Source organism: Halomonas sp. TH-94, assembly GCF_057473365.1.
The window spans coordinates 112135-167401 of the sequence record NZ_JBYCKL010000034.1 but is presented as its reverse complement, the minus strand read 5'-3'; the positions used below and the strand labels follow the sequence as shown (position 1 = coordinate 167401).

Sequence of the window (55267 nt, the reverse complement as noted above, 5' to 3'; positions counted from 1 at the left end):
CGCGCATCGCCGCCACGGTGCGGGTGGTGACACCGCGCCTGGGCTACGCCGAGGGCCGCGACATGCTGGTGATCGGCCGACAGATCGACGCCCGCAGCGGGCGTCACACACTTGAGCTGTGGGGGTGACATGCTCGATCCAAACAAGGTAACGCTGTGCTGGCCCAACGTGATCGGCCGCGCCACGCTCAGCGGCGGGGCCTATCTCGAAACCCTGCCCCTGGCGCTGGCGCAGGACCCGGTACTGGCCGTGCGCTGCAAGAGCGTCGACGCGGACCCGGAATCGACATGGTTCGACATCACGCTCGACAAGCCGCGCCCGGTGCAGTGCCTTGCCATTGCCGCGCATTCGTTCAGCGCTGCGGCGCGGTACCGGGTGCGGATCTACGGCGACCCGGGGCAGGCGTTCCTGCTGTGGGACGGCGAGTGGCAAACCGTGTGGCCGCAGCTGTTCGCCACCGCCGAACTGGAGTGGGAGTACGACAATTTCTGGCTCGGCACCATCGAGGACGAGGACCGGGCGCTTTACACCCCGCTGCTGACCGTGTTCGCCCCCGAGGTGGAGCTGGCGCAGAGCGTGCGGGTGGAGATCGAGGATGTGGGCAACCCCGAGGGCGCGGTGCGATTCGGTCGCGTGTTCCTGAGTGACGCCTGGCAGCCGGAGTACAACGTCAGCTATGGCATCCGCCATGGGTTCGACATCACCACCGAGCACGCCGAGGCTGGCGACCGCACCGAGTACGCGGCCCGCAAACGCCAGCGCCGCACCGTGCAGATGAGTCTCGATCATCTCAGCGAAGAAGAGGCCTATCAGCGGATTTTCGCGATGCAGCGCACCCAGGGCACCCATGGCGAAGTGCTCTATGCATTCACGCTACGCGCAGCCCCGGAGACGTTCTCGCGCACATTCCTCGGGCGGCTGCAGAACCCCGACCCGCTCGATCACCCCTACGCCCGCAACCACACCGCAACCCTGAACCTGTTGGAGCTACTCTGATGGCTGAGGTCACATTCCCCGAGGATCTCGGAGGCGACGGTAGCACCGTCTCCGACGACGCCAACCCCACTACCGGCTTGGCTGCCGGTGGCCACCGCCTGCGTTTCGTTCCTGCCCTGGGGCAGACCGTGGCTATGGCTGCTCATGCCAAGCAGCGTGCGCAGCAGTCTACTGATGATGCTGCCGCAACCGCTGCCGATCGGCAGCACGTCAACCAGCAGCGCCAGGCCGTGGACAGCGCCGCCGACCAAGTGGAGCAAAACCGTCAGGCTGTGGCAGATGATCGACAGCATGTCGACCAGCAACGCCAGGCCGTGGACGGCGCCGCCGACCAGGTGGAGCAGGATCGTCAGGCCGCCCAGCAGGCCAAGAGCGAGGCCGAGGACGCCCAGCAGGCCAGCGAGCAGTCGCGCGACGAATCTCGCGAGTGGGCCACCGGTGAGGGTGTAATCGACACCATTGGCGGAGAGGATCGCTACAGCGCCAGGACCGAGGCCGACCGCGCCGCGCAGCAGCGCCAGGACGCAGAGAGTTCCGCCGGCGCCGCCGAGCAGCACAAGCAGGGGGCACAGCAGGCCGAGAGCGGCGCGAATGACGCCCTGGCGCAGCTCAACGACCAGGCTCAGATTGCCCAGCAGGCCGCCGCCGATGCCGAGCTGCACAAGCAGCGGGCGCAGCAAGCCGAGGGTGGGGCGAATGACGCCCGACAGGCAGCCGAGGACGCAGCGGCCACCAGCCAGCAGGCTGCCGCCGGTGCCGTGACGGTGCACGAGGAGAAGAATAACCCACACCCGCAATACGCCCGCCTTGCCGAGCCGAACGACTTTTCGCATATGCCAACTGTGGGTGGTGATCCCATCGTAGAGAGCGATAGTAACGATAACGGGAATTGGACGAGGTGGGCGGATGGGACTCAGCAGGTCATTGCCAAAAACTTCACATTGACCCCAAGCGGCAGTGTATGGATGGCAAATGTCCCATCACCAATTTCTTTTATAGAACAACCAACAGTTCACCCTGCAACACTGAGTAATAACGGGGCGCTCTGGTCGGGAAGTGGGCTACAGGCACGTAATGTTTCTTTTTGTGGCTGGAACGAATCGTTACAAAACACAAACGAGAATCAGTTGAGCGTCCGTATTCTTACTATAGACGGTAATCCTATAGGCGAAATCTATGGGGCACGAGTGATGGCCACTGGCCGCTGGAAATAACACAGGAGAGATTGAATGAGCAAAATTAATGTCAACCAACTCTCCAATGAGGCGGGCAATGGTTCCCCGGACTTCTCCCACATGCCCACAGTGCAGGGCGTGCCGGTGGTGGAGAGTGGCAGCAATTCGGATGGGGAGTGGACCAGATGGGCGGATGGGACACAGCACGTTCGCGGAGAAGGAGCCGCCGTACCCACTGACATCGGCGCTAATCCATTATTCCGCAGTCTAGATGTTGTGGTCACATTCCCCGCGCCGTTCATCGATACAGATGTGGACATGGCGGCGGCCGCAAAAGCCAGTATCGGTAGGTGGGCGAATGCTCACTCCATAACGGCTACAGGAGCCAGCATTCGTCAATTTAATACTTCAGCTAACTCGCAGGACCAAATAAGCGGGTACTTGGCTGCCGGGCGCTGGAAATAACAGGAGACACACCATGGAAGTCAAATTTATGGCATGGGGGCAGGCGCCGGATTACTACGCATTTTCCGGCGAGACATTGACCGCCTATCGGGACGGTGTGGCAGAGACGTATGACCTCAGCGGCTTCCCCGAAGGAGGAGTGTTCCAAGGCGCAGATCCGGTCAATGGTATGCCGGCGATTCTCAATGTCGAGCGCACCAACGGAGAGCTGCGGGTGACACTGTGTCAGCAGGTGATCGCTGGCCAATACCCTGACAAAAAGGCGCATTGGCGAGGACAGCAGGTTATCGACGCAGCAGACTACGACCCTGACACCTGCTATGTCACTCCGACCGGAATGGCAGGCGTCGAGGATTATGAAATCGTGCGCGGCACCGACGTGGCCGGAGCGGAAGGTTGGACAGTACGCAAGAAAGCCGAGGAGACCGCCTGATGGGAAACGTTAGCTGGAAACTGCCGCCTACCCCGGCCGAACTGCTCGAGGCCGCCCAGGCCCGCCAGATCCGGGCGATCAACGACGCGTATAGCCTGGCCGTGGCCCCGCTGATCAAAGACTATCCCGAGGTCGAAACCAAATCGTGGCCGCAACAGGACGCGGAGTCGGTCGCTTACATCGCGTGGCACGAGGACGGCGCCCAAGGCGTCCCGCCCGCCACGCCGGTGCTCGACCGCATCCTGGCCGGCCGCAACGGCGACGACGGCACCGAGACGATGCTCGCGCTGTGTCACGCCGTGCGGGCCAACGCCGATATGTTCGCGCAGGCACAGGAGCTGACCGGGCGCCGGCAGCGGCTGGTGAAAGCCGTGCGGGATGCAAAGACGGTGGAGGCGGTTGAGGGGATTACATGGTAGTGGGGTGATGTCCTACAGCACGCATCGACGTTCGCTGGCAGCGAGCTAGGCCCAGGCGCGGTAGCCTGGCCTTGCTCTGCTCAGCAGGCAGAGCACTCTCGAAATGCGTAGCGAATCAGGAAGCAGGATGGCCAAGGATGGCTGCTCACACCGGCGCTTGTCTCGATGTCTGTCCGATTTTGCCATTCTGATCGTGCGCGACACGCCACACCCCCTCGATGACATCCTGCCCCCGTTCGAGCAGATACACCGGCGTGCCCGGCTGCCAGTAGCCATCACCGTGGTTGAGGTCCAGCAGCAACACCCGACCGCTGATCAAATACCCCTGCCATATCACGTGATACTCAATCACCCGGTCGCGCAATGGCGCACCCCGGCGCAGGCTGATCCAGCCCCGGCGCTCGAGGCGTTTACGCCACTGAGTGATGCGGTGTCGTGTCTCGGGGTTCATGGGGAGAGCATGGCGCAGCGGTAGGGATTGCTCAACGGTTGGCGCTGCGAGTCGTTAGACAATCGCCGGTTTGTTAGACAGGGTGGGCTGTAGTGCTTTGATAGGTCAGGAAAAGCGGCGATGGTGCAGCTCTGCCATTGAGCTACACCCGCGGGGCGGGTTCGATAGTAGAACCAAGGTTGGGGGGTTGCAAGCTTTCCCGCGATTTACCCGGCTGGGTGAGGTAAGTGTCTGTTTTTCATGGGTCTCGGCTGGGCGGAGCATCCGGAGGCGGCAAGTGCTTGGTCGGCGGAGAAAAAAATTATCGAACAGTGGCGAACTTTTTTGCTTGCTGCTGTCATATCTGATACAGGCAACAGCGCGATGGCAGTCGCTAACACTGTTGCACTGGCTCGCAGTTTCGATCTTGCCGCCCATGACATCGTCATGGGCGTTTTTTTTGTGCTCGTGCTGGCAGAAGGCACGAACGAGCCCCGCCGAAGCGGGGCCGAGTCTACCATGGGATGAGACGGCCTGCTGCCTGGTCAGCAGCGCCTGAGCTCAGGTGTACCGCATGCGCAGAATGGCGGTTAGCACGTCGCGACGAGTCACGATTCCGCACAGGCGGCCCTGTTCGGTCACGGGGAAGACCTTGGGCTTCTGCCCCAGCATCTCCTGGGCCAGGTCGGTGATGCTCTTGGTCGGTGAAACGGAGAGTACCTCGTTACGCATCAATTCCTTGACCAGGGGAGCCTCTTCATTGAGATAAGCGCTTTGCAGCAGCTTTCCCAGCACGTCCTGTTCCGAAATGAAGCCAATCAGGTGGTCGTTAGCATCTACCACCGGTACGCCGGGAAGGCGGTGCAGGGCGAGGCCTTTTGCGAGGGTGGTGATCGAGGTGGTGGCTGTAACCCGATAACAGTCCCGGGACATGATCTCGCGAACGATAGTAGGGGCCCTGTTCTGCATGGCGCATCTCCTTGTTCGAGCGCTTTACGGACACTGTCAGCATAGCCGAGTCGTCTAGCATGAACGGAATGCCTTCAACTCCTGGCCAACGCTTCGGCATCGGCACCCAGTGTCGGTCGTCGGAACCCGGCGAGTGAAGTTGGTTCCAACCGAAAAAGCCCTGCATCTAGTAAGCTGTCGTTCATGGCCTGGCGGTACTCTTGCCGCTTCCAAGGAGGAGAGTGATGGACGCGCGTGAATATCTGGCGAGAAAAGGTCTCGATGGAAGTCGCGACGAGGAGCGCCCCAATACCCTGGAAGAGAAGGCGTGGGAGCGGGCGCGTCAAGCAGGTGGGCATCAGCCACGTGCCGGTACGCCTCATGATTGGGAGGATTGGGAACGCTACCACGACGAACTGGCCGATGGTGCCGAAACCATCGAGCAGAAGATCGGTCACGAGTCGCATCACCGTGACGATGAGCAAGCCCAAGGTGAGGCCGAGACGGCCCCCTCGGTTCAGCTGTTCGATCCCGCGTCTGTCACTGACCCTGAAGTGACCGAGTCGCAGAGCTCCACCATGCTGCCATCCTCGGCAACGCCCAGTCCGCCTCCCCAGCCGGGGCGAAGCGATTCGCACGCGCTGCGCTTTGCTTATGCGGCCCTTGCCATTCTGCTACCACCCTTGGCCGTCGGTCTTGCTCGGGGTGGCGTTCGGCGAGTGGTGACCTGTCTGGCACTGACTCTGCTCGGCTGGGTGCCGGGAAGTCTCTACGCCTGGTCATGGGTACAGCGGCGTCATGAAGCACGCTGAGCCGAAGAGTAATATTCGGAAACGAACAAAAAAGGGAAAAGCGAAAATATAGCGGTCGGCAGCCGGCCTTTTGACCTCTCAAGCCTGATGTCACGCGTCTCGTATACGTGCTTAGACTAATGTATAGGTGCGATTTCGAACCCCGTCGTTGCTCTCTACTTTTCTCTACGCTAGTCTCGTTATCGAAAACGAACATTTGCGCGATCTTTTTGATTGTAATCGAACATTGGTGTGAAATGCCTCGTTCGTTCGAGCATGGCGCATCTCATCGCCAGACCGACAATAACAACCGGGGCGAGGCTATGTCCTACCTACTCTCCATCGATCAAGGCACCACCAGTTCACGCGCCATTCTCTTCGATCGATCATTGCAGCCGCAGGCGAGTGCTCAACTCGAATTGGCCCAGTCCTTTCCTCTCGATGGCTGGGTGGAGCACGATGCCGAGGCAATATGGCGATCCGTGGTCGAGGTGTGCCAACGGGCATTGGCCCATGGCGATGTCGCCGCGCAGGACATCGCTGCGATCGGCCTTACCAACCAGCGTGAGTCCACCGTGGTGTGGGATCGGGCCACCGGAGAGCCGATTCACCCCGTCATCGTATGGCAGGATCGGCGTACGGTGTTGCAGTGCGATGCTCTCACTGCCGCCGGTCATGCCGAAGCGGTGCGCGAACGTACCGGGCTACTCATCGATCCCTATTTCTCTGCCACCAAGCTGGCATGGCTGCTCGATAACGTAGCCGGGGCACGCGATCGCGCCGAGCGCGGTGAGTTGGCTTTCGGCACCATCGACAGCTTTCTGATCTGGCGCCTTACCGGGGGGCGGCAGCACCTGACCGATGCCACCAACGCTTCACGCACCCTGCTGTTCAATATCCATACCCAGCAGTGGGACCCGGAGCTTCTGGCGCTATTCGATATCCCCGCGGCCTTGCTTCCCGAGGTGCTCGACTCCAGTGACGATTACGGGGTTACCGATCCGCGCCTGTTCGGCTACTCCATTCCCATCGTCGGCGTGGCCGGCGACCAGCACGCTGCGCTGGTGGGCCAGGCCTGTTTCGAGCCCGGCATGATGAAGAGTACCTACGGCACCGGCTGCTTCATGATGCTCAATACCGGTGGCCAGGCCGTGACCTCGAACAACCGCTTACTGACCACACTGGCGTATCGACTCAATGGCGTTCCCACCTATGCGCTGGAGGGTAGCATCTTCGTCGCCGGGGCCACGGTGCAGTGGCTGCGTGACGGTCTCAAGCTGTTCGAAGATGCCGCGGAGTCCGAACGTCTGGCCGAGCAGACCCGAGAGGGCAGCAGTGTCTATCTGGTGCCGGCCTTCACCGGTCTGGGCGCCCCTCATTGGGATCCGCGAGCACGCGGGGCGATCTTCGGTCTCACCCGCGATACCGGCATTGCCGAGCTGGTGGCTGCCGGGTTGCGTTCGGTGTGCTTTCAATCGCGAGACCTCTATCGCTGTATGGAACAGGACGTCGGGCTGGGCCGGGGCAGGCTCAGGGTCGACGGCGGCATGGTGGCAAACGCCTGGCTGCTGCAATGCTTGGCCGATGTTCTGGGCCAGGAGGTCGACCGTCCGGTGGTGCGTGAGACTACCGCTCTGGGGGCGGCCTATCTGGCGGCGCTGGGCTGCGGCTGGTATCGCTCGCTGGACGAGCTGGCCACCCGCTGGCAGTGCGAACGCACCTTCCTTCCGGTCATGCCGGAGAAAACCCGAGAGTCGCTCTATGCCGGCTGGCAGATAGCCGTGGAGCGGGTCAAGAGCGAGCGAGGCTCGAGTGACGAACAGGCGGTCAGGCAAACGCTACCGCTTGCCGGCTAGCACGTCATGCCGTGGCGAGCCCTCACCAACGACTCAATAACGATGACAAAGAGTTCAGCATGTCCTTGATACTTGAAAACATCGATCATGTAGTCAACGGAGCCACCCATATCGAGGGTGTCAACCTCGAGTTGGCACCCGGCTCCTTCAACGTCCTGCTGGGGCGCACCCTGGCCGGCAAGACGACGCTGATGCGGATCATGGCCGGCCTCGAGCCGCCCACTCGGGGTAGAGTGCTGATGCATGGCGAAGACGTGACGCGCAAGTCGGTTCGCAAACGCAACGTCTCGATGGTCTACCAGCAGTTCATCAACTACCCGGCCCTCACGGTCTACGACAACATCGCCTCGCCGCTCAAGCTGGCCCGCGTACCGCGGGCGGAAATACGCCGGCGGGTCCACGAGACGGCCAGCATGTTGCATATCGAGCATCTGCTGGATCGCTATCCGGCGGAACTCTCCGGCGGTCAGCAGCAGCGCACTGCCATGGGGCGGGCGCTGGTCAAGGACGCCGACCTGATCCTATTCGACGAGCCGTTGGTCAACCTCGATTACAAGCTGCGTGAGGAGTTCCGCGAGGAGCTGCGTGACCTGTTCAAGACACGCAACTGTATCGCCGTCTACGCCACCACCGAGCCCAACGAGGCGTTGGCACTGGGTGGACATACGGCGGTGCTGCATCAGGGCCGGCTGTTGCAGTACGGGCCCACCGAGGATGTCTATCACCGCCCCCGCGACGTACTGACCGCCGAGATGTTCTCCGAGCCGCCGATCAACGTGGTCCCGGCAATCGTTTCGGGCTCGGAGGTGACCTTCGATCGCAACGTCCATTTCCCTCTCAATCAGGAGCTCGCCAAGCTCTCGCCGGGCCAGTACCAGTTCGGCGTACGGGCTTCCCACATCGGGCTGGAAAGGCAGGCAAAGGACGATCTGGAGCTCGAGGTCAGGGTGGACATTGCCGAGATCAGCGGCTCGGAAACCTTTCTGCATGTGCGCAACGATCTGTTTCACCTGGTGCTGCATTTGACGGGGGTTCATGAGTTCGCCGTGGATCAGCCGCTCAAGGTGTATTTCCCGACCCACAAGATCTATGCCTTCGACCGGCATGGCGACGTCGTGCACATTCCAGCACGGCCAGGAGCGCACTGATGGCTCAGATAACCCTCAAGGCGCTGGCCCACAGCTATTCGCCCAATCCCTCGGGTCCCGAGGACTATGCCATCCGCGAAATGGAGCATGTCTGGCAGCAGGGCGGTGCCTATGCGCTGCTTGGGCCCTCCGGCTGCGGCAAGTCGACGCTGCTCAATATCATTTCCGGTCTGCTCACGCCATCCGATGGCCAGGTACTGTTCGATGACCAGGTGATGAACGAGCTGGCCCCTGAAGAGCGCAACATCGCTCAGGTGTTCCAGTTCCCGGTGGTCTACGACACCATGACCGTGTACGACAATCTGGCCTTTCCGCTGCGTAACGTGGGTACTTCCGAGGCCAAGGTACGCGAGCGGGTCGCCGAGGTGGCCGACGTGCTCGAGCTCACCTCGCTGCTCAAGCGAAAGGCGCGCAATCTCACCGCCGACGAGAAGCAGAAAGTCTCCATGGGCCGTGGCCTGGTTCGCGACGACGTGGCGGCGATTCTGTTCGACGAACCGCTCACGGTGATCGACCCCCAGCTGAAATGGAAGCTCAGGCGCAAGCTCAAGGAGATCCACGAGCGTTTCAACATCACCATGATCTATGTGACCCACGACCAGCTCGAGGCGTCGACCTTCGCCGACAAGATCGCGGTGATGTACGAGGGTCAGGTGGTGCAGTTCGGCACGCCGCGCGAACTGTTCGAGGCACCGGCCCATACCTTCGTCGGCTATTTCATCGGCAGCCCCGGCATGAACCTTGTCGAGGTAGTGCGCACCGCAGAGGGCGTGCGTGCCGGCACCGTCGATCTTGTGCTTGCTCCACCCCTCTTGAATGCCATTCATCAGTCCCGCTCGCGCAACATCAAGCTGGGAATTCGCCCTGAGTTCGTGAAGGTACTGGCGGAGCCCGGCGAGGGCACCTATCCCATCGAGATCGACAACGTCCAGGACCTTGGCACCTACCGCATCGTGTCGTTCGAGTTCGCCGGTGTGCCGTTCCGTGCCCGCTTGGAAGAGGATCAACGGCTACCCGAGCGCAAGGCATACATCCGTCTCCCCGACGCGTGGCTGAGCCTTTACATCGACGAGTTCCGCGTGGAGGTGGGGCAATGAACAAGGTCTACAACAACCGGGCTTGGTTCTTGATCCTGCCCATGCTGCTGCTGGTGGCGTTCTCCGCCATCATTCCGCTGATGACGGTGGTCAACTACTCGGTACAGGACGTCTTCGACGCCAACACGCGCTTCTTCACCGGCACCGAGTGGTTCGAGGTGATGCTCAACGACTCGGCGCTGCAAGCCGCGCTGCTGCGTCAATTCGCCTTCTCCTTCACCATTCTGGCCATCGAGGTGCCGCTGGGCATCGGTATCGCGCTGCTCATGCCCAAGCGCGGCTGGCAGGCCTCTGCAGTACTGATTCTGATCACGCTGCCGCTGCTGATCCCTTGGAACGTGGTGGGCAGCATCTGGCAGCTTTTCACCCGTGGCGATATCGGCCTGATGGGGGTCGGCATCCGCGAGCTGGGTTACGCCTACAACATCACCCGCAACCCCGCCGATGCCTGGGCCACCATCATCCTGATGGATGTGTGGCACTGGACGCCGCTGATCGCCCTGCTGTGCTACAGCGGTCTGCGCTCGATCCCCGATGCCTACTACCAGGCGGCTCGTATCGACCGGGCCTCGAAGTGGGCGGTGTTCCGCTACATCCAGCTGCCCAAGCTCACCAATGTGCTGGTGATCGGCGTGCTGCTGCGTTTCATGCACTCCTTCATGATCTACGCCGAACCGTTCGTGCTCACCGGCGGCGGGCCGGGCAGCTCCACCACCTTCCTCAGTCAGTCTCTCACCACCATGGCCATCGGACAGCAGGACCTCGGCCCTTCGGCGGCATTCTCGCTGATCTACTTCCTCATCATCCTGCTGGTTTGCTGGGTCTTCTACACCGCGATCATGAACAGCCAAAAAGACAAAACCACTCAGGGAGGAGCCTGACATGACCAGCTCCGTACCGACCACCCCCGAGAGCGTCCGCCAGCAGGCCGCCGAAGTCGCCGCCAGGCGCAGAAAGCGCACGCGTTCGACGACCACTCGCTGGCGTCGCCGCACGCTGCTCGGCCTGTACCTCGTCTTCGTGATACTGCCGATCTACTGGCTGCTCAACCTGTCGTTCCAGACCAACAGCGAGATTCTGGGCAGCTTTTCGTTCTGGCCGCAGAACTTCACCATTGCCAACTACGCGCGCATCTTCACCGATTCCAACTGGTATATGGGCTACGTCAACTCGTTGGCCTACGTGTTGATGAACATGCTGATCAGCATCTCGGTGGCACTGCCCGCCGCCTATGCCTTCAGCCGCTTCAGATTCATCGGCGACAAGCACTTGTTCTTCTGGCTGCTGACCAATCTGATGGCGCCACCGGCGGTCTTCCTGCTGCCTTACTTCCAGCTCTATTACTCGGTGGGTCTGTTCGATACCCATATCGCCGTGGCGCTGGCGCACTGCCTGTTCAACATTCCGCTGGCCATCTGGATTCTCGAAGGCTTCATGAGCAGCGTGCCCAAGGAGGTCGACGAGACGGCCTATATCGACGGCTACAGTTTCCCACGCTTCTTCGTCACGATCTTCCTGCCCATGATTCGCTCGGGTATCGGAGTGACGCTGTTCTTCCTGTTCATGTTCTCGTGGGTCGAACTGCTGCTCTCACGCACTCTGACGGCCACCAATGCCCAGCCCATCGCTTCGATCATGACACGTACTTCGACGGCGTCGGGGATCGACTGGGGCACCCTGGCCGCTGCCGGCGTGCTGACCATCATCCCGGGTATCGTGGTGGTCTACTTCGTGCGCAATCACATTGCCAAGGGCTTCGCCCTGGGCCGGACCTGAGGAGGAAATCACGATGGAATGGATGGTCTGGACGTTGCCCACGGCAATCTTCTTCTCCGGTATCGCCGCGATCCTGCTCGGCATGACGGCCTGGGAGCTGGCGTCGCCCAGCGTGGAGCGGCGCGGCTTCCTGCCGATCGCCACCACCCGGGGCGACAGGCTCTTCATCGGACTGCTTTCCGCTGCCTATATCCACCTGGCCGTGGTCGGTTTCACCGATATCTCGATTTGGTTTGCCCTGGGGACTTCCGTCCTCTGGTTGCTGGTACTGATGCGCTGGGGCTGAACCAAGGCAGTACGGACGACAATGGTGTCACGGATGACTAACTACACGCATAACGAGGTCAACATGAAAAATAAAAGGATCCAGCTCACGGCCATTGCCGGCAGCCTGCTGCTTGCATCGGCCGCTCTGTACGCCGACTCCCACGATGCGCGCGCGATCGCCGAACGGCTGGTCGATACCCACTTCCAGAACTCGACGCTGTCCCGCGAGGAGCAGATCGAGGAGCTGCTGTGGTTTGCCCAGGCTGCCGAGCCGTTCCGTGGCATGCAGATCAACACCGTGGCTGAGGGCCTGACCACCCACGTCTGGGAGCGCGATGTCTTGGCGCCGGCCTTCGAGGAGCTCACCGGCATCACTGTGACCCACAACATCATCGGCGAAGGTGATGTGGTCGATAACATGCAGACCCAGATGCAGACCGGCCGTAACATTTACGACGGCTACGTCAATGACTCGGACGCCATCGGTACCCATATTCGCTACGGCACCACCATCAACCTGTCCCAGGCGATGGAGAACGAGTGGGCGGATTACACGCTGCCGACGCTCGATCTGGATGACTTCATCGGCCTGCAGTACACCACCGGCCCCGATGGCAGCATCTACCAGCTCCCGACCCAGCAGTTCGCCAACCTCTACTGGTTCCGTTACGACTGGTTCCAGCGAGAGGACCTGCAGGAGCAGTTCCGCGATATCTACGGCTACGACCTGGGCGTGCCGACCAACTGGACCGCCTACGAGAACATTGCGGAATTCTTTACCGAGCACGTCGGCGAGATTGATGGCGTACGGGTATATGGCCACATGGACTACGGCCGTCGTGATCCCTCGCTTGGCTGGCGTTTCCACGACTCCTGGCTCTCCATGGCCGGCATGGGCAGCCCCGGTATTCCGTTCGGCAACCCGGTGGACGACTGGGGCATTCGCGTCGATGAAGAGAGCCGCCCGGTAGGTGCCAGCGTGACACGCGGTGGCGGCACCAACGCTCCGGCTTCCGTGTTCGCCATGCAGAAGGCCGTGGACTGGCTGCGCGATTATGCGCCGCCCGAAGCCCAGGGCATGACCTTCGGTGAGGCCGGTCCGGTGCCTGCCCAAGGCAACATCGCCCAGCAGATCTTCTGGTATACGGCTTTCACCGCCGACATGGTCGATCCCAGCGTGGCGGTCACCGATGACGAGGGCAACCCGCTGTGGCGCATGGCGCCGTCGCCCACCGGCCCGTACTGGGAAGAGGGCATGAAGGTGGGGTATCAGGACGTGGGTTCCTGGACCTTCTTCGATTCCACCCCGGAGGATCGCCGTACCGCGGCATGGCTGTTCGGTCAGTTCACCACCGCCAAGACCGTGTCCCTGGAGAAGCTGATGGCCGGTCTCACCCCGATTCGCGAGTCCGATATCTTCTCCGATCAGATGAGCGAAATGGCGCCTCGCCTGGGTGGGCTGGTCGAGTTCTATCGTAGCCCCAACGAGTCCATGTGGACGCCCACCGGCACCAACGTACCGGACTATCCGCGCATGGCGCCGCTGTGGTGGCAGAATCTGGCGCCCGTCATCAGCGGCGAGATCACCCCTCAGGAGGGCCTCGACAATCTGGCGGGAGCACTCGACAACATCATGGCACGTCTGGCACGGGCCAATGTGTTCGAGGCCTATCCGCCGATGCTCAACGAAGAGCGCGCCCCGGAGTACTGGCTGTCGCAGGAAGGGGCGCCGAAGGCCAAGCTCGATGACGAGATGCCGCAGGGTACCACCGTGCCTTACGACCAGATGATGGAGGAGTGGATGGCTGCCGGTACACGTTGACGTTCGGTGCCAGGCATCGCCTGGCTCGACACTCTAGACCGGCGCCCCTGAAGGGGCGTCGGATCAGCAACCGATTCGTGTTTCCGGTAGCCCGTCCGGGTCATCACAGGCCCCGTTCGGCGCTCGCCGAACGGGGCTTTTGTCTTGAAAAGGTCCGCACATGGAACTGCGTAGCAGCAATATCGACAAGCTGGGCAATGAGGTTTTCGACGTCTTGATCGTGGGCGCTGGCATCAATGGGGCTTCAGCGGCTGCGGCCCTGGCCGGAAAGGGGGTGAGAGTCGCGCTGATCGAGCGCGGTGACTTTGCCGGCAGCACCAGCATGCATTCCTCCAATCTGGTGTGGGGTGGCATCAAGTACATGGAAAGCCGCGACTTTGCGCTGGTGCGAAAGCTGTGCAAGAGCCGCAATCATCTGATCAAGAGCTATCCCGCTACGGTGCAGGAGATCCGATTTCTCACCACCATCACCCAAGGGTTTCGCTATCACCCGCGCTACCTCTGGGCCGGTGCCTGGCTCTATTGGCTGATCGGCAACGGCTTTACGCGCATTCCGCGTTTCCTGGCCCCGACGGCCATTCGGGATAGCGAAGCGATCATCGATACCGCCAGCGCCATCGGTGGGTTCGAATATTCGGATGCCTACCTGCACGACAACGATGCCCGTTTCGTCTTCAATTTCGTGCGCGGTGCGCTCAATTACGGTGCCGTGGCGGCCAATTACGTCGAGTCGCTGGGAGCGAGGCGCGACGAGGGCGGTTGGACGACCTGCGTTCGCGATGTCATCACGGGACGAGAGACGGAAGTTCGTTCCAGGGTGCTGATCAATGCTGCCGGCCCCTGGGTCGACGAGCACAATACCCTCACCGGCCAGGCCACCGATCACCGTCATGTCTATTCCAAGGGCATCCATCTGATCGTACCGCGGCTGACCGACAGTCAGCGGGTGCTGGCGTTCTTCGCCGACGATGGCAGGCTGTTCTTCGTCATACCCATGGGGCCGAGAACCTGTATCGGCACCACCGATACCCGCGTCGAGCGGCCCGAGGTGACGGCCACCGAAGAGGACATCCGCTTCGTGCTCGACAATATCAACAAACGGCTCACGCTCGACCAGCCGCTGGGCAAGGAGGACATCATCTCCATCCGCTGCGGGGTTCGCCCCTTGGCCGTCAAGGCCGAAGGGGGCAGCGGGCGCGACTTTCTGCAGCTTTCGCGCAAACACGCCATCGATATCAACCAGCACGACGCTCACCTGAGTATCTTCGGCGGCAAGCTCACCGACTGCCTCAATGTGGGCGAGGAGATCGTCGATGCCGTCGCCCGGATGGGCGTTGAGGTGCCCTATCCCAGGTACCGCTGGTACGGTGAGCCGCCCGATCAGGTGCGGCGTGAGTTTCTGCATCAGGCCAGGCTGATGCGCCTCGACGACATGACCGCCAGTGACGCCTCCGAGCCGCTTTCGACGCGACTGTGGCGCCGCTACGGTACCCATGCGCTGGAGATGCTCGAGGAGATTCGTGAGGATCCGCGCCAGGCCGAGGTGTTGATCGAGGGGACCGAGTACCTGCGCTGCGAGCTGCACTACGCCAAGCGGCGCGAGATGATCACACGCCTGGAAGACTTTTTGCGGCGGCGTTCAAAGATCGCGTTGGTAGTGCACGAGGAGGCGATGCGCCGCTCACCCGGACTGCGCGAGGCCTGTGTAATCCTTTTCGGCGAGGAGGCGGACGCCCGCCTGGAAGAGTACTTCGCCACGACACGGCGCGAGCGTAGCGAGGCAGCCGCAGTCGCAGTCGCACAGGCCGGCCCGTTCGAACCGCCAGGGCCAGAGGTGGCTGAGCCAGGGCAACAACAGTCGCATTGAAGAGTGGCAGGTTGGCGGTATAATCCGCGTCAACTTTAAACGGAATGCGAGGTTGACCGTGGGCTACTTGATTGGCGTCACAGCGCTTTGGGCCTTCTCGTTCTCGCTGATCGGCGTCTATCTGGCCGGCCAGGTGGACAGCTATTTTGCGGTACTGGTGCGAGTGGCCTTCGCCGCCCTGATCTTCCTGCCGTTCCTGCGTCCGAAACTGTTGCTGGGTCGCCAGCGCCTGGCGCTGATGGGCCTGGGCGCCGTACAGCTCGGGGTGATGTACATCTTCTTCTATCAGTCCTTCATGCTGCTGTCGGTACCGGAAGTGCTGCTCTTCACCATTTTCACGCCGCTCTACGTGACGCTGCTCGACGATGCACTGTTCGGACGCTTCACCCCTTTCTATCTGCTTACCGCCGCCTTGGCCGTGCTGGGGGCTGCGGTGATCCGCTACGATGGCATCGACAGCGGCTTCTGGCTCGGTTTTCTGGTCGTGCAGGGGGCGAACTTCTGCTTTGCGCTGGGCCAGGTGGGTTATCGGCGCCTCTCCGTAACGCTGCCCGCCGAACTGCCGCGACACAGCGTCTTTGCCTGGTTCTATCTAGGGGCCCTGGTGGTTGCGCTGCCGGCCTTCGCTTTGCTTGGCACCACGGCGGCTATGCCGACCACCAGCGTGCAGTGGGGCGTGCTGGCCTGGCTGGGCCTGGTGGCCTCGGGGCTCGGCTACTTCTTCTGGAATCTAGGCGCTACCCGCGTTGATGCCGGGGCCCTGGCGATCATGAACAACGCACTCATTCCCGCTGGGCTGGCGGTCAATCTTGTGATCTGGAATCGCGATGCCGACCTCGTGCGGCTGGGGTTGGGCGGCGCGATCATCGTCGGCTCTCTGGTGCTCAACGAATGGTGGCTGCGGCGCCGGGCTCCGGCCGTCGCTTGAGTCGCGTTTGCCCGGGCTGTCCCCAGTCCTCATAATGAATGGTCATGATTCGAGAGGCGAGGGCATGCACGAGCAGCGCGACGGGTTCAAAAGCATCGGTTTGATCGGCCGCCTGGGCAGCTCCAAGGTGGTGGACACCCTGACGCGACTGATGCACTACCTCGAGAGGGGCGGCTATCACGTCGTCATCGAGGATCGCACGGCGACGGTCATGACCGACCACGGTTGTCCCGAGGCCAGCCGGCGGACCCTGGGCGAACTCTGCGACCTCGTCATCGTGGTTGGCGGCGATGGCAGCCTGTTGGGTGCTGCGCGTACGCTGTGCCACAGCGGCACCCTGATGCTGGGAGTCAATCGCGGCCGGCTGGGCTTTCTTACCGATATATCGCCGGACGAGGTCGAAGAGCGGGTAGGCCAGGTATTGGCCGGACAGTACGAGGTCGAGGAACGTTTTTTGCTCGATGCGGAGCTGTACCGTGACGGCACGCTGGTAGGTAGCGGCGATGCCTTGAACGAAGTGGTGCTGCACCCGGGCAAGGCGGTGCGCATGATCGAATTCGAGCTGTTCATCGACAACCAGTTCGTCTACAGCCAGCGCAGCGACGGCCTGATCATGGCCACTCCCACCGGTTCCACCGCCTATGCCCTATCCGGGGGCGGTTCGATCATGCATCCCAAGCTCGACGTCATCGAATTGGTGCCGATGTTTCCCCACACGCTCTCCAGCCGGCCCATCGTCATCGATGCCGCCAGTGAAATTCGTGTGCATATCGGCGAAACCAACCAGACATACCCCCATATCAGCTGTGACGGGCAGACCCGGGCGGTTGCCAAGCCCGATGACGTGCTGGTAGTGAAGCGCAAGCCGCAGCGGGTGCAACTGGTGCATCCCATCGGTCATAACTTCTATGAGGTCCTGCGCAGCAAGCTGGGCTGGAGCAATCGGTTGGGAGACTGAGGTGAGGCAGGCGGCACTTGAAGGCTACGACCTGATTGGCGACGTGCATGGCTGCGGCGCCACCCTGGGAGCCCTGCTCGAGAAGCTTGGCTACCACCAGCGTGGCGGTGTCTATCGTCACCCCCGGCGCAAGGTGATCTTTCTAGGCGACCTGATCGATCGCGGTCCGCGCATACGCCTGGCGGTGACCATTGCACGTCGCATGGTGGAAGAGGGCGAAGCGCATATCGTCATGGGCAACCATGAGTACAATGCGCTTGCCTACAGCCATCGAGCACCGGGCCACCTGGGTGGCGAGTGGCTGCGCGCCCACTCTCCCCGGCACAACCGCATCATCAAGGAAACTCTCGAGCAGTATCGCGACCACCCGGCGGAATGGGACGAGACCCTGGCCTGGTTCATGGAAATTCCACTCTATCTGGATTTCGGTGAGTTTCGGGTCGTACATGCCTGCTGGGACCAGCCGCTGATCGACGCGATGGAGCGGGAGTGCCCCGGCGGCATCATCGACGAAACGTTCCTGCAGCAGTCTGTGTCACCCGACACGCTCGCCTACACGGTGCTGGACCGCTTGACACGTGGTGTGCACCTAACGCTTCCCAAAGGGGTCGAGATCCATTCCGGCGACGGCTTTACCCGACGCAGCTTTCGCGCTCACTTCTGGGCCCGGCAGCCTGAAACCTGGGGCGATGTGATCTTCCAGCCGGATAACCTGCCCGACGATCTCGAGGAGCGTGAGCTCAGTGCCGATGAGCGGGCAAGCCTGCCTCACTATGGCCTCGATCAGCCGCCCCTGTTCATTGGCCACTACTGGTGTGAAGGCGTTCCCGCTCTGCCGACCGCCAATATCGCTTGTCTCGACTATAGCGCGGTTAAATTCGGGCGCCTCGTCGCCTACCGCTGGAGCGGCGAACGACGCCTGGATGCCAATCACTTCGTCTGGGTCAGGGTGCCACAAGAGGAGGAGGCCAGGCCGCGTCCCTGGGAAATCGATTTCGATTGAGGTCGATACAAAGTTTTACATTTTTTTTTATCACGGCCATGAACTTCCTTTCCCAAAGCTCATCTGAATAGGTGTTCCCTTGAATGATCCCTTGCTCTTGTCCGGCGGCCCCCCTTCCGCCGGACTTTTTCTATGTGCCCTTTGGCAAATTTGAGAAATGATTCGGCGCAGCGCAAGATGCTCATAACACATTGGTTCAGGAAGCGTTCATGTATCGCGTCATGCTGTTCCCCCACGAAACGGACACCCGCGAGCTGCGCCGAGCCCTTTGGGCGCACCGGATCGGCCATCGCTTCACCGAGGAAACGGAGGGGCAGGCGCTCTGGCTAGCCGATCCCGGCCAACACGATGCCATGATGCAGCTGCTGACCCGCTGGCAGCGCGGCGAGCGAATCATGCCCGAGCGACGCAAACGTCCTGCGGTAGGCGGTGGTTCTCTGGCCGTGCCTTTTCGCCAGGCACCGGTCACGGCCACGGCAGTGGGTATTTCGCTGCTGGTATTCGCACTGATGTATGTGCTCGGCGATATCGTGGTGGCCATGCTGACCATCGTGCCGATTGGCGTCGTAGGCGGCGGGCTGGCCTTCGGTAGCCTGACCGATGCGCTGACCTCGGGCCAGGTATGGCGGCTGCTGTCGCCGGCCTTCCTGCATTTCGGCTGGATGCACCTCATCTTCAACATGATGTGGCTGTGGTACTTCGGCCGCCAGGTCGAGTCGCTCCAGGGCAGCGGGCGCATGCTCGCTATCCTGCTGGTTGCCGGTATCGGCGCCAACCTGGCCCAGTACGCCACCGGCACCGTACTGTTCGGCGGCATGTCGGGGGTGGATTTCGCCCTGCTCGGCTACGTCTGGCTGATGTCGCGCCGCGCCCCGCAGAGTGGCTTCTTCGTGCCTCAGATGCTGGTGGTGTTCATGCTTGGCTGGATGGTCTTCACCATGACCGACATGGCTGCTGCGGTGGGCTTCGGTAACGTGGCCAACGAGGCCCACCTGGGAGGGCTGGTCGTGGGGCTCCTGCTGGGGTGGTATTATTCCAGCCGTGCCCGCCGCCTTTGATCAAGAGAGTTTTACATGAGCGATATGACCTTCGAGCGCATGATTCGCCAGATGACGCCGGCCATCTATGAGAGCCTCAAGCAGGCGGTGGCGCTGCGCAAGTGGCCCGATGGACGCCTGCTGAGCGCAGAGCAGACCGAGCTTTGCCTCGAGGCGGTGATCCGCTACGAACACGAAAACAACGTGCCGGAGGAGCTGAGGGTCGGCTACCTGCAGCAACGCACCTGCGGCAGTGCCAGCAGCGGCACCGACGTACCGCCGGAGCTGGCGGGGCTAGCTCGGGACGCCTCGCGTGATTGACCAGCCTATGCCGCATCCCCTATGAATATTATTGAAACGAAAGAAGTCGATTCCGCGGTAATTCAGGGCTGCCTGAGCAAGATGGCCGTCGCGCCGGGGGAGCAGGGCGGCGCGGTGCGCTACACGCTGCGTGCCGGCGAGCATCGCCTCGACCTGAACGCGCGGCTCGGCCAGCCGCTGCGGCTGCAGTGGACCGGGGCGATTGCCTGTACCCACTGCGGCCGGGCGACGAAGAAGAGCTTCGCCCAGGGCTACTGCTACCCCTGCTTCAAGAAGCTGGCCCAGTGCGACACCTGCATCGTCAAGCCCGAGACCTGCCACTTCGATGCCGGTACCTGCCGTGAGCCGACGTGGGCCGAGCGCTTCTGCTTCCAGCCCCATGTGGTCTACCTGGCCAATTCGTCGGGTCTCAAGGTCGGTATCACCCGCGGGACTCAGGTGCCGACGCGCTGGCTCGATCAGGGGGCGATTCAGGCGCTGCCGGTCCTGTCTGTCCAGACACGTCTGCAGTCCGGTCTGGTCGAAATGCTGTTCAAGGAAGAGGTGGCGGACCGTACCAACTGGCGCGCCATGCTCAAGGGTGAAGTCGAGCCGCTGGACCTCCGCGCCGAGCGCGATCGCCTTCTGGCGCGTTTGGAAAGCGGCCTCGGCTCCCTGCGTGAGCGCTTCGGAGTCGACAGCGTCCAGGTGCTCGACGAGCCGCCGGTCACTTTCGACTATCCGGTGCTGGAGTTTCCCCACAAGATCGTATCGCACAACTTCGACAAGCAGCCCGAGGTGGCCGGAACGTTGATGGGCCTCAAGGGCCAGTACCTGATTCTCGACACTGGCGTGATCAACCTGCGCAAGTTCACCGGCTACGAGGTGACGGTCGGCTGACCCCGTACCGCTTGTCCTACTCGCGGTATGAACTCAGCCGCTGAAAAGATCCCCCTGCGCTCGTGGCGGGCGGAACGCGGTGATGTCGAGCTGCCGCGACTCGCTGGTGGCCGGGTCGTTGAGGCCCAGCCGCCGGCAGATCTTGTCGAAGCGCTGGGCGATCAGCTCGGCGAACACTCCCTCGCCGCGCATGCGCTTGCCGAAGCGGCTGTCGTAGTCGGCACCGCCACGACTCTGTCGCACCAGACTCATCACCTTGCGCGCCCGCTCGGGGTAGTGGGCCGCCAGCCAATCCTCGAACAGCGGCGCTACTTCCCGCGGCAGCCTCAGCAGCGTCCAGCCGGCCCACTGCGCGCCGGCGTCCCGCGCCGCTGCCAGCAGCCGGTCCAGCTCATGGTCGGTCAGACCCGGTATCACCGGTGCCACCATCACCCCCACCGGGATGCCGGCCTCGTGCAGTCGCTGCACGGTGCGCAGGCGCGCGGCGGGTGAGGCGGCCCGGGGCTCCAGGCTGCGCTTGAGCTCGGTGTCGAGGCTGGTCAGGCTAATCGACACCCGCACCAGCCGCTGGCGGGCCAGCTGCTCCAGCAGGTCCAGGTCACGCAGGACCAGCGCGCTCTTGGTGATGATCGACACCGGGTGGCGACACTCGAGCAGGAAGCCCAGTATCTCGCGGCTGGTGCCTCGCTCCGCTTCCAGCGGCTGATAGCAGTCCGTATTGCCTGAAAGAGCGATCGGCCGGCAAACATAACTCCTCTTGCAGAACTCATCCCGCAGTCGATCCACCAGGCCGCTGCGGGCAATCAGCCGAGTCTCGAAGTCGATACCCGGCGACATGTCCCAGTAGGCGTGACTCGGTCGCGCGTAGCAGTAGATGCAGCCGTGCTCGCAGCCGCGGTAGGGATTGAGGGAGCGGTCGAAGGCCAGGTCCGGGGAGTCGTTCCACGCCAGCGCACTGCGTGCCCGCTCCTCGCTGACCACCGTGGCCAGGCGCGTCGGCATCTCCTCCTGCCACCAGCCGTCGTCCACCGTTTCGCTGTGGGTGGGGGCGAAGCGGTTGTCGGGGTTGTAGGTGGCGCCGCGACCCTTGCGCGTTTGCTTGATGTCGAAGTGGGGCATGGCGAGCCTTCATTTAACTGTATTCATGTACAGTATAGGGTGGCATTGGTCAGGTGCCAATCGTGAACGGCTCCACCTGGCGGGCATTTGTTTCGGGTTTCCTTTACGCTTTGCCGTATGGATGCCATCTCCGACAGTCAATCCGAGCGCCAGGGCGAGGCGCTCTACTCGGTCCACGGGCTGTGGTGCACTAGCTGCGCGCTTGCCGTCGAAGCCCAGTTGATGCGCTTATCCGGCGTTGAGTCCGCCAGCGTGCACTACCCCAGCGCCACCTTGCTGGTGCAAGGCCAGCCGGAAGCCCTCGACGAGAGTCGCATGGCCGCCGCCGTGGACCGACTCGGCTATCGCTTGGGCCCTCCGGAAGCGATAGGCGATGCCGAAGCGCGGCTGGATGCCGAGAGCCGCTATCTCACCCTGCGTCTGCTGTTGGCCGTGGCCTTCGGCATGTGGACCATGCTCGCTTCGCTGCTGATCTATGCCGGGGCCATGCCCAGCTCCGAGTTGGACCTGATCATGGCCTGGGTATCGGGCGCCTTCGCCATTCCCGTCGTCACCTATGTAGCGCTGCCGTTCTACCGCGCCGGCTGGCGCACCGCACGCGCATGGCGACCCGGCATGGATGCCCTGGTGTCGCTTGGTGCGCTGACGGCGGTGGGCGTATCGCTGTGGCTGCTGATGCTGGGTTCGCCGGAGGTCTATTTCGATACCGCCGTGATGTTGGTCACCCTGCTGCTGGTCGGTCGGCTGGTGGAAACCCTGTGCCGCCACCGCGGGCTGCGTGCGCTCCAGGCGTTGCATCGGCCGCCGGCGCAGGTTCAGCGCTGGGTGGCGGATGCCTGGCAGTCCTGTGCGCTAAAAGCGGTGGCGGTGGGGGATCGGCTGCGCGTCGAGCCCGGCGAGACCCTGCCGCTGGACGGTGTCCTCCGCGATGGCGAAGCGCTGCTCGACCTCTCACCACTGACCGGGGAAAGCGCGCCGCGGCGCTGCCTGCCGGGCGATGCCGTGGCGGCCGGTTGCCGTAACCTCGGCGCGGAGATGGTATTCGAGGTTACCGCGCCCGCCGGCGAGTGTCGTTTGGACCGGCTGCGCGAGCAGATGTGGTGGCAGCAGGCGCGCAAGGGCGAGCTGCAGCGGCTGGCGGATCGCTTCGCCGGCTGGCTCAGCCCCTTGGCGGTGGTGCTGGCGTTGCTTACCCTGGTGGCGACCTGGCTGGCCGGCGTGCCGACCGAGGAGGCCTGGGTGAGGGCGCTGTCGGTGCTGGTGGTGGCCTGCCCCTGCGCCGTGGGCCTGGCGATTCCCCTGGCCGGTCTGGCGGGCAGCGGCCAGGCCCTGGAGCGCGGCGTGGTGATTCGCGACCCGGGGGCCTTCGAGACGCTGGCGCGAATCCGCAGCGCCGCCTTCGACAAGACCGGCACCCTCACCGCCGGGGAACCGCAGGTGCAGGCCATGCACTCGGCGGCCAACCTTTCTGAGCCGGAGCTGCTGGCGCTGGCCTCGGTGGCGGCGCGTGGCAGCGAGCACCCGTTGGCGCGGGCCGTGCGTCGCTATGCCCAGGATGCTGGGGCGGGCATTGAACTCGAGATCGTGCAGGCCGAGGAGGTCGGCGGACGGGGGCGCCGTGTCTTACTTGGCGACGGGCGAGAGCTGCTGCTGGGCAGCCGTGCCTGGCTCGCCGAGCAGGGCGTTGCCACCGAGCAGGCCGTCGACTCGGGAGAGAGCGAAGTGCTGCTGGCCTGCGACGGTACCCTGTCGGCTCGCTTCACCCTGGGCGAGACGGCCCTGCCCGGCACCGCAGAAACGCTGGCCGAGCTGCGCCGTCACGGCCTTGCGCTGGCGCTGATCAGCGGCGATAGGGCGCCGGCGGTGAGGCGGCTGGCGGATGCGGTGGGTATGAAAGCGGAGGAGTGCTATGCCGGTCGCAGCCCCGAGGCCAAGGCGAAGCTGTTGGCAGCCATGCCGCAGCCATCGCTCTATGTGGGAGATGGGCTGAACGATGTTCTGGGCCTAGCCACGGCAAGCGTGGGCGTAGCGCCACTGGGTGCCAGTGCCACCGCGCAGGAGGGGGCCAGCGTGGCGTTGCTCAAGCCGGGAGTGGTCGGCATCGAGGTTGCCTGGCATCTGGCGCGCCTCACCCGAAGGGTGATGCGTCAGAACTTGATCCTTTCCGGGGTCTACAACCTGCTGGCGCTGGGGCTGGCGGTGGCCATGCCGATTCCGCCGTTGGTGGCGGTGCTGGCAATGGTGGCCAGTTCACTCAGCGTGGTGGCGAACTCGGCGCGCCTGGCCTTGAGCGATGACGAAGCACCGAGAGAGCGCCCCGTAAGCCCGCGGTCCGACCCTCTCGGCGCGGCACCGTGACAGACCGAACCAGCCTGTTAAGATGGCGGCAGCTCTCGTCATATCAGGACAATCGCATGCTTGCCGTTACCCTGGCCGCCATCGTGCCGGTCGAAGACTCTCTCGCAGCTGCCGTGCAGGCACGTCTGGACAGCCTAACCAAGCCGCCCGGCAGCCTTGGGCGTCTCGAGAGTCTGGCCAGGGAGCTGGCCTGCATCAGTGGCCAGGTCGTTCCGACGGTGAGTCCGCCTGGCGTGATCGTGTTTGCCGCCGACCATGGCGTGGCGGAAGAGGGTGTTTCGGCCTTTCCTCAAGAAGTCACGGCGCAGATGGTCGCCAACTTCGCTGCCGGTGGGGCCGCCATCAACGTGTTTTCCCGGCAGATAGGCGCGCGCCTCGAAGTCGTCGATGTGGGAGTGAAGGGAACGGTTGCAGGCGACGACGTGGTACACGACAAGGTGCGCCCCGGCACGGCAAATTTCATCCACGCCGATGCCATGAGCCGCAGCGAGGCCGAACATGCCATTGACGTGGGCATTCGCGCCGCCGAACGCAGTCATGCCGCCGGCTGCCGCTGCCTGATCGTCGGCGAGATGGGTATCGCCAACACCACGGCGAGCAGCGCCCTGCTGGCTGCGCTGAGCGACGTGCCGGTGAGTCGGCTGGTGGGACAGGGGACAGGCATTGATCTCTCGCGAGTGCCGCACAAGGCGAAAGTGATTGAAACAGCTCTGGCGGCTCGCTGTGCTGATCCCACCCAGCCGCTCGAGGTGCTGGCCAAGCTCGGCGGGCTCGAAATCGCCGCCATGGCCGGCGCCTACCTAGGCGCAGCGGCCCGGCGCATGCCGATCCTGGTCGACGGCTTCATTGCCACCGTGGCGGCGCTGGTGGCATGCAGGTTGAATCCTGCCACACGTGGCTATCTTATCTTCGCTCACCGCTCCTGCGAGCCGGGGCATGACGTGGCGCTCGAGCAGCTGGAAGCCAGGCCGCTGCTCGACCTGCAGCTGCGACTGGGCGAGGGCACCGGAGCGGCGCTCGCCTTTCCGCTGCTCGAAGCCGCCTGTCGCATGCTGGCCGAGATGGCTACCTTCGACTCGTCCGGGGTGGTTGCCGGTGCCGTTGCAGAATGAGCGCCGAGCCGCTCAGCCTGGCCCTGTTCCTGCTGCTCGTCGGAGCCATTCTGACCGATCTGGCCGTTGGCGACCCACGCTGGTTGCCGCATCCGGTCGTGCTCATGGGGCGGCTGATCGCTCTCTTGGAGCGTCGCTGGAACCAAGGCACGTTCACGCAGCGGCGGCTCAAGGGGTTCCTGCTCACCGGCTGCGTGGTGGGGTTGGTCTACGTCACGGCCTGGGCCGCGCTGGCGCTGCTGGCCTGGCTGCACCCCTGGTTAGGACTTGCCGGCGAGCTGCTGTTGCTGGCCAGTGCGCTTGCCATCAAGGGCCTGCGCGATGCCGCGTTAGCCGTGGCCGGCCCATTGGCAAAGGGTGAGCTCAAGGCTGCACGGCAGGCCGTTTCGATGATCGTCGGACGCGATACCGAGAGCCTCGGCGAGGCCGATATCGCCCGGGCCGCGGTGGAGACCGTGGCCGAAAATACGGTCGATGGTATTACCGCACCGCTGTTTTGGGCGCTGCTCGGCGGGGCGCCGCTGGCGCTGGCCTACAAGGCGGTGAACACCCTCGATTCCATGGTCGGCTATCGCAACGAGCGTTACGCCGACTTCGGCTATGCCTCGGCAAAGCTTGACGATATCGCCAACTGGATACCGGCTCGGCTGACCGCGCTGGCCATGTGGCTGGCGGCTCTGGCGCTGCCCGGTTCGCGCACGCGAGGGGCGTTGGCCGGCACCTGGCGCGACGCGCCGGGCCACCCCAGCCCCAATGCCGGCTGGCCCGAGGCGATGATGGCCCATCTGCTCGGCGTGCAGCTGGGCGGCACCAACACCTATGCCGGGAAAATTTCCGAGCGGGTACGGATGGGCGACCCACGGGTGCCGCTGGGCGTCGCCCACATAGAGGCGGCCGTGCGCCATATGCACGCAGCCTGGAGCGTCTTCTTCCTGCTGATGGCGGGTCTCGCGTTCGCCGTGAGGGTGTGGGTATGAGCGAACCGGATAGCAGGCACGACTGGCCTAGCCACGGCGGGAGCCCCGAGCGGGTATTGCCGCGCTTCGGCCTCGCTGGCGACAGTGAGGTCATCGACTTCAGTGCCAACCTCAACCCGCTGGGGCCGCCGCCCTGGCTGGCGCAGCGGCTCGCCGCCAGTCTGGCGGAGCTCGCCGTCTATCCCGATCCCGACTATGGCGCAGCGCGAGCGGCCATTGCCCTGAGCGAGGGGTTGGCGCCCGAACAGGTGCGGCTTACCAACGGCGGTGCCGAAGCGATCTTCCTCGCCGGGGCGCTGCTGGCCAGGCGCGAGGCAGGGCACGAGGTGGGGCGGGCAATCATTGTGCAGCCGACCTTCAGCGAATACGAGCGTGCCTGCCGCCACTACGGTATCGCCGTCCAACATCTCAGCTTGGGGGGGGAGGGCTTCGTACTGGACGAGGCGCGTGCCTGTGAAGCCATGCGTGAGGCGGATGCCATCTTCCTGTGCCGACCCAACAATCCTACCGGTACGCTGGTCGAGCGGCAGCTGGTCGAACGCATGCTGGCGGTGGGAGAGCGCCACGGCACCATGCTGGTGGTGGACGAGGCCTTCATCGACTTCGTCACCCCCGACGAGCGGCTCACGCCGCTGCTGGCCCGCTACGACAACTTGCTGCTTTTGCGCTCCATGACCAAGCTCTACGCCATTCCCGGGCTGCGACTCGGCTACCTGCTGGGCGGGGAGTCGTTAGTGCGGAGCATCGCCGAGTTGCAACCGCCGTGGAGCGTCAATGCCCTGGCGGCGGGGATGGTCGCGCCGCTGCTGGCGGAGCGCGACTACCTGGCGCGTACCCACGCCTGGCTCAGAGCCGAACGCCCTTGGCTGAGCCATGAGCTGCAGGTGCTGGGGTTAAAGGTGGTGCCCTCCCAGGCCAATTTCCTGCTGGTTCGGGATGGTGGTTCACGGCCCATGTCGCGGCTGCTCGAACATCTGGCTCGCTCGGGCATTCTGGTGCGTCACACTCACAACTTCTTGGGACTCGACGGTGCCTGGCTACGCGTTGCGGTACGCTCGCGGCAGGAGAATCGACGCTTGCTCGAGGCCATTGCCCGCTGGAGGGCGTCATGATCGCCTTCATCAGTGGTGGGGCGCGCTCCGGCAAGAGCTCCCACGCCGAAGCCTTGGCAAGGCGCTGGCAGGCCGAGCGGGGCGGGGATCGCTACTACCTTGCCACCGCCACCCGCGGCGACGGGGAAATGCAGGCTCGTATCGGACGGCACCGTGACGCCCGCGGCGAGGGCTGGATCACGCTGGAGGAGCCGGTCGACCTGCTTGCAGCCCTCGATAGGGTCGACCCCGGCGGCACACTGCTGCTCGACTGCCTGACGCTGTGGGCCAGTCAGCTGTTGTATGCCAGTCCGCTCGACGAAGCGCAGGGCACCGCCATGATCGAGCGTATGCTGGCCACCGCCAGGCAGCGCAACATCGCACTGGTGATCGTCTCCAACGACGTCAACGAGGGCATCCCCCCTGAGGATGCCGAGGTGTGGCGCTACCTTGCCTTTCTGCAGCGCGTGCACTGTCTGGTGGCGTGCGAGGCGGATGAGGTGGTGCAGGTGATGGCCGGGCTACCCCAGCACTGGAAGACGCAGGAAGCCCAGATATGAGAGACGCCGCCTACGGCCTGGCATTGGCCCTGCAGTTCCTGACGCGTCTGCCGCTGCCGCTTGCATGCCCCTGGACGCCTGAGACGCGGCGTTGGGCAGTGCGTTGCTACCCGTTGGTGGGCGTGCTCATTGGCGGCCTGCTGGTCGTAGCGAGCCTACTGCTCGATGGCTTGCTGCCCGCACCGCTACTGGCGCTGGCCCTGCTCACCCTGTGGGTGGCACTGACCGGCGGTCTGCATCTGGACGGCTTGATGGACGTGGCCGATGCACTGGGCAGCAATGCGCCACTAGCGCGTAAATGGGAAATCATGAAGGACCCCCACGTGGGTAGTTTCGGCATCCTGGCGCTGGTCTTCTTGCTGTTGTGGAAGGCCGCGTTGCTGTACGTGCTTATCGACGCCGGCGCAAGCCTTCTGCTGCTGCTGGTGATTGTGGCGCTGGGGCGACTGGCAGCAGTGGCACTGCTGGTGCTGGCTCCGGCAGCCCACCCGCAGGGCATGGCCGCCAGTTGGAAGCGCGATCTTGCACCGCTCGATCTGTATCTCGCGGCGCTGCCCCTCCTGCCGCTGGCCGTGCTGGTGCCAGGCGCAGGGTGGCTATGCCTGTCCCTGGCGCCGTTTCTGGCACTCTACGCCTGGGGCATGCAGTACGCCTTCCAGGGCATCAATGGCGATATCGTCGGAACCGCAATCGAAGGAGGAGAACTATGGCTGCTGCTGGTCGCCTGGAGCTGGTGGTCGTTCGTCATGGGCTGACCCAGTGGAATCGCGAGCGCCGCTACCAGGGGCAGCGGGATATTCCGTTGCTGTTGCCGGATGCCTTGCCGGGCCTCGACCGGCTGCGCGAGGCGCTGGCGGAGCAAACCTTCGATGCCGTGTACTGCAGCGATCTGACCCGCTGCCGACAGACCCTGGCGCACGTGGTCGAAGGGCGCGAGCGGGCCTGGCCGACACACTTCGACTCGCGCCTGCGGGAGCTCGACTTCGGCGAATACGAGGGGCACAGCTACGAGGAGCTGGAGACTAAGCCCGCCTATCGCGCCTGGATCGACACCGCCGGCGAGCAGGCCCCGCCTGGCGGTGAATCCACCGTCGACCTGCGCCGTCGGCTCGACGACTGGTTTGCCGACTTGGTGAGCGGCTGCACGCCTCACGGCCAGTATCGTGCACTGGTGGTGGCCCATGGTGGGGTGATTCGCGAGTTGCGCCGCCGCTTCGAGGGCATCGGCTTCTGGGAAGGGGGCGTCGTTCAGGCCGAGGGGCGCCGATTCACCTTCACTCATGACGGAGGGCGCTGGCAATGCAGTTCTTCATCGGCGGTACCTGCGCCGGCAAGCGCGGCGTCGTAAGGCAACGCTTCGAGGAGCCCCGCTGGCATTCCGCCCATGCGGGAGACCGGCTCGAGGCGTGGCCTTCGGCTGCCGACACCTCATGCCTGGTGCTGGAGGGCTGGGAGCGCTGGATCGGCGAGCGGCTCGCCGCCGAGCCCGACGACGACCGGCTGCGCCAGGCCATGGTGCGGGAGCTCGATGCGCTGCGGGCCTGGGAAGCCGAGCAGGGTGGCGAAGTAGTGCTGATCCTGCTCGAAATGGGTCGTGGCATCGTGCCGCTCGGTACCGACAAAAGGCGCCTGCGTGACCTCAACGGCTGGCTGGCCCAAGACGCTGCGGCGCGCAGCGAACGGGTGTGGTACGTGTGGAATGGGCTGGTGAAAGAGCTAAGTTGTTGATCTGTATCAGCCTGAGCGCAACGGTGCGTTGACGTTCGTCGGCGCTGTTGTTAGCTTACGCCCACTCTCAGGCGCCTCATTGTCCTATCGAGGTTAAACGGGAAGTCGGTGGTCCTCTTCACAGTCGAAGAGGCGCATTCCGACGCTGCCCCCGCAACGGTGATCGAGTGCAGGTCCATCATCACGCCACTGTGCTTTGCATGGGAAGGCGATGGACCCGGAGCGTGTAGTCGGCGCTTCACTCGTCAGCCCGGAGACCGGCCCGAGAGAACATGCCGGGTTGCGGTGGGCAATCTCGAGGCAGGGCAGACGCCGCCGTTCACCTCTCCCTTTCTCGATCCCCTTCACGCCGCCCCGGCTTCGCCTAGAAGACCGTGCGGGTAGGCACGGCGAGCAAGGGAATCGAAATGAAAACCAGTCATCACCTGGCCGCGCAGGGCCTGGCCGCCTTCGGCCTGGCTGTGCTTCCTCTGGCCGTTCAGGCCCAGGCCACCACCGCCGAAGAAACCGACACCGTCGCGCTCAACCCGATGGTGATCACCGCCACCCTGGCGCCGCGTACCGCCGACGAGACGCTCTCCTCGGTGACCGTGCTCGACGAGGCCACCCTGCGTCGGCAGGATCCCACCAGCGTTACCGATATGCTGCGCGGCCAGCCGGGAGTGGACGTCATCACCAACGGCAGCTTCGGCAAAAACAGCAGCGTCTACCTGCGGGGTACCGGCAACGAGTCGACGCTGCTGATGATCGACGGCATTCGCCTGCGCTCGGCGACGGCGGGCGGTGCAGCTTGGCACTATCTCGATCCGCGCATGTTCCAGCGCGCCGAGATCGTGCGTGGCCCGCGGGGCAGCCTGTACGGGGCCGATGCGGTGGGCGGCGTGGTGCAGCTGTTCACTCATGAGGCGCAGGAGGGCGGTCCGCACCCACGCGTCTCGGTGGGCGGCGGCTCCTTCAACACCCAGCGCTACAGCGCCGGGCTCTCCGGCAGCAGCGGCGGCACCCGCTACAGTTTTGCCGGCAGTCATTTCACCACGGACGGTACACCCATTCGTCGCGATGGCGAGGACAAGGGGTACGACAATACCTCTGGGCTGGTTCGTATTACCCATACTTTCGAAACTAATGCGGAAGTAGGCGTGCTAGCACTGCGTGCCAGAGGCGGCAATGAGTACGACGGTGGCGAAATGGACTTCGTGCAGCAAGTTGCCGGCATCTACGGTGAGCTACCAATCGCCAGCAACTGGCGTAGCCGGCTGACCTTGAGTGAGTCACGTGACGAGCTTCACGACCAGGCTTATGCCACCCAGTGGGGGCCGGCAAGTACTTCCATCCTCGATACTCGTACTCAGACTGTTCGCTGGCAGAATACCCTGGCTTTTGGTGTGCACGAATTGGTGGCCGGGGCCGAGTACAGCGAAGATCGTGTTTCCGGTACGACAGGCCACGACGTGACTCGTCGCGACAACACGGCGGTTTTCGCCCAGGGTCTACTCGATTTTTCTCCGTTCGCCTTGCAGGCTGCCCTCCGTTATGACGACAACGAGGCGTATGGCGAGGAAGTCACCGGCAGTTTGGCGCTTGGCTATGATCTGGATAGCTTTCATACGCTGCGAGCCAGCTATGGCACGGCTTTCCGTGCTCCGACTTTCAACGATCTGTATTGGCCCTACCAGGACTTCGGTGATTGGGGATCCTACCAAGGAAATCCTGACTTGCGGGCGGAAACTTCTTCTACGGTTGAGTTCGGTATACGTGGCCAATACCAGACCATTTTCTGGGATCTGGCGGCTTACCATACGTCTGTTGACGATATGATCGCCACGGAGACCATCAATAATGATAGTCGTCCGACCAATATCAACGAGGCGCGTATTCGGGGCGTCGAGTTGTCAGGGGGAGCCGAGATACAGGACTGGACTCTGGCCGCTGCCTTGACTTGGACTGATCCCGAAAATCGTAGCGGAGCCAATGCGGGCAATCGTATCCAGCGCCGGGCCAGCCAGAGCGCACGTTTCGACGTGGATCGCGAGCTGGGCGAGTGGTCGCTGGGCGGCTCCTGGATCTTTCAGGGGTATCGCTACAATGATGCCGCCAACACGGATCGCATCGGTGGCTTCGGGCTGGTCAACCTGCGCGCCGGGTGGCAGTTTGCCCCGCTGTGGTCGGCTCGCCTGACGGTGGAGAACGCCCTGGACAAGGAGTACGAAACTTCCCGTGACTACCTCAACGCCGGCCGTGCGGCCTTCGTCAGTGTCCACTTCGGCCAGTAAGGGCCGGTTCGGCGGGGCCCTTGGCCCCGCTGCATTTTCCTGTGCCTTGCTGGCGCTGGCCCTGTCGGGGCCGGTGGCCGGCGAGGCACGCGCCGGTTCGCTCTGCGCCATCGACGACCGTTCGCGCGAGGTGTGCCTGGATGCACCGGCCACTCGCATCGCTGCGCTCTCGCCGGGTGCAACGGAGCTGGTCTACGCCGCCGGGGCGGGAGAGAAGGTGGTCGCGGTGGTGGCCTACAGCGACTACCCGCCCGAGGCACAAGAGGTGCAGTCGGTGGGCAGTCATACCCGCATGGATCTGGAAGCCCTGGTGACACTGAATCCGGACCTGGTGATCGGCTGGATGACCGGCAACCCGCCCGAGCAGCTCGAGACCATCGAGGCGCTAGGCATGCCGGTGTTCTATATCGAGCCGCGCGACTTCGAGGGGGTATCGAGCGCCATCGAGCGGCTGGCGCTACTCGCCGATACCCGGGAAGAGGGCGAGCGAGTGGCCGGCGAGTTTCGTCAGGGCATGGCGGAACTTGCCGAGCGCTACGCCGACGCCGAGCCTGTCCCGGTGTTCTATCAGGTGTGGGATGAACCGCTGATGACCATCAACGACGAGCACCTGATCGGCAAGGTGCTGACCCTATGCGGCGGCGTCAACGTTTTCGGCGAGCTGTCGCGTCTGGTGCCGCGCATCGACGACGAATCGGTGCTTGCTGCCGATCCCGAGGCAATACTCGCCGGCGGCATGGGCGAGGAGAACCGCAACTGGCTGACTCACTGGGGACAGTATCCGAACCTTACGGCCGTTGAGCGGGAGAATCTCTACTTCGTGCCGCCCTCGCTGATCCAGCGGCCCACGCCGCGGCTGCTCGAGGGCAGTCGTCTTTTCTGTGAGAAGCTCGACCGTGCCCGCGACAAGCGCTGAGGCAAGCGGCCCGATGCCCCGTCGCAACCTGTGGCCGCCGCTTGCCGTACTGGTGCTGGTGGGGCTGGCAGCGCTGCTGTTCTCCGTTACGGTAGGCAGTGCCGCGCTGTCGCTAGGCGACGTGTGGGCGGTGATGCGCGGCGAGGGAAGCCCCCTGGCGCGCACGCTGGTGCTCGACCTGCGTATTCCGCGCTCGCTGGCGGCCTTCGCCGTGGGCGGCCTGCTCGCCGTGGCCGGCGCCCTGATGCAGGTGCTGCTGCGCAACCCCCTGGCCGACCCCTACGTGCTGGGCCTCTCCGGCGGCGCCTCGGTGGGGGCGCTGGCGGCGATGCTTGCCGGCATGGGCGGGGCGGTGCTGACCGGCTCCGCCTTTGCCGGGGCCTTTCTCTCCACGCTGCTGGTGTTCGGGTTGGCCCACGGTACCGGCAGCTGGACGCCCTCGCGGCTACTGCTTACAGGGGTCGTGGTAGCCGCCGGCTGGGGCGCGGTGATCACCCTGATGCTGGCACTCAGCCCCGCCGAGCGGCTGCCCGGCATGCTCTACTGGCTGATGGGCGATCTCTCCTATTCGCGCTCCCCCTGGCCGCCGCTGGCGCTGCTGTTGTTGATCTGCCTGCTGCTGCTGCCGCTGGGCCGCAGCCTCAACGTCATGGCGCGGGGCCCGCTCCAGGCGGCAGCGCTGGGGGTCAACGTGCGCCCGCTGGAGTGGACGATCTATCTCGTCGCCAGCGCGCTTACCGCCACGGCGGTGACCACCGCCGGCAGTATCGGCTTCGTCGGCCTGGTGGTGCCGCACATGCTGCGCCTGGTGCTCGGCAACGACCAGAGGCTGATCCTGCCGGCCTGTGCGCTTGCCGGCGGCACTCTGCTGGTACTGGCCGACACCCTGGCGCGCACCATGATCGCTCCGGAGCAGCTGCCGGTAGGGGTGATCACCGCGCTGCTCGGCGTACCCACCTTCCTCTACCTGCTCTACCGGAGCCGCTGATGAATCGCCTCGAGATCTGCGAGTTGATAATCGACGTGCCGGGGCGGCGCGACGGCCGACCGCTGGCGCTCAGCGTCGAGCCGGGGCAGGTGTGGGGTGTTCTCGGTCCAAACGGCGCCGGCAAGACGACCCTGCTGCATACCCTGGCCGGTCTGCGCGCACCGCGTAAAGGCCAAGTGCTCATCGACGAACGGCCGCTGCTAGCACTTGGCCGCCGCCAGGTGGCGCGCACCCTTGGGCTGGTGTTCCAGGAGCGCCACGACGGCTTTCCCGCCACCGTGCGTGAGACTGCGCTGATTGGCCGCCACCCGTGGCTTTCGGCGTGGCAGATGGAGGGCGGTGAGGACCTGCGCCTGGCCGAGGCGGCGCTCGAGCGACTCGACGTCGACCACCTGGCCGAGCGGCTGGTCAGCACGCTCTCGGGCGGCGAGCGGCAGCGCCTGTCCATTGCCACGGTGCTGACCCAGGCGCCGCAGATATGGCTCGCCGACGAGCCCACCAACCATCTAGACCTGCACCACCAGACCGCGGTGATGGCGCTGCTCGCCGAGCAGGCAGCCGAGGGCCGCGCGGTGATGATGTGTTTGCACGATCTCAATCTGGCGGCGCGCTGGTGCGATCACCTGCTGCTGCTCTATCCCGACGGCGAGGCGTGCTGGGGGCCTGCGGCAAGCATGCTGGTACCAGCCGCGCTGGAAGCGCTATACGGCCAGCGCCTGGCCACCGCCGAGATTGATGGCGCTCCCGTCTTCGTACCCGTGAGATAGCGGCAAGTGGGTATGCAGGCGCTATCGGCGGGCACGAGGGAGGCTCGTGCGGGGGCTTTATAGCGCGTGGCGAAAGCGCATGATGCGGCGTTGGTCGACAGGATCATCGAGGAAATCGACATTCACGCCGAAGGTATGGCGCAGCCTTGCGGCAGTGAGTACCTGCCTGGGTGGGCCGACATCCACCAGGCGACCGCCATCCATCACGCCGATACGGTCGCACTCCATGGCCTGATTGAGGTCATGCAGGGCGATGACCACCGTGACCGGCAGCTGCCGCACCAATTTCAGAATCGATAGCTGGTGACGAATGTCGAGGTGGTTGGTGGGCTCGTCGAGCAGCAGAATCCTCGGTTGCTGTGCCAGGGCCCGCGCGATGTGCACGCGCTGCCGCTCGCCGCCGGAAAGGGTATGCCAGAGTCGATCCGCCAGAGGCGCCATGCCGACGTTGGCGAGGGCGTGGGCGACGACGGCATCATCCTGCTCCGACCACGCCTGCAGCGCCGAGAGGAAGGGTGTCCTACCCAGGCCGACCGCCTCGCGAACCACGATACGGTCGAGGGTCTCAGCCTGCTGCTCGACGAAGGCGACGCTCCGGGCGATGTCGCGCTGGCGCATCGCATACATCGAGGCATCGTTCACCAGTACACGACCACGCTTGGGCTTGCGTAGCCCGGCCAGCACCCGCAGCAGGGTGGTCTTGCCCGAGCCGTTCGGGCCGACCAGGCCGAAGGTCTCGCCGGGTTCTATCGTGAGGCTGACATCGTCCAGTAGCCTGTGGCCGTGAACCGACCAGTCGATGCGTTCGGCGGTAAGTCTCATTTCGCCCTCGTTCCACGCACCAGGATCAGGGCGAAGGCCGGAGCGCCGACCAATGCCGTGACCACGCCGATCGGCAGTACCTGACCCGCCACCAGGACGCGCGAGAGAATATCCGCAGCGATCAGGAACACCGCGCCGGCCAACGCCGAGGCGGGAACCAGGCGCGTGTGGCGGCTACCGACCAGAAAGCGCATGGCATGGGGAATTACCAGCCCCACGAAGCCGATGGCGCCGACCATGGAAACCATCACTGCCGTGACCAGGGCCATGCTGGCAATCAGGATGCCGCGCACGCGGCGCACGGGAATGCCCAGCGAGGCGGCGCTGTCGGCACCGAAGGTAAAGGCATCCAGTGCCCGCCGGTACCATAAGCAGACCAGCAGGCCGGCCACCGCGGCGGGCAGTCCCAGGGAAACGTCCTCCCAGCGCACCCCGGACAGGTTGCCCATCAGCCAGAACATGATGCCTCGCGCCTGCTCGGCGCTTGCCGACCTGGCGATGATGAAAGCAGTCAGAGCATTGAACAGCTGCGAGCCGGCGATGCCCGCCAGGATGATGGCCCCCGCGGCCTGGGTGCTGCGTCCGCCACCGGTGCCACTGCTGGCGGCATGGGCGAGCAACACCACCAGGCCGAACGCCAGTCCCGCCCCGGCGAAGGCACCGAGAGAGAGCGTCACCGCGCCGGCGCCGAGCCCGGCGATGGTCACCGCCACGGCACCGGTGGAGGCGCCGGCGGATATCCCCATCAGGAAAGGGTCGGCCAGGGGGTTGCGCAGCAGTGCCTGCAGGACGACGCCGGCAAGCGCCAAACCAGCCCCGCAGCAGGCGGCAAGAATGGCCCGGCTGAGGCGATAGTTCCAGATGATGCCGGCGTCGATCCGGTCCACGGCATAGCCTGCGCCCCACAGCCGGTTGGCCAGTACCTTGAAAATGGTATCCAGCGCAATCGGCGTCTCGCCGATGGCGGTGCCGGCCATTATCGCCATGAACAGGATCAACGGCGTCAGCCAGGTCCAGTGCCAGCGAATGGGTATCGCCGGGCGCAATGCCAGGGTCGAAATCATTGGTCGAAGGACATCGTCGATAGGGCCTCGACCAGCGTTTCGAGACCGAAGATCGTGCGCATGGTGGCACTCATGGCATGGGCATCCATTTCGATGATGCGTCCATTTCCAACTGCCGCCATTTCTCGAGTCACGGGGTCGTTATGAAGAAACTCTAGTTTGTTGGCGATATCGTCCGCGGGGAAGCGGCGTCGATCCATGCTTGCGACCACGATGATATCCGGATCGGCTCGGGCGATGGTTTCCCAGCCGACCACTGGCCACTCTTCATCGGACTCCACCACATTGCGGATACCCAAGGCATCCATCATATAGCCCGGTGCACCGAGCCGGCCGGCGGCAAAGGGATCCGCCGACTCGGCGGGAGAGGAGAACCAGAATACCGCTGACAGGTTTTCCGGCAAGGCCAGGTGATTGGCACTCTCTATGGCGCTGGCCTCTCGTGCCTGCAGCTCCGCGACCAGGGCGTCCCCAGCCTCGCGTACGTTGAAGATGCTCGCCAGTTCGAGGACGCCCTTGTAGACGTGTTCAGGCGAAAAGGCGGCGATACGCGTGCCATCGCCACCCGTGCTGTTGTCCTTGGTGTCGCAGTCGGCAGGCATTACATAGGTGGCGATACCGAGCTCATGGAACTGCTCCCGGCTCGCCACGCTTCCTGTGGGGCCGACGTGCCACTCATATTGAGCGGCGACGAAATCGGGCCTGCGGCTGATGACGGACTCGAAACTCGGGTCGTTGTCGGCAAGCCGCTCGATTTCGGCATCGATCTCGCTGAACTGTGGCAGCACGGGATTGAACCATACCGATGTTCCGGACACTCGCTCGGAAAGTCCCAATGAATAGAGGATTTCCGTGGCCGATTGTCCCACGGTAACAGTGCTTTCAGGGACGGATTCGAAGCTGATTTCCATGCCGCAATTGGTCAATGTCAGGGGGTAATCGGTGGGCTCCGCCATGACAAATGGTGCGGGAAAAAAAGCGAGAGTTGCCAGTAATCGTCGAGCGTAATTCATCGCGTCATATCCAGGTGGCGGGAGAGTATGGGCCAATGAGGTTATGGTGGGCGGCGATCATAGCACTGCATTTTGCACGTCGGCGCCTCGATTGCCAGCTACCAGGATGAGAAAAGAATTGTTATGTTATACTATAACAATTTTGGGGAAAAGCTTTGAATATCACGCTGTCGGGGCAGCCTGCCGGTTGGGGTGACTGCGAGCCACGGCGGGTCATCCGTGGTCAAATTGCGCCTGTTGCGGCAATTGCTTTAGGATGGGCCTACTCGAGACGGGTGCCCCTGCTCGTAGGGGATAATCGGGAAGTATGGTACGGCGCTTGCGCCCATCCCATCGCTGCCCCCGCAACGGTAATGAGTGAGTAGCCTGCAAGAACCACTGGCATTGGCCGGGAAGGTGCAGGCAATGGCGCGATTTTTCGCGTCACTCCTCGAGCCCGGAGACCGGCCCGTCATGTCGTTTCATCCAGTAACGGTGCGGTGGGCACCGGGGATAGCGTGTCTCTGTGATTCCATTTTTCCCCCTTCAGAACGCTACCAGTTCCTGCCGGCTATCGGCCGGGCGCCCGTGTGCCATCTTTCTGACGTCGCTCATCGGCACGCCAGGTGGCCATGATGTCTCGAATTGAGTTCCCTTTCGTCGCCGTGGTCGGCCAGCAGGCGCTCAAGACCGCGCTGCTGCTCAACGCCATCGACCCTCGGGTCGGGGGCGTGCTGATCAGCGGTCCTCGCGGCACTGCCAAATCCACCCTGGCCCGGGCGCTGGCGGCGATCCTGCCCGATGACCCCGGAGGGCGTCGTCCGCCGTTCGTCACCCTGCCGCTGGGTGCCAGCGAGGAGCGCCTCACCGGCAGCCTGGACCTGCAGCGGGTGCTGTCCGAGCGCGAAGCGACTTTTCACCCGGGTCTGCTGGCCAGGGCGGATGGCGGTGTGCTCTACGTCGACGAGGTCAACCTGCTGCCCGATCCCCTGGTGGACCTGCTGCTCGATGTCGCCGCCAGCGGCACCAACATCGTCGAGCGCGACGGCATCAGCCATACCCATTCCGCCCGCTTCAGCCTGATCGGTACCATGAACCCCGACGAAGGGGAGCTGCGTCCACAGCTGCTCGACCGCTTCGGTCTGTGTCTCGATCAGGGTGGGGCGACTGGCGTGCGTGAACGGATAGCCATCCTGCAGCAGCGAGAAGCCTTCGACCGTGACCCTCAGGGCTACGTGGCGAGCCATGCCGAGGCTCAAACCGCGCTTACCCAGCGCCTGTGCCAGGCGCAGCGCCTGCTGGCCGAGATCGCAACCGCCAACTGGGTCTACGAGCACATCGCGCTGCGCTGCGAAGCCGCTGGAGTCGAAGGCCTGCGGGCTGACGTGACCTGGCACCGGGCCGCCCGGGCCCACGCCGCCTGGCGAGGCGCGACCACGGTGGAGCGAGAGGATCTGGACAGCGTCGAGCCATGGGTATTGACCCACCGTCGCGGCACCCATCAGCCGCCGCCGCCTTTACCGAGTGGCACACCACCGCCCTTGGGGCAGGGTAGGGGTGACGGCGGCACTCACGGTCAGCCTCCGGGTGGTAGCGTCAATGGCACGGCGTCCCCGGAGGGACAGTGGGGCGCCATGCCGCCGGTCAGCCAGCAGAGCCTGAGCGCTCCGCCCCTGGCCCTGCCGCCGTTCGAGTGCCATGGCCCGGCAATCTCTTCGTCAACGGTTGCGTCATCATCGAGCCGTCGGGGGAGTCGTTCGGGCCAGCGCCGAGCCCATGCCGAGGAGACGCGGCCGGACTGGTTCGCCACCGTGGTCGCCAACCGCGGCCGCTGGCCCTGGCGGGAGCTGCGCTATCGCAAGGCCCGCCGCGTCCAGCCGGTGTTGCACCTCGTGCTGCTGGATACCTCCGCTTCGACTCTCGGCCGGCAGCTGCTGGGCAAGGCCAAGGGCCTGATCGAACGGCTGGGGCGCGAGGCCTATGACGCCCGGGAGCAGATGGCGGTGCTGGGCTTCGGCAATGGCGGCGTCACCCCCATCCTGGGGCGGCGCCGCGCTCCGAAGGCGCTGCGTGAGCGCCTCGATGCTACAGACGGCGGTGGCGGTACCCCGCTGCGCGACGCCGTGCTGCGGGCGGCGCGCCTGATTCGCCAATGCCGGCGACAGGAACCTGGCTTGCATGTGCGAACCTACCTCATCACCGATGGGCGTACACGCCAGTCCCTGGATGGCCTGCCGCCACTGGGTGACTGCATCGTCGTGGATACCGAGCAGGCCGCGGTCAAGCGGGGGCGGGGGGCGCTGATCGCCCGGCAGCTGGGTGCACTGTACCAGCCCCTGAGTCATCTGGAACGCCGCCTGGAGGCCACATGACCGAGCACGATCCGAACCGTGCGGGGCCGACGAGTGCCGCCTGCCCTGCGGTTTTTATCGCCGCACCCGCCTCGGGGCAGGGTAAGACCACGGTAACCGCCGCACTGGCGCGGATGCTGCGCAATCGGGGCAAGGTGGTGCGAGTATTCAAGACCGGCCCGGACTATCTGGATCCCCTGGTCCTGGCCCAGGCTTCAGGCCGGCCGGTGGACCAGCTCGACCTGTGGATGGCCGGCGAGGCCTATTGCCGCCAGCGCCTGTTCGAGGCCGCGCTCGAGGCGGACCTGATCCTGGTAGAAGGTGCCATGGGCCTTTTCGACGGTGATCCATCGAGTGCCGATCTCGCCGCCCTGTTCGGCCTGCCGCTTGTCATCGTCATGGACGTGAAAGGCATGGCCCAGACCGCAGCGGCACTTGTGGCCGGCCTGGCGGGCTTCCGCGACGACATTCGCATCGCTGGGCTGATCGCCAACGCCTGCGGTTCGCAGCGCCACCGGGAACTGATCGAGACCGCACTGCCACCAAGCGTGCCGCTGCTGGCCGCAGTGCCTCGCGATGCCGCCCTGGCCCTGCCCGAGCGCCACCTGGGGCTGGTGCAGGCCGATGAGATCCGCGAGGAGCTGGAAACCCGCTTCGAGGAGGGGGCCAGGGTGCTCGAGGCCGAGGGGCTGGCGGAGGCGCTGCTGAAACTGCCGGCGGTGACTTTTTCGGCGCCTGACGTGGAAGCGCTGCACGCCTTGGCGTCGCTTCAGCCACTGCTTGCCGGCCGCACCATCGGCGTGGCCCGTGATGTGGCCTTCAGCTTCATCTATCAGGCCAACCTGGACCTGCTGGAGCGGCTGGGGGCGTCCCTGCGCTTCTTCTCGCCGCTCACCGATGCCCGTCTGCCGACCTGCGACGCCCTCTGGCTTCCCGGTGGCTATCCCGAGCTCCATGCCGCGCGGCTGGCGGAAAATGGCGCCATGCGCGAGGACATTCGCCGCTTCTTTGCCGCGGACAAGCCGATCCTCGCCGAGTGCGGCGGCATGCTCTACTGCCTGGAAACCCTGACGGACTATGACGATAGCACCCACGCCATGCTGGGCTTGTTGCCAGGTCACGGCGCCATGCGCGGGCGGCGAGGATGCCAGGGAATGCAGATCGCCGAGCTGCCGGAGGGGCCGGTGCGCGGCCATGCCCATCACCGTTCGCTGGCAGAGGGCACTCCCGAAGCCATCGCCTTCGGTCGGCGCCAGCGCCACCCCGCACCGGGCGAAGCCATCTATCGCCAGCGCCGCCTGACGGCGACCTATCTGCACCTGTTCTTCCCCGACAACCCCGCCGCCGTGGCCCGCCTGTTCATGCCGGGCCAGGCCAGCGAGACTCACTCCATCGCCACACAGGAATCCCACGGATGAACCTGAACAAGATCCCCGCCACGGTGGTGACCGGCTTCCTGGGCAGCGGCAAGACCACGCTGCTGGCCAGCCTGCTACGCCAGGTTACCGGCAAGCGCATCGCCGTGATCGTCAACGAGTTCGGCGAACAGGACATCGACTCCAGCCTGCTGCGCGGCTGCGCCTTGAGTTGTGAAGACGACGCCACCGCCGTGGAAACCGAGAGCGGCATCTTCGAGCTGGCCAACGGCTGCATCTGCTGCACCGTGGAGGAGGAATTTCTGCCGGTGATGAAGAAGCTGATGGCACGCCGCGACGACATCGACCATATCCTCATCGAGACCAGCGGCTTGGCCCTGCCCAAGCCGCTGGTACAGGCCTTCAACTGGCCGGAGGTGCGTCAGCACTGCACCGTCGATGCCATCATCACCCTGATCGACGGCCCGGCAGTGGCCGCCGGTCGCTATGTCAGCGATGTCGATAAAGTGGAGGCCCAGCGCCGTGCCGACGACTCCCTGGACCATGACCCCAGCCTGCGCGAACTACTCGACGACCAGCTGAGCGCGGCCGACCTGGTGCTGGTCAGCAAGACCGACCTGCTCGAGCCGGCCGAACGCAAACGTGTGGAGGAGCTGGTGGCCCAGCGGGTGCCGGCATCCGTGAAGACGCTTTTCATCGACCAGAGCCTGGCTTCGGACAAGGCCCAACTGGAAGCCCTGATGGGTATCGGCGCGGCGAGCGAGGAGAGTATCGACCGCATCGACAACCACCACGATCGTCATCACGCCGAGGGGGCGCACCACGACCACGCCCACGACCATTTCGACTCCTGCGTGATCCGGCTGGGAGAGGTCGATGGCGGCGCCTTGGAGGACAGGCTCCAGCAGTTGGTGAAAACCCACGAGATTTATCGCGCCAAGGGCTTTGCGGCGATTCCGGGCAAGCCCATGCGCCGGGTGATACAGGCCGTCGGCGAGCGTCTGGACGGCTACTTCGACCGGCTATGGGGGCAAGGCGAGCGGCGCCAAACTCAGCTGGTAATCATCGGCAAGGGGCTGGACAGCGAGGCACTGCACGCGGCGCTGTCGAGCGCCGAGATCGCGACGACCCCCTGATGCATCTCTTCGCCGCCAAGCCCGGGGGCTTCGTTGACGATGAAGGCATCGTCGACCTGCAGCAGAGCCCTGCCGAGGTCGTCATCCTGTCTGCCGCCGACAGCAGCCTGTCGGCCCTGGCCCAGGCGGTCGAGCGGCTGAGCGCGACGGGAGGCGACGGCTACCCGACGGTGCGGCTGGCGAACTGGATGAACCTGGTCAAGCCCGCCGCCTATGACCTCTACGAGGACAGGGTGCTGGAAAAGGCGCGCCTGGTGATCGTCTCGCTGCTGGGTGGCAGCGGCTACTGGCGCTACGGCCACGAGCGGCTGCTGGCCTGGGCCGCCGCTGACAAACGGCGTCAACTGATCCTGGTGCCGGGCTGCGACGCCCCGGACGACGCCCTGCTGGAGGATTCCAGCGTGGCTTTCGCCTCGGCCCGCCGGGTGTGGCGCTACCTGCGCGAAGGCGGCGCGGACAATGCCGAGCAGCTGCTGCGCTTTGTCGGCAGCGAGTGCCTTGGTCTTGCCCTGGCGTGGCAGGAACCGAAGACGATTCCCGCGGCGCTGCTCTATTTTTCCAGAACCCCTTCCCAGGAGGCGCCGCAAGCCGCCACTCAACGGGAGGCAACGCTAAGCGAATGGATGGCTAGGCGCGATCCCAAACGCCCGGTCTGCCTGCTGCTGTTCTACCGCAGCCATCTGCAGGGCGCCAACACCGCCATGCTGGATGGCCTGATCGAGGCCCTGCGGGAGCAAGAGCTCCAGCCGCTGGCGGTGGCCGTGGCGTCGCTCAAGGAAGAGGCCTGTGTGGCCTTCGTCAATCACCTGATCGAGCAGGCCGGGGCCATGCTGGTGGTCAATACCACCGGGTTTTCCGTCAACCGCAACGCCGACGAGCTGGAGGTCCTCGAGGTACCCGAGAGTCTCTTCGTCGGGCGGCCGGTGGTGCTGCAGGCGATCCTGGCGAGCAGCACCGAGGAGGATTGGCAGGCGAAGGCGGCAGGCCTGCATAGTCGCGACGTGGCCATGCAGGTGGTGCTGCCGGAGATGGACGGCCGCATCATCACCCGAACGGTGGGCTTCAAGAGCGAGGCGCACTACAGCGAGCGCTGCCAGCTGTCTGTTATCCGTCATGTGCTGCATCCCGAGCGTGCCGCTTTCGTCGCTCAACTGGCGCGGCGCTTCTGTCGTTTACGTCAGGCGCCCAATGGCGACAAGCGCCTGGCGCTGGTGCTGGCCAACTACCCCAACCGCGATGGCCGTATCGGCAACGGCGTCGGCCTGGATACGCCTGCCTCGACGCTACGGACTCTGCAGGCGCTGGCTCAGGAGGGTTATCCGGTAGGCGACGTGCCGGCAAACGGTGACGATCTCATTCGCCTGCTGCAGGGCGCCGTCACCAACGATCACGATGTGCTGGACCAGCGCGCCTGCTGGCAGAGTATCGCTATCGACGACTATCTGGCGTGGTTCCGAACCCTGCCGGAAGCGCTGCAGGAAGCGGTATGCGCTCGCTGGGGCGCTCCGTCGGAGGACCCCAAGTGCCGCCAGGGGCGGTTGATGATCGCCGGGGTGCGCCTGGGGGAGACCTTTGTCGGGATCCAGCCGGCGCGGACCTTCCGTCATGGCCACCGTTGGATCGACGACCCGGTCAAGAGCTACCACGACACCGAGCTGGTGCCGCCCCACAGCTACCTGGCGTTCTATCTCTGGCTGCGCGAGCACTACCGGGTGGATGCGGTGATTCATGTGGGCAAGCACGGCAACCTTGAGTGGCTGCCGGGCAAGAGCACGGCGCTCTGTGCCGAGTGCTGGCCGGATATCGCCCTGGGGCCGCTGCCGCACTTCTACCCCTTCATCGTCAACGACCCGGGTGAGGGCGCCCAGGCCAAGCGGCGCAGCCAGGCGGTGATCATCGACCACCTGATGCCGCCGCTGGCCCGCGCCGAACTCTACGGCGCCATGGCGGAACTGGAAGCCCTGACCGACGAGTATTATCAAGCGCTGGGCATGGACCCGCGGCGCGAGACGCTGCTGCGCGAGCGAATCATCGAGCATCTGCGCCGCACCGGTATCGACCAGGAGCTGGCCCAAAGCGGAAATAACGCCGAGGGTACCGATGACGAGCGCCTGCTCAACGAACTGGACACCTACCTGTGCGATATCAAGGAGGCGCAGATTCGCCACGGCCTGCACGTGCTCGGCAGCCTGCCGCCGAGGGAGAAGCTGGCCGGGACCCTGGTCGCCATTTTGCGCCTGCCACGGGGCGAGGCACCGGCCCAGCGCGGCCTGCTGCACAATCTGGCCACCGACCTGGGGCTGGCCGCAGACTTCGATCCGCTGATGGCCGGGGCCGAGCCCTGGCACGGCCCGCGGCCGCGGGCCCTGGCCGAGCTGGAGGCGTCTGCCTGGCGCACTGCCGCCGATACCCGCGAGCGCCTGGAGCTGCTTGCCCACCGGCTGATCGACACTTACGTGTTGGCCCCGGGCTGCCTGGCCACCTTGGCCCGGGACTACCCGACCACCGTCGAGCAGTGCCGCTACGCCCGCGAGCGGCTGTGGGTCGCCATGCAGCGGGGCGTGGAGATGGAGATCCAGTCGTTGCTGGATGGCCTCGAGGGCTATTTCGTGCCGCCCGGGCCGAGCGGCGCCCCCAGCCGCGGGCGGCTGGACGTGCTGCCCACCGGGCGCAACTTCTTCAGCGTCGACAACCGCTCGATTCCGTCCCCCGCCGCCTGGTCGCTGGGCGAGAAGTCGGCCCAGGCGTTCGTCGAGCGTTACCTGCAGGATCACGGCGACTACCCGCGCCGGCTGGGGCTGTCGATCTGGGGCACCGCCACCATGCGCACCGGCGGCGACGACATCGCCCAGGCCTTCGCCCTGATGGGGGTGCGGCCGATCTGGTCGCTGGGCTCCCAGCGGGTGATCGACGTCGAGGTGATTCCCGCCATGCTGCTGGGCCGCCCCCGAGTGGATGTCACCCTGCGGGTCTCCGGCTTCTTTCGCGATGCGTTTGCCAACGTCATCCATCTGTTCGACCGTGCGGTGCGGGCGGTGGCCGAATACGCCGAGCCGGGCGACGGCAACACCATTCGCGCGGCGGTGCTGGCGCGTCGCCAGGAACTCGAGGACCAGGGGCTGGCACCGGAAGAGGCCGCCCGTGAGGCCGGCTACCGAATCTTCGGCAGCAAGCCCGGCGAGTATGGCGCCGGCCTCAACCCGCTTATCGAGAGTCGCGCCTGGAATAGTGCGGACGACCTGGCCGAGGCCTATCTCGATGCCGGGGCCTATGCCTACGGTCAGTTCCCGGAGTCGGGGCATGTCGCACGACGAGCCTTCGAGGAACGACTCAAGGGCCTGGAGGCGGTAATGCACAACCAGGACAACCGCGAGCACGACATCCTCGATTCCAACGGCTACTACGAATTCCAGGGCGGCATGGCCAACGCCAGCCGGGCCCTCGCCGGCCAGACGCCTACTATCTACCACGCCGATCACGCCAACCCGGCGCAGCCGCGCATGCGCACCCTCAAGGAGGAGCTGGCCCGGGTGATCCGCTCCAGGGTGCTCAATCCCAAATGGATCGATGCGATGCGCGAACACGGCTACAAGGGCGCCGCCGAGATGGCCGCCACCGTGGAGTACCTGTTCGCCTATGACGCCACCACCGACCTGGTGGAGGATTACCAGTATGCCCAGGTCAGCCAGGCGCTGGTGCTGGATAACGAGAACCAGACGTTCCTGCGCGAGCACAATCCGGCGGCCATGGAGGAGATGGCCGAGCGCCTGCTCGAGGCCATCCAGCGCGGCCTGTGGCGGGAGCCCGGGGTGCAGGGCTCGGCCCTGCAAGACCTGCTGCTCGAGATCGACGAGACCCGTGAGCTCGCGCCACGATGATGAATACCACCGACAAGCATGGCATGTCGCCCGCGCCACGGATCAAGGGCTGGTGCCCTGGGGCCTGGCGACCCATGGCCAGCGGTGATGGGCTGCTGGTACGCGTGCGCCCTCCGTTGGGGCGATTCAGCCGCCACCAGATGCTGGCCCTGTGCGAGGCGGCCGAGACCTTCGGCAGCGGTCTGATCGAGCTCACCAGCCGCGCCAATTTGCAGCTGCGCGGCGTGTCCGAGGCCTGTTGGCCCGGTTTGATGGACTTCCTCGTCGCGCATGGGCTGGTCGACCCGGACCCTTACGTCGAACGCCGGCCGCCGCTAATGCTGGCCCCTGACTGGCAGACGGGCGAGGCCACCGTCAAGGCGGCCCGCCTGCTGCTGGACCGCCTTGACGAGTTGCCGCCACTGCCGGCCAAGTGGGGCCTGGCCATCGATGCCGGTGCGGCGCCGCGTCTGAATGAGGCTTCCGCGGATCTGCGCATCGAGCGCGCGGCAGCGGGCAGCTTACTCGTCCGTACCGATGGGCGGGCGCTGGGCACCCCGGTGGATTCCCCCGCCGCCGCCGTCGAGCTGCTGCTGCGGCTGGCGCACTGGTTCACCGGAAGCGGTGGGCGAGAAGCCGGGCGAATGCGCCGCCATACGGCGCCGCTGCCGGGCTGGGCGCCGGCAGTCATGCCCCCCGCCAAGCCTGGCCTGCGGCTGGCACTTGGGGAACATGCGTTGGGCAGGGTGGTTGGCCTGCCGTTCGGGCGGGCACCGGCTGCGGTGCTGCGTGCCGCTGTCGATTCGACAGCGGTCATCGCCGTGCGGGTCACGCCCTGGCGGCGCCTGCTGATTGAGGGCGAGGCGCCGACATCCGTCCCCGGGCTGCTGGATGATGAACGGGACCCGCGCTTAGGCGTGGATGTGTGCCCGGGCGCTCCCTTCTGCGAACAGGCGAGTGTCGAGACCTTGGCGCTGGCGGAGCGGCTGAGTGGCCGGATCGAGGGCAGCGTGCATGTGTCCGGCTGTGGCAAGGGCTGTGCCCGCCAGGAACCGGCCGATTTATGCCTGAGCGGGCGGGACGGGCGCTTCGACCTGATCGTCGGCGGTCGTGCCGATGGCACGCCTGATGCTGCCGGCCTTAGTGAATCCGATATTATTGAATATATAGAGAAGAATAGCGATGCCTCACGTCTATGAAACGGATGGTCCGGCCATCTACCGGGAATCCTTTTCCATCATCCGGCGCGAGGCCGAGTTGGCGAGCTTCGCGCCGGAAGAAGAGCCGGTGGCCGTGCGCATGATCCATGCCGCGGGCTTGGTGGAGCTCGCCGCACATATTCACTTTCGCGGCGACGCGGTGAACCGGGCCCGGGCGGCGCTGGAGCGGGGCGCGCCGATCCTGTGCGACGCGCGCATGGTCTCCGAGGGCATCACCCGCAAGCGTCTCCCGAGTGACAACCTGGTTATCTGCACCCTGCACGACGAGCGGGTGCCCGACCTGGCCAGGGAGCTGGCCACCACCCGCTCGGCGGCGGCGGTGGAACTCTGGCGGCCTCACCTGAAGGGGGCGGTGGTGGCGATCGGCAATGCACCGACCGCGCTGTTTCACCTGTTGAACATGCTGGAAGACCCGGCCTGCCCCCGTCCGGCAGCCATCGTCGGCTGTCCGGTGGGCTTCGTGGGCGCCGCCGAATCCAAGCAGGCCCTGTGGGAGAGCGCCGCGACGCCGTGCGTCATCGTCCAGGGGCGACTCGGCGGCAGCGCGGTGACGGTGGCCGCCATCAATGCCATGGCGGATCGCAGCGAATGAGCCTCGCAACCATGAAGCCAGGCACCATCCACGGGGTAGGCCTGGGACCCGGCAGCCAGGACCTGATGAGCGTGCGCGCCGACCGGCTGATTCGCGGGGCCACCCACGTCGCCTATTTCCGCAAGAAGGGGCGCCGTGGGCATGCCCGCAGCATCGTCGAGGGCCTGCTGGCGCCCAACGTGATCGAGATCCCGCTGGAGTATCCGGTCACCACCGAAATCCCGTTCGACGACCCGCTCTACAACGAACTGCTGGCGGCCTTCTACGAGAACAGCGTCGCTCAGCTCCGCGAGATCGCCGAGGCCGGGTGCGATGCGGTGGTGCTGTGCGAGGGCGATCCGTTCTTCTACGGCTCCTTCATGCACCTCTATACCCGCCTGCAGGGTCGGGTGCCGGTGGAAGTGGTGCCCGGCATCACCGGCATGTCCGCCGCCTGGACCGCCACCGGGCAGCCGGTGACCTGGGGCGACGACATCATGACCGTGCTGATGGGCACCCTGCCGGAGGCGATGCTGGTGGAGCGCATCGCGCAGACCGATGCCCTGGTGGTGATGAAGATCGGTCGCAACCTGGACAAGGTCAGGCGAGCCCTGGCCGAGACCGGCCGCGAGGACGAGGCCTGGCTGATCGAATACGCCGCCATGCCCCAGCAGCGGATCCTGCCACTACACGAAGTGGGCGACAGCGTGCCGTACTTTTCCATCCTGCTGATTCATGGACACGGGAGGCGGCCATGATTCAGAAAATGGCTGGCGGGTGGTTGAAAGTGGTCGGTCTCGGTCCGGGCGGCGATGCGCTGGTCACTCCCGAGGTCTCTGCCGCACTGGCGGAGGCCACCGATGCGATGGGCTATTTGCCCTATGTGGAACGGGTGGCGCCGCGGCCGGGGCTGACGCGCCACGGCTCGGACAATCGCGAGGAGATCCGCCGGGCCGAGCAGGCGCTGCAGCTGGCCGCCAATGGCCGTCGGGTGGTGGTCGTCTCGTCGGGTGACCCCGGGGTGTTCGCCATGGCTGCGGCCCTCTTCGAGGCGCTGGAGGCGGGGGAGCCGGCGTGGCGTGCGCTGGACATCCAGGTGCTGCCGGGTATCTCCGCCATGCTGGCCGCCAGCGCGCGGATGGGGGCGCCGCTGGGGCACGATTTCTGCTGTATCAACCTCTCCGACAACCTCAAGCCCTGGGCCCTGATCGAGAAGCGCCTGCGGCTGGCCGCCGAGGCCGACTTCGCCATGGCCTTCTACAACCCGCGCTCCCGCGCCAGGCTGGGGGGCTTCGTCCGTACTCTCGAGGTGCTGCGCGAGGCCTGCGGGCCGGGGCGCCCGATCGTGTTCGCCCGGGCCGTCTCCACGCCGGAAGAGCAACTGACGGTCACAACGCTGGGCGAGGCCACGGCGGAGATGGCCGATATGCGCACCCTGGTGATAGTGGGCTCCAGCCAGACGCGCCTGATCCCGCGCAATACCGTAGACGTGCCCTGGGTCTATACCCCGCGTTCGGCCCTAGGGTCTGACTCAGGGTCTGGCTCAGGAGCTGAGCCATGAGCGAGCCAGGCCAGGACATCTTCGACCGAATGCACTTCTCGGCGCTCCGGCAGCGCCGGCCGCTCGACCATCACCACCGGCAGCCCCAGCTGACGGGCCGCGGTGAGCTTGGCCACCGCGCCGTTGCCACCGGAATTCTTGCACACCAGGCGCTGGATGCCATGTTCGCGCAGCAGGGCCAGGTCGCCTTCCAGGGTAAAGGGGCCGCGGTCGAGGATCACCCGGTGCTGGGGCAGGAGCGGCGAAACCTCCGGCGTATCGACCAGGCGCAGCAAATAGTTGTGCTGGGGCTGGGCTGCGAAGGCGGCGAGGTGCTGGCGCCCGATGGCCAGCAGGATACGCTCGGGCGGGCTGGCGAGGGCGTTCACCGCGGCCTCGATGCTGGCCACTCGCTGCCAGCGGTCGCCGGCCTGGGGCGACCACGGTGGCCGGGTCAAGACGAGGCAGGGGATCTTGTTTTGCTGCGCCGCCAAGATGGCGTTGCGGCTCATCCGCTCGGCGAAGGGGTGGGTGGCATCGATCAGATGAGTGATGCGATTGTCTGTCAGAAAGGTGGCCAGGCCTTCTACGCCACCGAAGCCGCCAACCCGGGTCGGCAGCGGCTGCGCCTTGGGTGTCGCCACCCGGCCGGCATAGCTGAACAGGGCAGGGATCGAGCGCTCGGCCAGGGCAGTGGCCAGGGCACTGGCTTCGGTGGTACCGCCCAGAATCAGGACCTTCGTTGGGGTTTGCATAATGGCTGACGTTGACGCTCCCTGGCTGACGCTGCTCGGCTGGGGCGAGAGTGGCACAGCGGGTCTGACGGCGGCAAGCCGACAGGCATTGGATACCGCCGAGGTGGTGTTCGGCGCCCGACGCCATCTGCGCTTGCTGCCGCCTGTGGCCGCCGAGGTGCGGGAATGGCCGGTGCCCTTTGCCGACGGTATTCCCCCACTACTGAGTGAGCGCGGGCGAAGGGTGGTGATGCTGGTCTCCGGCGATCCCTTCTGGTTCGGCGCGGGGACCAGCCTGGCGCGTCACCTGCCCGCCGAGGACTGGCAGGCGCTGCCATCGCTCTCCACCTTCAGCCTGGCGACGTCGCGGCTAGGCTGGCCGCTGGAAGGCTGCCCATGCCTGGGCCTGCATGCCAAACCCCTGACTCGCATCCGGCCCTACCTGCAACGCGGTAGGCGCCTGCTGGTGCTGGTGAGGGATGGGGACGCAGTGATCGAGCTGGCCGGCTGGCTCAAGCGTTTCGGTTTTGGCGCCTCCCGGCTGCATCTGCTGGAAGCGTTGGGCGGCGACCGCGAGCGCGTCCGCAGCGTGCAAGCCGACGCCACCCTGCCGGACGACATCGTCCACCCGGTCGCCGTGGGCCTGGAGGTGGCCGGAGACGGGCCGGCCCTGGCGCTGACGCCCGGCCTGCCGGACGAACTGTTCGACCACGATGGCCAGATCACCAAGCAGACCGTGCGCGCCATGACCCTGGCTGCCCTGGCCCCGAGGGCGGGGGAGCGGCTGTGGGATATCGGCACGGGGTCAGGCTCGGTGGCCATCGAGTGGCTGCTGGCCCACCCGGATAACCAAGCCGTGGCCTTCGAGCGTGTCGCTGAGCGTGCGGCGCGGGCACGTCGCAATGCCGATAACCTCGGCGTCGACTGGCTCGAGGTAGTGGAGGGCAGCGCCCCCGACGTACTGAATGATCAGGCGCTGAGCGAACAGCCCCCCGATGCGGTCTTTATCGGCGGCGGGCTATCGCAACCCTTGCTGGAGGCGCTGTGGCAGCGGCTGCCGGCCGGCGCTCGCCTGGTGGCCAATGCGGTGACCCTGGAGTCCGAGGCCCTGCTGGCACACTGGCAACAGCAGGCCGGCGGCGAGCTGCTGCGCCTCGAACTGTCCACCGCCGCGCCCATCGGCACGCGGCGGGGCTGGAAGGCCAGCTACCCCATCGTGCAGTGGCGGGTGACGCGGTGATAGGGCGCGCCGACTACCCCGAGACGCCGGACGGCCGCTATTTCGTCGCCAAGGAAAAACTGTGGCGCAAGACCGACCCCGCCCTCGACGACACCACCCGTCGTGCACGGGTCAAAGCGCTGATGCAGGCGCGACGCGCGGTCAAACACGCCAAACAGGCCGAAGACGAAGACGCCATGCGCGAAGCGCGCCAGGCGGTGGATGCCGCCAAGATCGCCCTCGGAGAACGCGGCCCGGTGTGGTGGGACGACGACGCGCCGGATGAGACCGGCAAGCACCCGCGCAACAGCTCCTACGCCGAGTGGTGGAGCCGGCAGAGTGAATAACTTCATCAGCAAGGAGATGACATGGTGGCTTTGCTAAGGGGCATGTTGTTCGATCACGACGGTACCCTCGTGGATTCCGAAATGACCCACTTCGATATGTGGGAAACCATCCTCGGGGAATATGGCGTTCAGCTGACACAAGCGAGCTACCAGCGCCACTATGCCGGCATTCCTACCTCGGCCAACGCCTCGGACATGGTGTCTCGCTTTGCTATTCCGGTGTCACCTGGCCAGCTAGTCGCAGCGAAGGAGGCGTTGAATCGAGACTTCCTCGCGCATCGGGCATTTCCGTTAAGAGCTGGGGCCTATGACGCTGTTACGCGCTGTCACGCTGCGGGATTGCAAACCGCCATCGTGACCGGGGCAGGCCGGGCCGGGGTGGATATGACGCTGAGGTCGTATGCCCTGAGTGACCATATCGACGAGGTGGTGAGTGGCGACGATGTCTTGCTCAGCAAGCCCGCGCCGGATTGCTACCAACTTGCGCTGCAACGCCTGGGGCTGTCTGCAGAGCACTGTGTTGCGGTGGAGGATACTGAGCACGGCGTGGCCGCCGCTACGGCTGCCGGTATCCTCTGTCTCGCCGTACCCACTGCCATGTCGAAGCATCATGACTTCTCTCGCGCCGCAGGCATATTCGAGACCCTGGATACCGCTATCGAGTGGGTAATGACCGAGCACCGCCTATGTCGCCCGTAACGAATGCTAAGGCGATGCCTACAATCCGCAGAGGTCGCGCAGCGGCTGGAGGTGATCGCTACCCGGCCCAGCGGAGCAAAGGCTGGGTGACAGTGATAGATGATTCAAGAACAGCAGTGGGCGATTCGATGACGGTAGCGGGTTTTGGCTTTCGCCGGGGGGCACTGTTGGCGTCGCTGATCGATGCGCTGGAACGGATCGAGGCACAGTATGGCGCCGTTGATCGGCTGGCCGCGGCGCAGTCGATGCTGCCGCTTGTTCAGGCGCTGGGACGCGCGCGGGGCCTTGCTGTGATCTGCGTGGAAGACGAAACGCTGCCAACGGCCGTCACCCTTTCGCACTCCGGGCATAGCTTGCGAGCGAGAGGAACGGGGAGCGTAGCCGAAGCCGTTGCCATGTTGGCGACGGGGCCCGGTGCGGAGTTGCTCGGCCCCAGGCTGATTTCAACTGATCGGCTGGCCACTGCGGCGGTGGCGGCGGCCCAATCGCAAGGCGTCCTAAAAGGAGAGCGCGCATGACGATACATTTCATCGGCGCCGGCCCCGGGGCGCCGGACCTGCTGACGCTGCGGGGCCGGGATCTCATCGCATCGTCTCCCGTATGCCTCTACGCCGGCTCGCTGGTTCCCGAACGAATACTCGAGCACTGCCCGCAAGGCGCCCGGATCGTCAATACCGCGCCAATGTCCCTCGATGAGATCATCGACGAGATGAACAGTGCCCATGCCGCGGGCCTGGATGTGGCCCGGCTGCACTCCGGTGACCTGTCGGTGTGGTCCGCCATGGGGGAGCAGCTTCGCCGGTTGCGCGAGCTGGAAATTCCCTACGCCATTACCCCGGGCGTGCCGTCCTTCGCCGCGGCGGCCGCCACCCTGGGCCAGGAGCTGACCCTGCCGGGTGTGGCGCAATCCGTGGTGCTGACCCGTACGCCGGGGCGAGCCAGCGCCATGCCGGACGGCGAGACCCTGGCCAACTTCGCCAGGACCGGCGCCACCCTGGCGATCCATCTCTCCATTCACAACCTGGCCCAGGTGGTGGAAGCGCTGGTGCCGTTCTACGGCGCAAACTGCCCGGTGGCCATCGTCTGGCGGGCCAGCTGGCCCGATGAGCGAGTGGTCCGGGGGCGTCTCTCGACGATAGAAGCCTTGCTCGACGATACCTTGCAGCGCACGGCACTGATCCTGGTGGGGCCGGTGCTGGACAGTGAGGACTTTCAGGAAAGCAGTCTCTATGCGGTCGGCTACGACCGCCGCTATCGGCCCCAGTCGGCGGACTCGCCCTTCGCCAGCACTGCACCCGGCGACGAGAGGGCCGATGAGGGGAATGAGCCATGATCCACCTCTCGCTGATCGGCATCGGCACGGGCAATCCCGAGCATATCACCCTGGCTGCGGTGCGGGCGCTGAATGAAGCGGACCTGATCCTGCTGCCGCGCAAGGGTGAAGCCAAGTCGGACCTGATCGACCTGCGCCGGCTGCTTTGCCGCAATCTGCTGGAGCCGTCTTCACCGGCTCGGGTCGTTGAGTTCGACCTGCCGCGTCGAGATGGGCGTGCCGATTACCTGGGGGCGGTGGACGACTGGCACGACGCCATCGCGGGGGCATGGGCTGAGCTGATCGCGACGCACCTGACTGAAGGCGGGCGGGTCGGCATGCTGATCTGGGGCGATCCGTCGCTGTACGACAGCAGCCTGCGCATTGCCGAGCGTCTGAAATCGTATATGCAAAGTGCTGCCGAAAGAGAGGGCGAGGTAGAGCTGCAGATGGACCTTCAGGTGGAAATCGTACCGGGCATCACCAGCCTGCAGGTCCTCACCGCCGAGCACCGCATCCCCCTCAATGCGCTGGCCGAACCGGTGCAAATCACCACCGGGCGGCGGCTGCGTGAGCGCGGCTGGCCCAGCGATGCCGCAAGCGTCGCGGTGATGCTCGACAGCGGCGGGGCGTTCGAGTCGCTGCCTCCCGAAGGCCTCTATATCTGGTGGGGCGCCTACCTGGGCATGGACAAGCAGAGCCTGATCGCCGGCCGGCTGACGGACGTGGCCGTATCGATTCTTGAGCGTCGTGCCGACCTGCGTGAGCGGCACGGCTGGATCATGGATGTCTATCTGTTACGGCGAGTGTAATTAAGGAGAGTGAAATGAAGCATATCGATCCGCAACGCCACGCCGAGCGAATGGCCCACAAGCAGAAGATCATGAACGAGCGCATCGCCCGTGCCGACAAGGAGCAGGGTGTATTGCTGGTGCTCACCGGGCCCGGCAAGGGCAAGAGCAGCTCGGGCTTCGGCATGCTGGCCCGAGCCCTGGGCCACGGCATGAAGGTGGGCGTGGTGCAGTTCATCAAGGGCAAGTTCCAGACCGGCGAGGAGGCGTTCTTTCGCCGGCAACCTGGCGTGGAGTACCACGTGATGGGTGAGGGCTACACCTGGGACACCCAGAGTCGCGACCGCGATGTCCAGGCCGCCGAGGCCGCCTGGGCCGAGGCCAGCCGGATGCTGTCCGACGCCAGCTTTGACCTGGTGCTGCTAGATGAACTCAATATCGCCCTGCGCCATGAATATCTGAATCTAGACCGTGTGCTCGACGACCTTCAGGGCCGCCCGGCCATGCAGCACGTAGTGGTCACCGGCCGCCACGCCCCGGAGGCGCTGATCGAGCTGGCCGACACCGTCACCGAGATGCGCGTGGTCAAGCACGCCTTCAAGGAGCAGGGGATCAAGGCGCAGAAGGGTATTGAATTGTGATCCCCGATCACGCCTTTCCCCAGGCGCAGCGGGACGCCGTTTACCGCGCCATCCATGAGCGTCGGGATGTGCGCGCCCAGTTCCTGCCGG

At 65.0% G+C, this 55267-nt stretch carries 57 protein-coding genes and 2 riboswitches (2 of these 59 running past the window's edge); of the genes, 50 read left to right on the top strand and 7 right to left on the bottom strand.

Annotated elements, in window-relative coordinates; all coding sequences use genetic code 11:
* The 6 genes in view from AC2VNO_RS06520 to AC2VNO_RS06495 are tightly spaced (at most 15 nt apart) and all read left to right on the top strand, a layout consistent with a single transcriptional unit that may run on beyond the window.
* Positions 1-128: the end of a hypothetical protein gene (locus AC2VNO_RS06520; RefSeq protein WP_486933366.1), read on the top strand. Its footprint begins 1324 nt before the window's first position; only the last 128 of its 1452 coding nucleotides appear in the window; the start codon falls outside the window, past its left edge; its stop codon occupies positions 126-128.
* A gap of 1 nt (position 129) precedes the next feature.
* Complete coding sequence (locus AC2VNO_RS06515; protein WP_486933365.1) at positions 130-996, top strand: hypothetical protein; 867 nt, start codon at positions 130-132, stop codon at positions 994-996.
* Positions 996-2210, top strand: coding sequence for a hypothetical protein (locus tag AC2VNO_RS06510; protein ID WP_486933364.1), 1215 nt, complete (start codon positions 996-998; stop codon positions 2208-2210). The genes AC2VNO_RS06515 and AC2VNO_RS06510 overlap by 1 nt, the downstream gene beginning before the upstream one ends.
* A 15-nt stretch (positions 2211-2225) precedes the next feature.
* Entirely contained in the window at positions 2226-2636 is a 411-nt protein-coding gene (locus tag AC2VNO_RS06505; protein ID WP_486933363.1) for a hypothetical protein, read from the top strand.
* Positions 2637-2649: 13 nt separating this feature from the next.
* Positions 2650-3069, top strand: coding sequence for a hypothetical protein (locus AC2VNO_RS06500; protein WP_486933362.1), 420 nt, complete (start codon positions 2650-2652; stop codon positions 3067-3069).
* A complete protein-coding gene (locus AC2VNO_RS06495; protein ID WP_486933361.1) occupies positions 3069-3488 on the top strand; it encodes a hypothetical protein in 420 nt (139 codons plus the stop codon). The genes AC2VNO_RS06500 and AC2VNO_RS06495 overlap by 1 nt, the downstream gene beginning before the upstream one ends.
* Positions 3489-3633: 145 nt before the next feature.
* On the opposite strand, the gene AC2VNO_RS06490 is transcribed toward AC2VNO_RS06495, so the two are convergent.
* Positions 3634-3939, bottom strand: coding sequence for a hypothetical protein (locus tag AC2VNO_RS06490; RefSeq protein ID WP_486933360.1), 306 nt, complete (start codon positions 3937-3939; stop codon positions 3634-3636).
* A gap of 240 nt (positions 3940-4179) precedes the next feature.
* Between AC2VNO_RS06490 and AC2VNO_RS06485 the strand changes: the two genes are divergently transcribed.
* A complete protein-coding gene (locus AC2VNO_RS06485) occupies positions 4180-4446 on the top strand; it encodes a hypothetical protein (RefSeq protein ID WP_486933359.1) in 267 nt (88 codons plus the stop codon).
* A gap of 33 nt (positions 4447-4479) precedes the next feature.
* On the opposite strand, the gene AC2VNO_RS06480 is transcribed toward AC2VNO_RS06485, so the two are convergent.
* On the bottom strand, positions 4480-4887 hold the full coding sequence (locus AC2VNO_RS06480) for a CBS domain-containing protein (RefSeq protein WP_228576017.1): 408 nt from the start codon (positions 4885-4887) through the stop codon (positions 4480-4482).
* Between the two features lie 224 nt (positions 4888-5111).
* Here AC2VNO_RS06480 and AC2VNO_RS06475 point away from each other — a divergent pair, with 224 nt between their 5' ends.
* From AC2VNO_RS06475 to AC2VNO_RS06405, 15 genes are all read left to right on the top strand, one after another.
* Positions 5112-5678: a YqaE/Pmp3 family membrane protein gene (locus AC2VNO_RS06475; protein ID WP_486933358.1), complete on the top strand. Its 567-nt coding sequence runs from the start codon at positions 5112-5114 to the stop codon at positions 5676-5678.
* 302 nt (positions 5679-5980) lie between these two features.
* On the top strand, positions 5981-7513 hold the full coding sequence (gene glpK / locus AC2VNO_RS06470; RefSeq protein ID WP_486933357.1) for a glycerol kinase GlpK: 1533 nt from the start codon (positions 5981-5983) through the stop codon (positions 7511-7513).
* 59 nt (positions 7514-7572) lie between these two features.
* Positions 7573-8661 carry an ABC transporter ATP-binding protein gene (locus tag AC2VNO_RS06465; RefSeq protein WP_486933356.1) on the top strand — a complete coding sequence of 363 codons (1089 nt, stop codon included), beginning with the start codon at positions 7573-7575 and terminating at the stop codon, positions 8659-8661.
* Positions 8661-9758 carry an ABC transporter ATP-binding protein gene (locus tag AC2VNO_RS06460; protein ID WP_486933355.1) on the top strand — a complete coding sequence of 366 codons (1098 nt, stop codon included), beginning with the start codon at positions 8661-8663 and terminating at the stop codon, positions 9756-9758. The genes AC2VNO_RS06465 and AC2VNO_RS06460 overlap by 1 nt, the downstream gene beginning before the upstream one ends.
* Positions 9755-10639, top strand: a complete 885-nt coding sequence (locus tag AC2VNO_RS06455) for a carbohydrate ABC transporter permease (RefSeq protein ID WP_228576007.1) — start codon at positions 9755-9757, stop codon at positions 10637-10639. Before AC2VNO_RS06460 ends, AC2VNO_RS06455 begins: the two co-directional genes overlap by 4 nt.
* 1 nt (position 10640) lies before the next feature.
* Complete coding sequence (locus AC2VNO_RS06450) at positions 10641-11534, top strand: carbohydrate ABC transporter permease (RefSeq protein ID WP_486933354.1); 894 nt, start codon at positions 10641-10643, stop codon at positions 11532-11534.
* 13 nt (positions 11535-11547) lie between these two features.
* Complete coding sequence (locus tag AC2VNO_RS06445; protein WP_228576004.1) at positions 11548-11820, top strand: DUF2160 domain-containing protein; 273 nt, start codon at positions 11548-11550, stop codon at positions 11818-11820.
* A gap of 63 nt (positions 11821-11883) precedes the next feature.
* Complete coding sequence (locus AC2VNO_RS06440) at positions 11884-13623, top strand: ABC transporter substrate-binding protein (protein ID WP_486933353.1); 1740 nt, start codon at positions 11884-11886, stop codon at positions 13621-13623.
* A gap of 160 nt (positions 13624-13783) precedes the next feature.
* Positions 13784-15490: a glycerol-3-phosphate dehydrogenase/oxidase gene (locus AC2VNO_RS06435; RefSeq protein WP_486933352.1), complete on the top strand. Its 1707-nt coding sequence runs from the start codon at positions 13784-13786 to the stop codon at positions 15488-15490.
* A gap of 58 nt (positions 15491-15548) precedes the next feature.
* Entirely contained in the window at positions 15549-16418 is an 870-nt protein-coding gene (locus AC2VNO_RS06430; RefSeq protein ID WP_486933351.1) for a carboxylate/amino acid/amine transporter, read from the top strand.
* A gap of 64 nt (positions 16419-16482) precedes the next feature.
* The gene (locus AC2VNO_RS06425; RefSeq protein ID WP_486933350.1) at positions 16483-17376 is read left to right on the top strand and encodes an NAD(+) kinase; all 894 of its coding nucleotides are present in this window, start codon (positions 16483-16485) and stop codon (positions 17374-17376) included.
* Between the two features lies 1 nt (position 17377).
* Positions 17378-18379, top strand: coding sequence for a metallophosphoesterase (locus AC2VNO_RS06420; protein ID WP_486933349.1), 1002 nt, complete (start codon positions 17378-17380; stop codon positions 18377-18379).
* 209 nt (positions 18380-18588) lie between these two features.
* Entirely contained in the window at positions 18589-19437 is an 849-nt protein-coding gene (locus AC2VNO_RS06415; RefSeq protein ID WP_486933348.1) for a rhomboid family intramembrane serine protease, read from the top strand.
* A gap of 15 nt (positions 19438-19452) precedes the next feature.
* The gene (locus AC2VNO_RS06410) at positions 19453-19737 is read left to right on the top strand and encodes a YeaC family protein (protein ID WP_486933347.1); all 285 of its coding nucleotides are present in this window, start codon (positions 19453-19455) and stop codon (positions 19735-19737) included.
* Positions 19738-19758: 21 nt separating this feature from the next.
* Entirely contained in the window at positions 19759-20616 is an 858-nt protein-coding gene (locus tag AC2VNO_RS06405) for a DUF2797 domain-containing protein (RefSeq protein WP_486933346.1), read from the top strand.
* 33 nt (positions 20617-20649) lie between these two features.
* Here the strand turns inward: AC2VNO_RS06405 and AC2VNO_RS06400 are convergent, their stop codons facing one another.
* Positions 20650-21735 (bottom strand): PA0069 family radical SAM protein, encoded by a 1086-nt coding sequence (locus AC2VNO_RS06400; RefSeq protein WP_486933345.1) that lies wholly within the window; start codon positions 21733-21735, stop codon positions 20650-20652.
* Positions 21736-21852: 117 nt separating this feature from the next.
* Between AC2VNO_RS06400 and AC2VNO_RS06395 the strand changes: the two genes are divergently transcribed.
* From AC2VNO_RS06395 to AC2VNO_RS06340, 12 genes are all read left to right on the top strand, one after another.
* Positions 21853-24093, top strand: a complete 2241-nt coding sequence (locus AC2VNO_RS06395) for a heavy metal translocating P-type ATPase (protein WP_486933344.1) — start codon at positions 21853-21855, stop codon at positions 24091-24093.
* A 56-nt stretch (positions 24094-24149) separates the two neighbouring features.
* Positions 24150-25205 (top strand): nicotinate-nucleotide--dimethylbenzimidazole phosphoribosyltransferase, encoded by a 1056-nt coding sequence (gene cobT / locus AC2VNO_RS06390; protein WP_486933343.1) that lies wholly within the window; start codon positions 24150-24152, stop codon positions 25203-25205.
* The gene (gene cbiB / locus AC2VNO_RS06385) at positions 25202-26182 is read left to right on the top strand and encodes an adenosylcobinamide-phosphate synthase CbiB (RefSeq protein ID WP_486933342.1); all 981 of its coding nucleotides are present in this window, start codon (positions 25202-25204) and stop codon (positions 26180-26182) included. The genes cobT and cbiB overlap by 4 nt, the downstream gene beginning before the upstream one ends.
* Complete coding sequence (cobD, locus tag AC2VNO_RS06380; protein ID WP_486933341.1) at positions 26179-27294, top strand: threonine-phosphate decarboxylase CobD; 1116 nt, start codon at positions 26179-26181, stop codon at positions 27292-27294. The genes cbiB and cobD overlap by 4 nt, the downstream gene beginning before the upstream one ends.
* On the top strand, positions 27291-27833 hold the full coding sequence (locus AC2VNO_RS06375; RefSeq protein ID WP_486933340.1) for a bifunctional adenosylcobinamide kinase/adenosylcobinamide-phosphate guanylyltransferase: 543 nt from the start codon (positions 27291-27293) through the stop codon (positions 27831-27833). The genes cobD and AC2VNO_RS06375 overlap by 4 nt, the downstream gene beginning before the upstream one ends.
* Positions 27830-28588, top strand: coding sequence for an adenosylcobinamide-GDP ribazoletransferase (gene cobS / locus AC2VNO_RS06370; protein ID WP_486933339.1), 759 nt, complete (start codon positions 27830-27832; stop codon positions 28586-28588). Before AC2VNO_RS06375 ends, cobS begins: the two co-directional genes overlap by 4 nt.
* Positions 28540-29181, top strand: coding sequence for a histidine phosphatase family protein (locus AC2VNO_RS06365; protein ID WP_486933338.1), 642 nt, complete (start codon positions 28540-28542; stop codon positions 29179-29181). Before cobS ends, AC2VNO_RS06365 begins: the two co-directional genes overlap by 49 nt.
* Positions 29133-29561, top strand: a complete 429-nt coding sequence (locus AC2VNO_RS06360; RefSeq protein ID WP_486933337.1) for a bifunctional adenosylcobinamide kinase/adenosylcobinamide-phosphate guanylyltransferase — start codon at positions 29133-29135, stop codon at positions 29559-29561. Before AC2VNO_RS06365 ends, AC2VNO_RS06360 begins: the two co-directional genes overlap by 49 nt.
* A 52-nt stretch (positions 29562-29613) precedes the next feature.
* Positions 29614-29841: riboswitch (cobalamin riboswitch) on the top strand.
* A gap of 127 nt (positions 29842-29968) precedes the next feature.
* Positions 29969-31834 carry a TonB-dependent receptor domain-containing protein gene (locus AC2VNO_RS06355; protein ID WP_486933336.1) on the top strand — a complete coding sequence of 622 codons (1866 nt, stop codon included), beginning with the start codon at positions 29969-29971 and terminating at the stop codon, positions 31832-31834.
* A 46-nt stretch (positions 31835-31880) separates the two neighbouring features.
* A complete protein-coding gene (locus tag AC2VNO_RS06350; RefSeq protein ID WP_486933435.1) occupies positions 31881-32750 on the top strand; it encodes a cobalamin-binding protein in 870 nt (289 codons plus the stop codon).
* 13 nt (positions 32751-32763) lie between these two features.
* The gene (locus AC2VNO_RS06345) at positions 32764-33738 is read left to right on the top strand and encodes a FecCD family ABC transporter permease (RefSeq protein ID WP_486933335.1); all 975 of its coding nucleotides are present in this window, start codon (positions 32764-32766) and stop codon (positions 33736-33738) included.
* Positions 33738-34505: an ABC transporter ATP-binding protein gene (locus AC2VNO_RS06340; RefSeq protein ID WP_486933334.1), complete on the top strand. Its 768-nt coding sequence runs from the start codon at positions 33738-33740 to the stop codon at positions 34503-34505. Before AC2VNO_RS06345 ends, AC2VNO_RS06340 begins: the two co-directional genes overlap by 1 nt.
* Positions 34506-34562: 57 nt before the next feature.
* Here the strand turns inward: AC2VNO_RS06340 and AC2VNO_RS06335 are convergent, their stop codons facing one another.
* The 3 genes from AC2VNO_RS06335 to AC2VNO_RS06325 are packed head-to-tail and all read right to left on the bottom strand — an operon-like array spanning position 34563 to position 37347.
* On the bottom strand, positions 34563-35327 hold the full coding sequence (locus AC2VNO_RS06335; RefSeq protein ID WP_486933333.1) for an ABC transporter ATP-binding protein: 765 nt from the start codon (positions 35325-35327) through the stop codon (positions 34563-34565).
* Positions 35324-36391, bottom strand: coding sequence for a FecCD family ABC transporter permease (locus AC2VNO_RS06330; protein WP_486933332.1), 1068 nt, complete (start codon positions 36389-36391; stop codon positions 35324-35326). Before AC2VNO_RS06330 ends, AC2VNO_RS06335 begins: the two co-directional genes overlap by 4 nt.
* A complete protein-coding gene (locus tag AC2VNO_RS06325; RefSeq protein ID WP_486933331.1) occupies positions 36388-37347 on the bottom strand; it encodes an ABC transporter substrate-binding protein in 960 nt (319 codons plus the stop codon). Before AC2VNO_RS06325 ends, AC2VNO_RS06330 begins: the two co-directional genes overlap by 4 nt.
* Positions 37348-37660: 313 nt before the next feature.
* Positions 37661-37870: riboswitch (cobalamin riboswitch) on the top strand.
* A gap of 145 nt (positions 37871-38015) precedes the next feature.
* Between AC2VNO_RS06325 and AC2VNO_RS06320 the strand changes: the two genes are divergently transcribed.
* The 8 genes from AC2VNO_RS06320 to cobJ are packed head-to-tail and all read left to right on the top strand — an operon-like array spanning position 38016 to position 49455.
* Positions 38016-39755 carry an AAA family ATPase gene (locus AC2VNO_RS06320; protein ID WP_486933330.1) on the top strand — a complete coding sequence of 580 codons (1740 nt, stop codon included), beginning with the start codon at positions 38016-38018 and terminating at the stop codon, positions 39753-39755.
* Positions 39752-41152, top strand: coding sequence for a cobyrinic acid a,c-diamide synthase CobB (locus AC2VNO_RS06315; protein WP_486933329.1), 1401 nt, complete (start codon positions 39752-39754; stop codon positions 41150-41152). Before AC2VNO_RS06320 ends, AC2VNO_RS06315 begins: the two co-directional genes overlap by 4 nt.
* A complete protein-coding gene (gene cobW / locus AC2VNO_RS06310; protein ID WP_486933328.1) occupies positions 41149-42246 on the top strand; it encodes a cobalamin biosynthesis protein CobW in 1098 nt (365 codons plus the stop codon). The genes AC2VNO_RS06315 and cobW overlap by 4 nt, the downstream gene beginning before the upstream one ends.
* Positions 42246-46124, top strand: coding sequence for a cobaltochelatase subunit CobN (cobN, locus tag AC2VNO_RS06305; protein ID WP_486933327.1), 3879 nt, complete (start codon positions 42246-42248; stop codon positions 46122-46124). Before cobW ends, cobN begins: the two co-directional genes overlap by 1 nt.
* A complete protein-coding gene (locus tag AC2VNO_RS06300) occupies positions 46121-47302 on the top strand; it encodes a cobalamin biosynthesis protein CobG (RefSeq protein ID WP_486933326.1) in 1182 nt (393 codons plus the stop codon). Before cobN ends, AC2VNO_RS06300 begins: the two co-directional genes overlap by 4 nt.
* Positions 47286-47915, top strand: coding sequence for a precorrin-8X methylmutase (locus AC2VNO_RS06295; protein ID WP_486933325.1), 630 nt, complete (start codon positions 47286-47288; stop codon positions 47913-47915). The genes AC2VNO_RS06300 and AC2VNO_RS06295 overlap by 17 nt, the downstream gene beginning before the upstream one ends.
* Positions 47916-47926: 11 nt before the next feature.
* Positions 47927-48652: a precorrin-2 C(20)-methyltransferase gene (locus AC2VNO_RS06290; RefSeq protein WP_486933434.1), complete on the top strand. Its 726-nt coding sequence runs from the start codon at positions 47927-47929 to the stop codon at positions 48650-48652.
* The gene (cobJ, locus tag AC2VNO_RS06285) at positions 48649-49455 is read left to right on the top strand and encodes a precorrin-3B C(17)-methyltransferase (protein ID WP_486933324.1); all 807 of its coding nucleotides are present in this window, start codon (positions 48649-48651) and stop codon (positions 49453-49455) included. Before AC2VNO_RS06290 ends, cobJ begins: the two co-directional genes overlap by 4 nt.
* Here the strand turns inward: cobJ and AC2VNO_RS06280 are convergent.
* Positions 49395-50189 (bottom strand): cobalt-precorrin-6A reductase, encoded by a 795-nt coding sequence (locus AC2VNO_RS06280; RefSeq protein WP_486933323.1) that lies wholly within the window; start codon positions 50187-50189, stop codon positions 49395-49397. The two genes, cobJ and AC2VNO_RS06280, sit on opposite strands and share 61 nt — an antisense overlap.
* A gap of 1 nt (position 50190) precedes the next feature.
* Here AC2VNO_RS06280 and cbiE point away from each other — a divergent pair, with 1 nt between their 5' ends.
* The 8 genes from cbiE to bluB all read left to right on the top strand — a co-directional run.
* Positions 50191-51408, top strand: a complete 1218-nt coding sequence (gene cbiE / locus AC2VNO_RS06275) for a precorrin-6y C5,15-methyltransferase (decarboxylating) subunit CbiE (protein WP_486933322.1) — start codon at positions 50191-50193, stop codon at positions 51406-51408.
* Positions 51405-51734, top strand: a complete 330-nt coding sequence (locus AC2VNO_RS06270) for a hypothetical protein (RefSeq protein ID WP_486933321.1) — start codon at positions 51405-51407, stop codon at positions 51732-51734. Before cbiE ends, AC2VNO_RS06270 begins: the two co-directional genes overlap by 4 nt.
* A gap of 21 nt (positions 51735-51755) precedes the next feature.
* Positions 51756-52433 (top strand): HAD family hydrolase, encoded by a 678-nt coding sequence (locus tag AC2VNO_RS06265; RefSeq protein WP_486933320.1) that lies wholly within the window; start codon positions 51756-51758, stop codon positions 52431-52433.
* Positions 52434-52561: 128 nt separating this feature from the next.
* Positions 52562-52951, top strand: coding sequence for a cobalamin biosynthesis protein (locus tag AC2VNO_RS06260; RefSeq protein WP_486933433.1), 390 nt, complete (start codon positions 52562-52564; stop codon positions 52949-52951).
* A complete protein-coding gene (gene cobM, locus AC2VNO_RS06255) occupies positions 52948-53766 on the top strand; it encodes a precorrin-4 C(11)-methyltransferase (RefSeq protein ID WP_486933319.1) in 819 nt (272 codons plus the stop codon). Before AC2VNO_RS06260 ends, cobM begins: the two co-directional genes overlap by 4 nt.
* Complete coding sequence (cobF, locus tag AC2VNO_RS06250; RefSeq protein WP_486933318.1) at positions 53763-54557, top strand: precorrin-6A synthase (deacetylating); 795 nt, start codon at positions 53763-53765, stop codon at positions 54555-54557. Before cobM ends, cobF begins: the two co-directional genes overlap by 4 nt.
* A gap of 14 nt (positions 54558-54571) precedes the next feature.
* Positions 54572-55177 carry a cob(I)yrinic acid a,c-diamide adenosyltransferase gene (gene cobO, locus AC2VNO_RS06245; protein ID WP_486933317.1) on the top strand — a complete coding sequence of 202 codons (606 nt, stop codon included), beginning with the start codon at positions 54572-54574 and terminating at the stop codon, positions 55175-55177.
* On the top strand, positions 55174-55267 hold the start of the coding sequence (bluB, locus tag AC2VNO_RS06240) for a 5,6-dimethylbenzimidazole synthase (RefSeq protein ID WP_486933316.1). Its footprint extends 614 nt past the window's final position; the window shows 94 of its 708 coding nt (coding positions 1-94); the start codon lies at positions 55174-55176; its stop codon lies beyond the right edge, outside the window. The genes cobO and bluB overlap by 4 nt, the downstream gene beginning before the upstream one ends.

What these genes read in the sequence shown, in the direction of transcription:
- AC2VNO_RS06345 (WP_486933335.1), top strand. Translation starts at nt 32,764, where the DNA reads ATGCCCCGTCGCAACCTGTGGCCGCCGCTTGCCGTACTGGTGCTGGTG.
- AC2VNO_RS06480 (WP_228576017.1), bottom strand. Translation starts at nt 4,887, where the DNA reads ATGCAGAACAGGGCCCCTACTATCGTTCGCGAGATCATGTCCCGGGAC.
- AC2VNO_RS06400 (WP_486933345.1), bottom strand. Translation starts at nt 21,735, where the DNA reads ATGCCCCACTTCGACATCAAGCAAACGCGCAAGGGTCGCGGCGCCACC.
- AC2VNO_RS06375 (WP_486933340.1), top strand. Translation starts at nt 27,291, where the DNA reads ATGATCGCCTTCATCAGTGGTGGGGCGCGCTCCGGCAAGAGCTCCCAC.
- cobM (WP_486933319.1), top strand. Translation starts at nt 52,948, where the DNA reads ATGACGATACATTTCATCGGCGCCGGCCCCGGGGCGCCGGACCTGCTG.
- AC2VNO_RS06355 (WP_486933336.1), top strand. Translation starts at nt 29,969, where the DNA reads ATGAAAACCAGTCATCACCTGGCCGCGCAGGGCCTGGCCGCCTTCGGC.
- AC2VNO_RS06440 (WP_486933353.1), top strand. Translation starts at nt 11,884, where the DNA reads ATGAAAAATAAAAGGATCCAGCTCACGGCCATTGCCGGCAGCCTGCTG.
- AC2VNO_RS06465 (WP_486933356.1), top strand. Translation starts at nt 7,573, where the DNA reads ATGTCCTTGATACTTGAAAACATCGATCATGTAGTCAACGGAGCCACC.
- AC2VNO_RS06320 (WP_486933330.1), top strand. Translation starts at nt 38,016, where the DNA reads ATGATGTCTCGAATTGAGTTCCCTTTCGTCGCCGTGGTCGGCCAGCAG.
- AC2VNO_RS06505 (WP_486933363.1), top strand. Translation starts at nt 2,226, where the DNA reads ATGAGCAAAATTAATGTCAACCAACTCTCCAATGAGGCGGGCAATGGT.
- AC2VNO_RS06460 (WP_486933355.1), top strand. Translation starts at nt 8,661, where the DNA reads ATGGCTCAGATAACCCTCAAGGCGCTGGCCCACAGCTATTCGCCCAAT.
- cobF (WP_486933318.1), top strand. Translation starts at nt 53,763, where the DNA reads ATGATCCACCTCTCGCTGATCGGCATCGGCACGGGCAATCCCGAGCAT.
- cobJ (WP_486933324.1), top strand. Translation starts at nt 48,649, where the DNA reads ATGATTCAGAAAATGGCTGGCGGGTGGTTGAAAGTGGTCGGTCTCGGT.
- AC2VNO_RS06445 (WP_228576004.1), top strand. Translation starts at nt 11,548, where the DNA reads ATGGAATGGATGGTCTGGACGTTGCCCACGGCAATCTTCTTCTCCGGT.
- AC2VNO_RS06360 (WP_486933337.1), top strand. Translation starts at nt 29,133, where the DNA reads ATGCAGTTCTTCATCGGCGGTACCTGCGCCGGCAAGCGCGGCGTCGTA.
- cobO (WP_486933317.1), top strand. Translation starts at nt 54,572, where the DNA reads ATGAAGCATATCGATCCGCAACGCCACGCCGAGCGAATGGCCCACAAG.
- AC2VNO_RS06435 (WP_486933352.1), top strand. Translation starts at nt 13,784, where the DNA reads ATGGAACTGCGTAGCAGCAATATCGACAAGCTGGGCAATGAGGTTTTC.
- AC2VNO_RS06425 (WP_486933350.1), top strand. Translation starts at nt 16,483, where the DNA reads ATGCACGAGCAGCGCGACGGGTTCAAAAGCATCGGTTTGATCGGCCGC.
- AC2VNO_RS06510 (WP_486933364.1), top strand. Translation starts at nt 996, where the DNA reads ATGGCTGAGGTCACATTCCCCGAGGATCTCGGAGGCGACGGTAGCACC.
- AC2VNO_RS06405 (WP_486933346.1), top strand. Translation starts at nt 19,759, where the DNA reads ATGAATATTATTGAAACGAAAGAAGTCGATTCCGCGGTAATTCAGGGC.
- AC2VNO_RS06450 (WP_486933354.1), top strand. Translation starts at nt 10,641, where the DNA reads ATGACCAGCTCCGTACCGACCACCCCCGAGAGCGTCCGCCAGCAGGCC.
- AC2VNO_RS06415 (WP_486933348.1), top strand. Translation starts at nt 18,589, where the DNA reads ATGTATCGCGTCATGCTGTTCCCCCACGAAACGGACACCCGCGAGCTG.
- AC2VNO_RS06410 (WP_486933347.1), top strand. Translation starts at nt 19,453, where the DNA reads ATGAGCGATATGACCTTCGAGCGCATGATTCGCCAGATGACGCCGGCC.
- AC2VNO_RS06335 (WP_486933333.1), bottom strand. Translation starts at nt 35,327, where the DNA reads ATGAGACTTACCGCCGAACGCATCGACTGGTCGGTTCACGGCCACAGG.
- cobW (WP_486933328.1), top strand. Translation starts at nt 41,149, where the DNA reads ATGAACCTGAACAAGATCCCCGCCACGGTGGTGACCGGCTTCCTGGGC.
- AC2VNO_RS06295 (WP_486933325.1), top strand. Translation starts at nt 47,286, where the DNA reads ATGCCTCACGTCTATGAAACGGATGGTCCGGCCATCTACCGGGAATCC.
- AC2VNO_RS06315 (WP_486933329.1), top strand. Translation starts at nt 39,752, where the DNA reads ATGACCGAGCACGATCCGAACCGTGCGGGGCCGACGAGTGCCGCCTGC.
- AC2VNO_RS06500 (WP_486933362.1), top strand. Translation starts at nt 2,650, where the DNA reads ATGGAAGTCAAATTTATGGCATGGGGGCAGGCGCCGGATTACTACGCA.
- cobT (WP_486933343.1), top strand. Translation starts at nt 24,150, where the DNA reads ATGCTTGCCGTTACCCTGGCCGCCATCGTGCCGGTCGAAGACTCTCTC.
- AC2VNO_RS06330 (WP_486933332.1), bottom strand. Translation starts at nt 36,391, where the DNA reads ATGATTTCGACCCTGGCATTGCGCCCGGCGATACCCATTCGCTGGCAC.
- AC2VNO_RS06395 (WP_486933344.1), top strand. Translation starts at nt 21,853, where the DNA reads ATGGATGCCATCTCCGACAGTCAATCCGAGCGCCAGGGCGAGGCGCTC.
- AC2VNO_RS06495 (WP_486933361.1), top strand. Translation starts at nt 3,069, where the DNA reads ATGGGAAACGTTAGCTGGAAACTGCCGCCTACCCCGGCCGAACTGCTC.
- cbiE (WP_486933322.1), top strand. Translation starts at nt 50,191, where the DNA reads ATGGCTGACGTTGACGCTCCCTGGCTGACGCTGCTCGGCTGGGGCGAG.
- AC2VNO_RS06325 (WP_486933331.1), bottom strand. Translation starts at nt 37,347, where the DNA reads ATGGCGGAGCCCACCGATTACCCCCTGACATTGACCAATTGCGGCATG.
- AC2VNO_RS06290 (WP_486933434.1), top strand. Translation starts at nt 47,927, where the DNA reads ATGAAGCCAGGCACCATCCACGGGGTAGGCCTGGGACCCGGCAGCCAG.
- AC2VNO_RS06455 (WP_228576007.1), top strand. Translation starts at nt 9,755, where the DNA reads ATGAACAAGGTCTACAACAACCGGGCTTGGTTCTTGATCCTGCCCATG.
- AC2VNO_RS06260 (WP_486933433.1), top strand. Translation starts at nt 52,562, where the DNA reads ATGACGGTAGCGGGTTTTGGCTTTCGCCGGGGGGCACTGTTGGCGTCG.
- cbiB (WP_486933342.1), top strand. Translation starts at nt 25,202, where the DNA reads ATGAGCGCCGAGCCGCTCAGCCTGGCCCTGTTCCTGCTGCTCGTCGGA.
- AC2VNO_RS06265 (WP_486933320.1), top strand. Translation starts at nt 51,756, where the DNA reads ATGGTGGCTTTGCTAAGGGGCATGTTGTTCGATCACGACGGTACCCTC.
- AC2VNO_RS06485 (WP_486933359.1), top strand. Translation starts at nt 4,180, where the DNA reads ATGGGTCTCGGCTGGGCGGAGCATCCGGAGGCGGCAAGTGCTTGGTCG.
- cobN (WP_486933327.1), top strand. Translation starts at nt 42,246, where the DNA reads ATGCATCTCTTCGCCGCCAAGCCCGGGGGCTTCGTTGACGATGAAGGC.
- AC2VNO_RS06300 (WP_486933326.1), top strand. Translation starts at nt 46,121, where the DNA reads ATGATGAATACCACCGACAAGCATGGCATGTCGCCCGCGCCACGGATC.
- AC2VNO_RS06490 (WP_486933360.1), bottom strand. Translation starts at nt 3,939, where the DNA reads ATGAACCCCGAGACACGACACCGCATCACTCAGTGGCGTAAACGCCTC.
- AC2VNO_RS06365 (WP_486933338.1), top strand. Translation starts at nt 28,540, where the DNA reads ATGGCTGCTGCTGGTCGCCTGGAGCTGGTGGTCGTTCGTCATGGGCTG.
- AC2VNO_RS06515 (WP_486933365.1), top strand. Translation starts at nt 130, where the DNA reads ATGCTCGATCCAAACAAGGTAACGCTGTGCTGGCCCAACGTGATCGGC.
- AC2VNO_RS06280 (WP_486933323.1), bottom strand. Translation starts at nt 50,189, where the DNA reads ATGCAAACCCCAACGAAGGTCCTGATTCTGGGCGGTACCACCGAAGCC.
- cobD (WP_486933341.1), top strand. Translation starts at nt 26,179, where the DNA reads ATGAGCGAACCGGATAGCAGGCACGACTGGCCTAGCCACGGCGGGAGC.
- AC2VNO_RS06340 (WP_486933334.1), top strand. Translation starts at nt 33,738, where the DNA reads ATGAATCGCCTCGAGATCTGCGAGTTGATAATCGACGTGCCGGGGCGG.
- cobS (WP_486933339.1), top strand. Translation starts at nt 27,830, where the DNA reads ATGAGAGACGCCGCCTACGGCCTGGCATTGGCCCTGCAGTTCCTGACG.
- AC2VNO_RS06475 (WP_486933358.1), top strand. Translation starts at nt 5,112, where the DNA reads ATGGACGCGCGTGAATATCTGGCGAGAAAAGGTCTCGATGGAAGTCGC.
- glpK (WP_486933357.1), top strand. Translation starts at nt 5,981, where the DNA reads ATGTCCTACCTACTCTCCATCGATCAAGGCACCACCAGTTCACGCGCC.